Here is a 56829-nt window from a genome sequence, read left to right as displayed (position 1 = left end):
AACCCCGCGGTGCGGTGGTCGCGCTGGGTTCGTTGGCTGCGCTGAGACCTGCTGGCTGCGCTGGCCTACTACCTGCGCTGGACCTGCTACCTGCGCTGGACCTGCTACCTGTGCCGGCCTGATGGATGGGCTGGGCGCCGAGGGATATCTCACGGTGTCGGCGGCCTTGAGTTCTCGTTTTGATGGCGGCGCCGAGCGCGTTGGTGGCTTGGCTTGCCTGCACTTCTGCACGGGTGGCTTGAGCTTGGACGCCGGCGGGCCGGCCCTCTTATGCCGGGTGGCTTGAGCTCTGGGTACTGGGGGCTGAAGTTGAGTGGCCGAATGGCCGTCTGGTGGAAATCTTTGGTCGGGGGAGATATGGATCTCCCTACGCGGGGTGCTGGACGGTGATCAAAATCGGGGCGAATGTTGCTCTGTGTGACTTGGTCACGGTGTGGTTCCAACATGGCGACGGGGGATCCCGGGCGCGGCACCGAGGCCCTGAACAAGTGGTTCAGGCCGGGTGATCTCGGCTGGTGCGGGCCGGGTGATCTCGGCTGGTGCGGGCTGGGTGATCTCGGCGCGGAACAGGGCCGGTGGCCGGTCGGTTGTTCTTCCGGGCGACAAGCTCGCCGAGGGCGTGGCGGCATGCGCGCATGCTCGGAGAGGACTCGTTATGCTCGGCGCCGGTATTTCGCCGGGGACATCACCACCAGGAGCCGCATCGTGATCGCCGACCAGGCCGCAACCGACACCGGCAAGCGCAGCGTGCTCGGCGTGCTCGTGGACGTCACCACCTACGCCGACGCGACGAGCCGGATCCTCGAGGCCGCACGGGAACGCCGCCCCTACGCGGTGACCGCTCTGGCCGTCCACGGCGTCATGACCGGCGTACAGGACAAGGCGCACAACCGCCGCCTCAACTCCTTCGACCTGGTCACCCCCGACGGCCAGCCCGTCCGCTGGGCCCTCAACCTGGTGCACCACGCCCACCTGACCGACCGCGTCTACGGCCCCACCCTGACGCTCAAGGTCGTCGAGCAGGCCGCCGCCGAGGGTCTCCCGATCTATCTGTACGGCTCCACGCAGCCCACCCTCGACCGCCTGGTCCCCGCGCTGGAGGACATGTTCCCCGCCCTCAAGATCGCCGGCGTGGAAGCCTCCAAGTTCCGGACGTCACATCCCGGGGAGGCCGAGGAGATCGCCGAGCGGATCAAGGCGTCCGGCGCCCGCATCGTCCTGGTCGGGCTGGGCTGCCCGCGCCAGGAGATCTTCACGTACGCGATGCGTCCGCTTCTCGACATGCCGCTGCTCGCCGTCGGCGCCGCCTTCGACTATCACGCCGGGCTGCTCAAGAACCCGCCCGCGTGGATGCAGAAGTACGCGCTGGAGTGGCTGTGGCGGCTGGGCCTCGAGCCGAAGCGGCTGTGGAAGCGGTATGTCCTGCTCAACCCGGCCTATCTGACCCGCCTCGCCGCTCAGCGCAGCGGTCTGTGGAAGGCGACCCCGCCCGCGCCGGCGACCGAGCCGGTGACGACCTTCGCTGTGTGACCCGGCGCGAGCGGGGGTCGGGGTAATCAACGACACTTCCCCTACGGGGCCGGTGGGGTGATAACCCGGTTTCCGGCTCGCCCGAACAGGTGAACGCTGTCGATGTGAACATCGTCGCGGACCTCATTCTCGCCGGCGCCCTGATCGTCGTCTGGCTCACCGCCGGGCTCCTGGCCGACGCCCTGCCGTCGGCCCGTTCGGCGCTCGAGCTGCGCCGCCGGGCCGGCCTTCTCACCGCGCTGGTGGCCGGGGGCGCGGCCGTGTTCGTCGCGGTTCCCGTGGTCACCGGTCTGCTGCCGGGTGACTCGGCGGCTCCGGCCGCGGCTCTCGCGCCGGCTGTTCCGGCTCTGATCGTGCTCACCGCCACGCTGCGCCGGGTCACTCAGGTGCGGCGGGGCGCCGGCGCTTTCGCCAGCGCGCCGCAGACTCCGGTGCCGCCCGCCCTGCGAGCGGCCGCGGCTCATCCCTTGATCCTGGTCCCGCTGCAGGTCACCGGCCTGGCCACGCTGCTCGGTCTGCCGATCGCCGGCGGTCTGGTGACGGTCCCCGGCGCCGACCTGGCCGGCATCGCGATCACCGTGGTCGGTCTCGCCGTCCTGGCGATCGGCATCCGCGCCGGCCTGCGGCACAGCCGGCTCAGCCTGCAGGTCCTGGCTCCGATGGGCCGCAACCGGCTGCGGGCGCCGGTCGACTCCCGCTGAGCGCCGGCTCGCCACCCACCTCAGCCCTTCCGGGCCTCCTGCACGGCCGGCTCGCCACCCACCTCAGCCCTTCCGGGCCTCCTGCACGTAGAGGAGCTCGAGGATCGACCGCGCCGCCTCGAACCAGCGGTCGAGCCAGTCCGACGGGGGCAGGGTGCCGCGGGCCGGGAGTTCGAGAAGCAGTCCGCGCAGCAGCGGGTGGTCGGCCATCGACTGCGACGAGCCCGCGTCGGGCCAGCCGCTCGACGGGAAGACCGGCTCGGTCAGTCCGGGCAGGTCGAGCGACGGCAGCTTGGCCGAGCGGTCGAGCGGGCTCGTCGACTCGATGCTGTGGGAGCGGCCCGGGGAACGGGTGGGCAGGCCCGAGGAGCTGCCGCGCGACATCAGTTCGCCGTCCCCGGTGTCGGTGGCCAGCGCTGCTTCACGCCGGTTCTGCCGGTAGGCGCTGACTCCGCCGCTGAACCGGTCCTGCGCCGTGGACGAGCCGCTGCTGAGGTTGTCCGAACCAATCGTCATCTGTCTGCCTTGCCCTCGTTCGGGTAATTGACCCCGCCGGTGTGCGCGGTCCGGTCCGCGCTTTTGGCGTTCAACGAGGCGAGCGTGGAAATGACTACGGCCGGCTCTTCCCGTGCCGGACGGGCGAGCCGGCCGCACCGTGGCGGGCCTGACGGGCTCAGAGGTCGAACTCGCCGTCCTTGGCCCCGCCGACGAACGCGTCCCACTCGGCGGCGGTGAAGATCAACGCCGCCCCCTGCGGGTTCTTGGAGTCGCGGACCGCGATCGCCTCGTCCACGAACGCCACCTCGACACAGTTGTCGGAGTTGGGCCCGCTGCGCGTGCTCTTGAACCACTGCGCCCGGCTCAGATCGACCCGGAGACCCTTCGCTTCGATTTCCACAATGGCTCCTCTGCCAGCATTTGAATCATCTCGATGGACTCTCCCGGCGGGAGGGCCGTCGTCCGGATGGTGTCGAAGATGAAGATGTACTTGCTGAGCTCCTCGGCCTTCTCGAGAAACAGGCCCCCGGTCGCGTTCTCGGTGAACACCACGTCGGCGTCGCCCTCCTCCTCGAACTCGAGAATGGCGAACGTGCCGTCCATCCCGGCGTGCGCGCCCGCCGCGAAGGGAACGATCTGCACCGTGACGTTCGGCAACCGGGCCGCGGTGATCAGACTCGCCAATTGATCACGCATGACCTGGTCCCCGCCGACCGGCCGGCTCACCACCGCCTCATCGAGCACCACCCAAAGATCGATCGGATCGTCCTGAATCAATAACGACTGCCGTTCCATCCGGACGCGCACCCGCCGTTCGATTTCCTGGTCGCTGTCCCCCGGTCGGGCGGCCCGAATCATCGCAATTGCATACTCTTCGGTCTGCAGCAAACCGGGAACGACCTGGGATTCGTAGGTGCGGACCGACCTCGCCGCAGCCTCAAGCCCGACATACGCGCCGCTTAAAACGGTTGAAAAAGGGTGCCACCAACCCTTTTGCCGCGCTTCTCGGGCAATCTGGACAAGCTCCTGCTTGACGTCATCCGTTACGCCGTAAATGTCCATCATGGCCTGGACGTCCTGAGGCGTGGCGCTGGTATGTCCCGTTTCGATCCGGGACACTTTGGACGGGGAACAACCGAGTCGCTCCGCCACCATGTCGATCGTGACGCGGGCCGCCTCCCGGTGCCGGCGCAACTCGACCCCGAGCCGGCGGCGCCGAATGGTGGGACTGCGGTGTTGATTCACAACAACCAGTCTCCTGTCGATCATTTAGCGATTCAAGTCGACCGCTGCCTACTGATCGGTAATCACGAAGGGCTGACATGCAACTTGCATCGACCGCACTCGTGGTGCAATGTTTTCGGTATGGCCCATGTCACTGCGCTCCAACGGGCGACGTGACCCGGGCCCCGCTCAACGCACAGATACTCCACCGTTCACGGGGAACCGATCTTTGAAAGCGTCCGAGGTGGACTGATCCACTTCCAGGCGGCGACGGGATCGGTGACGGTGACTTTGTGCAACGCTTTTGGTGATTGGCATCATCGAGAGCTTGCATCGGTGTTTTTGCCGGGCACACTTGGTGCTTTCGTGTCAAGGTTCGTCCCGCGACGAAGTTTCAGGGCAGGAGATGACGTGCTTCCTCGGTCCGGTGATGTTATCCACGTGACGAAGGCGGCGAGCGTCCAATTTGCGGCGCCGATGCTGTTCCGTGTCATCCGGGTCCACGACTGGCCGACCTACGAGGGTTGGATCTGGTTGGACGGATACGAGCTGAACGGAGCGGGGGACGCGGTGGAGCGGCGGTCGATCTTCGTTCAGGTCAGCGGCCTGCGGGCGGTGGGCAAGGCGCCCGACCCCCGGGCCCGCAACGGTCGCCAGCCCGGCCTGGTCAGTGGCTCCATCCCGGCCCGGACGGTTCGCACCAACCGCTAGTTCGGGCCGCTAGTTCTGGTCTGCGTCCGGGTCCTGCGTGGGCCCGGTCGTCGTCGGCGTCGCCGTCGGCTCGGCCGCGACCACGAGCGTGACCGTCGTGTCCGGTGGTACTTCCTGCCCCTCCACCGGGTCACTGTCGATCACCGTGCCGGCCGGCACCTCCGGCGCCTGACGGTAGATCAGCCGGTAGGCCAGCCCGGTCGACCGCAGGGCCGCCTGGGCTTCGGGCAACGCCAGACCGCGCAGCGCCGGGATGGTGACCTCGCCACTGGTCGGCTCCGACGTGGTCGGCGTCGGCGAGGGTGAGGGCGACGGTGACGGTGACGTCGTGGTCGGCGAGGGCGACGGCGAGGCCGTCTCGGTCGTGGCCGTCTCGGTCGGCGCCGCCGCGCTGCTCACCGGCGGCGGCACCGGGGTCCGGTCCTCGTCCGAGTCGTTCACCAGCAGATAGACCGCCCAGCCGAGCACCGCGAGCAGGATGAGCGCGATGATCCCGACGACGATCGGCATCCACCAGCGATCGCGCTGCGGGGACGGGGCGGACGCCGCCCAGTCGACCTCGGGATAACCCCGTCCCGGCTGCGGCGCGCGGACCTCGGCCCGTCCCGACCATGCGGGGTTGCCCCGGCTGGGCGCCCAGTCGTCGTCGCCGACCGGGGGCATGACAGCGGTCGAACCCGGCCCGCCGCTCACCACCGTCGGTTCGTCGCTGACAGTGGGCACCCGGCGCACGTCGTCCAGGGTGTCGTCGTCGCGGCTGCCCAGCCCGGGAAGCGTGTCGTCGTCGCCGGGGGCCGGCACCGGGGCGCGGCCGACGGTCGGGTCGACCGGAGGGCCGCCCACCTGGGTGGCGTCGAGCGCGTCCGGGTCGACCGGCGGGCCACCCACCTGGGTGGCGTCGGCGGTGTTCTCGGCCCCGGACGGCTCCCCCGAGCCGTCGCCGGGCGAGAAACGTCGCGTTTCGTCGCTCTCGTCCGGCATCGCCACTCCTCGGGCTCGTTCACCAACAGGGGTCAACGTATCGAATCTTGCGGGACGTGTCCGGCCTCCGCGGGACAAACACACCAGGTGGCTACAGGTGAAACCAATGCATGAGCTGGGACGGACCGATTCGCAGGCATCGGCGGGTACCGCTACAGTGCGGCGCATGGCCGACAAGGGCTGGACGGCACGGATAGCCACCGCGGCGGGCGCCGCCGCCGGAACGGGCGCCGCGCAGCTGGGTCTGGGCTATGGCCTGGGCGTGGTGGTGTGGCCGGCGACGCCCGCTCCCGACGACAGCGCCTGGCTGGGCAGCCTCGGCTGGGCCACCTGGATCACGGCGAGCGCCACGGTGTTCGGCGCGGTTCTGGGCAGCCGCTATCGCGGTGGTCCGGGCCCGCGGACAACCGCGGCCTGGCGCTTCGCTCTCGCCGCCTGCGCCGCGGTCGGTGCCCTGGTGGCAGTCGCGCTGATCGCGCTTCCGGCCCGCTCGGCCGTACGCCTCGACACGTTCACGCCGCAGGTCGTCGCGGGCGGCTACGCGGCCGTCGGGCTGCTGCTCGGCCTGGTCGTCGCCTTCTGGGCGGTGTCGTCCCGGCCGGTCGCGACCAACCTGATGGCCACCGGCGTCTGGCTGTGGGCGCTCGCCATCGCCGCCATCGTGGTCGAGCTGGCCGTCAACCGCGACTCGGCCACCTACCTGACCAGCTGGCAGTTCGCCGAGGTGGCCAGCAGCGGGCGCTTCGGCACGATCTACTGGCCGAGCGCCCTGCTCACGCTGGCCGCCGCGTTCCTGGTCGGGGCGCTGGCCGCCACTCCGGCGGCCCGCCGCGGCGATCGGGGCGCCGGCGCCGCCACCTCGGGTGCGGCCGGTCCGCTGCTGGTGGCAATCGCGTTCCTGGCCCTGGCCCCCCGCCTCACCGGCGCCCTGGGCCCCATCGAGTCGGCCTACCTGATCGCCCCGTACGCGGTCCTGGCCGGCCTGGCCGGGTCCGCTCTGGCCGTGGCGATCGCGCGCGCCGTCGCCGACCGGCGATCCCGCCGGGCTGCGATCGCCCCCGCCCGGTCCGCCGGCCCTGACGACGCCGCCATCGGAGACGCGACCCCGCACCACACGACTTCGGGCGATACGGCCGCGACCGCCCCGGTCCGGCTCCCGGACGCCCCGGCCGCCACCACAGGCGCCGGAGCCACCACCTCGGGCGCCGGGGCCACCGCCGCCGGGCCCGCAGGCGCCGGAGCCACGACCGCAGGGACCGCGGCCGCAGGGGTCACCGCCGCAGGGGTCACCGCCGCAGGGGTCACCGCCGCAGGGGTCACGGCCGCAGGGGTCACCGCCGCTGGAAACACCGCCGCAGGGAACACCGCCGCCGGAGCCGCATCCGCCGACCGGCCGGCGAAGCCGAGGTCCAGCCTCTTCGGCCGGCCCCGCGCGGCCCGGACCGGCGCCGACCAGGACATCCCGCACCAGTCGAACCCCAGCCGGAAGGACAGCGCGATCTCCGAAGGCGCACCAAGGAACAGCGGCAAGCCCAAGGGCGTCGCCGCCCGTCCCGTCACCGATGCCGAGATCGCGTCGGCCGCCCGCCCTCGACCACGGCCCCGGGCCACGGCAGCACCCGAGGCGAAGCCGGCGAAGTCCACAGTGACTCCTCCGCCGGCCGCACCGACCGTCGCGCGGATCAACCCGGAGCCCTCGGCCAAGGACTGAGCCGGCCTATCGGCAACTCACACGGGCCAGGTGTGCACGGGCTCGTTGGTGCGGTGCAACTCGGCGTATCGCAGCAGCATCTCGTGCAGGGCGTCGCTCCGGGAGAGGCCGCGCTGCTCGGCCCGGCGCACCGCCTCGGTCTGCCACGACGCGCCGTTGCGGCCCAGCCGGCAGCGCTCGTCGATGATGCCCAGCAGCCGATCGCGAAGCGCCGGGTCGACGCCGTAACGGTCCAGCCCGGCGTACGCCTGGGGAAGCAGGACCGAACGCACCAGCTCGGCCACCGCGATCCGGCCGTGGCCGGGCCAGTAGGTCGTCGCCTCGAGGCCGCCGACCGCGCCGGCGTGGAAGGACTCGCGCGCGGCCTCGAACGACAGCCGCGACCAGATCGGCTGCTCCTCCTCGGCCAGCTCACGCACCAGACCGAAGTAGAAGGCAGCGTTGGCCAGCAGGTCGATCACGGTGGGGCCGGACGGCAGCACGCGGTTCTCCACCCGCAGGTGCGGCCGGCCGTCCAGCACGTCGCAGACCGGCCGGTTCCAGCGATAGACCGTGCCGTTGTGCAGGCGCAACTCGGCGAGCCGGGGCACGCCCCCGGTACGCAGCACCTCGAGCGGATCCTCGTCGTCGAGGATCGGCAGGATCGGCGCGAAGAACCGGACGTTCTCCTCGAACAGCTCGGTGATCGAGCTGATCCAGCGTTCGCCGAACCACACGCGGGGGCGTACGCCCTGAGCCTTGAGCTCCTCGGGACGGGTGTCGGTGGCCTGCTGGAAGAGCGCGATACGGGTCTCGGCCCACAGCCGGCGGCCGTAGAGGAACGGCGAGTTGGCGCCGACCGCGACCTGGACGCCGGCGATCGCCTGCGACGCGTTCCAGAAACGGTCGAAGCGGTCGGGCGGCACCTGCAGGTGAAACTGGACACTGGTGCAGGCCGCCTCCGGAACGATCGAGTCACCGGCGGCGCGCAGTCGTTCGGCACCGCGGATGTCGAGGGCGAACGGTTCCCCGCGGGCACCGGCCAGCTCGTCGTTGAGCAGGCGATACCGCTCGCCGGCGCTGAGGTTTCCGAGCACCAGGTCGGCCGGCGTGAGCGTCGGCAACATGCCGATCATCACGATGCCGCAGTCGGCTTTCTCGGACGCGCGGCGCAGGCTCTCGAGCAGGTCACGCTCGTACTCGTCGAGACCAGAGCCGGCGATCGACCGCGGCGGCGCGTTGAGCTCGATGTTGAAGCGGCCGAGCTCGGCCTGGAAGGCCGGGTCGCCCAGCCGGGCGAGCACCTCGGCGTTACGCATCGCCGGCCGGGCGTTCTCGTCGATCAGGTTGAGCTCGATCTCGAACCCGGTCATGCCGTCGGCGGTGGAGAACGCCCCCTGGTCGAGCATCCGGGTGAAGGCGTCCAGGCATCGGCGCACCTTCCGCCGATAGGTGACCCGATCCTCGGGCGAGAAGACGACGGTCGCGAGCTCCTTGCCCACTTACCCTCCTGGAGCGGCCAGGGACAGAACGGAGTACATCACCAATCTGTGATCAGGTGACTGCTTTCCGTCTACCTTGCCATCTCCGGCGAGGGTCCCGCCACCGCACGACGAACCGCCGCCCGGATCCCGGACGGCGGCTCGAGTGTGGATTGTGGATCAGGCGCGGCGGATGGCCTCGCCCTCGATCTCGATCTTGATCTTCTTGCTGACCATGACGCCGCCGCTCTCGAGGGCCATGTTCCAGGTCAGGCCCCAGTCCTCGCGGTCGATCTCGGTGCTCGCGCTGAAGCCGAAGATGGCCTGACCGTAGGGGCTGTCGCCCGCGCCCTCGAACTCGACCAGGAGCTCGACCGGCTTGGTGATGCCCTTGATGGTGAGCTCGCCGTCGAGGACGAACTCGCCGCCCGCGTGGCTCTTGATGCCGGTGCTGCGGTACTCGATGGTCGGGTACTTCTCGGACTCGAAGAAGTCGCCGCTGCGCAGGTGGTTGTCCCGGTCGACCTGGCCGGTCTCGATGCTGGCCGTGTTGATCGAGGCAGTCACACCGGACTGCAGCGGGTCCTCGCCGATGGTGACGACCGCCGAGGCGTCCGCGAACTGGCCGCGCACCTTGCTGACCATGAGGTGTCTCGCCACGAAGCCGACGCGCTTGTGCGCCGCATCCAGGTCGTACGTGCCGGCGGCGGGAATCTGCAGGCCATCGAACGCCCGGGTGCTGACGACGGACTCGGTCATGACTTGTTCCTTCTCTCAAGGACGTGTGTTCGGTGTTTGTGTGACGGAGCAACTATATGCCAAGCAATATTCCCCCTGTCAAGGTCCGTGTACGATGGGCTCGTGAGTACGGACCTGGATGACCCTCGCTTCACCGCCTTCGGCCTGTTCGCCGAGGCGTTCACCGGCTTGACCGCCCGCTTCAACACCCAGCTGGAGGAGCACCGCCTCTCCGGAGTCGAGTTCGAGGTGCTCATGCGTCTCGCCCGATCGCCGGGCCGGCGGCTCCGCATGACCGACCTGGCCGGTCAGACCTCGCTGTCCACCAGCGGCGTGACCCGCGTCGTCGACCGCATGGAGCGCGACGGCCTGGTGCGTCGCGAGGCCTGTCCGAGCGACCGGCGCAGCTCGTTCGCCGTGATCACCGACGCCGGCCGGCAACGGCTCGACGAGGTCCTGCCCGGCCATCTCGAGCTGCTCCAGCAGTGGTTCATCGGTCAGCTCAGCCAGCCCGAGCTGGACGGCATGCTGGAGTCGATGCGCAAGATCCGTGACGCGGTCAACCCGTGCGCGACGGCGGGCACCGAGGAGAGGCAGCCCGCGGCCTGAAGTCTCCGATCAGGACACCCGTCGAGGTCGGCACAAAACGGTCTGTGACCGTCGGGCCGGAAGTTCTGAGGGAAACCGGCAGAACTACCGGCAGAATCGGGCGACCCGGCGGTCCAAACGGACAAATCTGTCGGGTTCGATGATCCTCACGGCTACTGTGGTCGGCGCAGGGGGATGCGGCGCGACCGAGGCGACGGCGGGGCTTGACGGGGAAGCCTCGTTCTCGCCGCGTAACTGGCGGGCGTGGCGACGGTCGGCGCGTGGGGGGCACGCCATGCCGGCCGGCCACGCCCGGCCAGGACCCCTCGGCCGCCAGGACCCTCTCAGCCGTCGAGCAGAACGGCCACCGTCGGTGGGCCGAGCCGCTCGCGCTCGCGGGGCAGCAGTGTTATCCCGCTCGAGCGGCACATCTTGCCCAACCGGCTGACGGCCACCGCGCGTTCGTCCGGGTCCGGAGTGCAGACGATCAGCCCGACCAGAGCCTCGACGACGTCCCGCGGATCCTGGGTCCCGTCGTACGCCTCGGCGGCTCGCGCGAAATTCTCGGCCGCGCGCTTGGGCTCGCCCCGCCGCATCGCGATCGCCGCCTCCACCACGGACGCCGGACCGTCCGGCGCGTCGTCCCCCACCGGGCGGAGCTGCTCGAGCACGGAATCCGCCTCCTCGATCCGGCCCGCCGCGGCCAGCGCGAGGCCGATGGTCGCGAGCAGACGGCGCCGGTGCCCGGGGTCGCCCAGCTCGGCCAGGCCGATCATCGCCGTACGCCCGAGCCGCTCGGCCTCGTCGTTCCGCTCGTCGAGCCGGGCCACCTCGGCCAGGTTGGCCCGGGCCAGGACCCGCAGCCGGTGCTCGCCGCAGAGCCCGGCCAGCCGGTCGACCGTGGCCAGCCGGGAACGCGCGGCGTCGAGGTCGCCGCGACGGATCTCGTGCCACACCAGATTGTGCTCGGCGACCGCCATGTCCCGGTCGTCCCCACCGCGCCGGGCCAGCCGCAGGGCAGCCTCGGCATGCTCGCGCGCCTCGTCGTAGGCGCCGGTGCTCATCCACAGGGCGGCCAGCTGGGCGTGGGCCGTGAGCTGGCCCGCGACCACATCCAGCCGTTCGAACTCGGTCAGGGCCCCGGCCGCCGACTCGATCTCCTCCGCCCCGGCGCCGTGTTCCCGGGCCAGCTGGGCGAGGCCGATGCGGGCCCAGGCCCGGACGACCGGGTCGGCGTCCGCGGTGCGCGGGTCGTCGAGCAGCCGGCGCAGCCATTGCCGGCCGGTCACGTCCCGCCCGCGGAACCGCCACCAGCGCGGCAGGGCCGCCGCCAGCCGCAGGGCCGTGTGCGGGTCGTCGCCGGCCGCGTGGGCCAGCGCGGTGCCGAAGTCACCGGCCAGCTCGTCGAGCCGGCTCGCCGCCTCGGGCAGCGCGGCGCCGGCCAGATCGGGCCAGATCTGCTCGGCCAGGTCGGCGAGCACGCGGGCGTGCCGGCGGCGGCCGTCGGTCAGCTCTCCCTCGGCCGCGGCCCGCTCGGCGGCGTAGTCGCGCACCACGTCGAGCAGCCGGAAGCGGAACGTGCGGCTGCCCCGCACGCTGAGCAGGCCCAGCTCGAGCAGGCGGTCGAGCAGGTGCACGACGTCGGTGCGGGGCTCGTCGACCAGCTGCTCGGCGAGACCGATCGACCAGCGGTAGCGGAACATGGCCAGGCGCCGCAGGGCTCGTTGCTCCAGCGGGCCGAGCAGCCGGTAGCTGGCCGCCACCGCGTCCCGCAGCGAGACCGACCCGGGCCGGTCCAGGTCGAGCACGCGGTCGCCGTACCGGTCGAGAATCTCGGGAACGGTCAGCACCCGGCCCCGGGCCGCGGCCAGCTCGATCGCCAGCGGCAGACCGCCGAGCCGGTGGACGAGCGCCGGGACGGCTGCGATCTCGTCGGGCTCCGGCTCGGCCCGGCGCACCTGGGCGAGCCGTTGCAGGAACAGGGCCGCGGCCGGGTATCGCGCCAGGTCGGGGCGATTGCTCGCCACCTCGAGCGGGGGCGCCGTCAGCGGACCGAGCGGCCAGACGCGTTCCGGGCTCAGCCCGACCGGGTGCCGTCCGGTGGCCAGGAACCGCAGCGTCGGCAGCCGGTCGAGCAGGTGGGCCAGCATCTCGGCGGTCGCGTCGGGAGACCGCTCGACGGCATCGACGAAGACGAGGGCCGCCCGGCCACCGAACCGCGCGGGAAGGTCGTCGGGGCGGCCGACGCCGAACTCGGCGGCGACGCTGCCGAGCATCTCGCCGACCGTGCAGTTGTCGGTGACGACGATGCCGGCGACCCCGCCCGGATAGGCCGCGGCCGCCCCGTGGGCGGCCGCGGAGGCGACGCTGGTCTTGCCGACCCCGGCCAGACCGACCAGGGTGATGCCGCGCGGGCCGTCCCGCGCGCCGAGCTGGGCGGCCAGCTCGGCCAGGTCGTCGTCCCGGCCGATCAGGTCACCGGGTGGCAGCACCCGCTGGAAGCCGGTGGGGGGCAGCGGCTCCTCGGTGGACTGTCCGCGGGCCGCGGCCAGGAAGGCCTCGCGCTCGGCGCCGTCCAGCTCGAGGGCGTCGGCCAGCAGGCCGACCGTGGTGCGTTGCGGGCGCGACGAGCGGCCCCGCTCGAGATCCCGGACGGTCCGCACGCCGACGCCGGCGCGCGCGGCCAAGCCCTCCTGGGTCAGCTTGGCGCGCAGCCGCTGACGGCGCAGCGCGGCGTCGAACCCGGTCCCGCCCTGGTCCAGCGCTTTGTCGGCCCCCATGACACTGAACTTAGGGCGGGTTAAGCGGCCCCGCGAGCAGAGATGCTCTCGTGTCGGATTGCGGACGGCCAAAAGCCCCGCCGACCTTCTATAACCAGCCTCTACAGGCCGAGTCCGCGGGCGATGAGCATGCGCTGCACCTCGGACGTGCCCTCGCCGACCTCGAGGATCTTGGCGTCGCGGTAGAAGCGCCCGACGGCCGACTCGTTCATGAAGCCGTACCCGCCGTGCACCTGCGTCGCCCAGCGGCTGTTCTCCATCGCGGCGTTGCTGGCGTTGAGCTTGGCGATCGCCGCGTAGCGCTTGAAGTCCTGCCCGGCGAGCATGCGCGCCGCCGCGTCGTAGTACCCGACCCGGGCGATGTGCGCCCGCATCTCCATGTCGGCGATCATGAACTGCACCGCCTGGTAGTTGCCGATCGGCCGGCCGAAAGCTTCCCGCTGCTGGGCGTAGCGGACCGACTCGTCGACGCAGCCCTGGGCCAGACCCACGGAGAGCGCGGCGATCGCGATGCGGCCCTCGTCGAGAATGCGCAGGAACTGAGCGAAGCCACGGCCGCGGGTGCCGAGCAGGTTGGCCGCGGGCACGCGGACGTCGTCGAAGGACAGCTCGTGGGTGTCCGACGCGCACCAGCCGACCTTGGAGTAGCCAGGCGCCACGGTGAAGCCCGGGGTCCCGGACGGCACGATGATCGTGGACAGCTCCTTGGAGCCGTCGGGGTTCACCCCGGTGACCGCCATGACCGTGACCAGGCAGGTGATGTCCGTTCCGGAGTTGGTGATGAACGCCTTGGTCCCGTTGATCACCCACTCGTCGGTCGCCTCGTCGAGGACCGCGCGGGTCGTCGTGCCCGCCGCGTCGGAGCCGGTGCCGGGCTCGGTGAGGCCGAACGCGGCCAGGGCCTCGCCGGTGGTGAGCCGGGGGAGCCACTGCGCCTTCTGCTCCGGGGTGCCGAACCGGTGGATCGGCATGGCGCCGAGCGAGACCGCGGCCTCCAGCGTCACCGCCACCGAACTGTCCACTCGGGCCAGTTCCTCGAGCGCCACGCACAACGCGAAGTAGTCGCCGCCCATGCCGCCGAACTCCTCGGGGAACGGCAGGCCGAACAGGCCCATCTTCCCCATCTGGCGGATCACCTCGTACGGGAAGGTCTTGTGCTCGTAGTGCTCGGCGATCACCGGCGCGACCTGTTCGCGAGCGAAGTCGCGGACCGTGACGCGCAGCGCCTCCTGCTCCTCGTCGAGCCGGAAGTCGACCATGGCTGTGCTCCTGTCAGACGGGCGTGACGCCGTGGCGGCGCCGGGCGAAACCGCGCTCCTTGCCGCGGGCGGCGCGGTAGCGGCGGATGAGTTCGTCGCGCAGGTCGCCCGGCTCGACGACGGTGTCGACGACAAGCTCGCTGGCGAGCCGCATGATGTCGATGTCCTGCTCGTACTCGGCGCGGCGCTCGGCGACGAAGGCGGTGCGCTCCTCCTCGGTGGCCAGCGCCGCGATCTTGTTGGCGTAGACCGCGTTCACGGCGGCCTCGGCGCCCATCACCGCGATCTTGGCGGTGGGCAGCGCGATCGTGGCGTCGGGGTCGAAGCCGGGCCCGGCCATGGCGTAGAGGCCGGCGCCGTACGCCTTCCGGACCACGACGCAGATCTTGGGCACGGTGGCCTCGGAGATCGCGGTGATCATCTTGGCGCCGTGCCGGATGATGCCCTGCTTCTCGACCGCGGAGCCGACCATGAACCCGGGCACGTCACAGAGGAACAGCAGCGGGACGTTGAAGGCGTCGCAGAGCTGGACGAAGCGCGAAGCCTTGTCGGCCGAGTCGGGGAAGAGCACGCCGCCCTTGAACATCGAGTTGTTGCCGACGACACCGAGCACCTGGCCGTCGAGGCGGGCGAACCCGACCGTGAGCTCCTTCGCCCACAGGGCCTGGATCTCGAAGAACGACCCCTCGTCGACGAGTCCCTTGATGTACCGCCGCATGTCGAAGGCCTGGCGCTCGCTGGACGGGACCAGAGCGCCCAGGTCAGCCCCGGACGACGCCTTGGCCTCGGCCGCGGGCGGGTTGAGTTCCCAGTTCGACGGCAGATAGGACAGGTACGTCCTGACGGTGTCGAGCGCGTCCTGCTCGGTCTTGCACAGGAAGTGACCCACCCCGGACTCGGCCGTGTGGATGCGCGCGCCGCCCATCGCCTCGAGCGTCGTCTTCTCCCCGGTGACCATCTCGACCATGCGGTCCGATCCCAGATACATGCTCGCGTTGCCGTCGACCATCGCGACGATGTCGCAGAAGGCCGGAATGTACGCGCCGCCGGCCGCCGACGGTCCGAACAGCGCGCAGGCCTGCGGGATGGCGCCGGACGCCTTGACCTGGGTGTGGAAGATCTTGCCGGCGCCGCGACGGCCCGGGAAGAGGTCGACCTGGTCGGTGATGCGGGCGCCGGCCGAGTCGACCAGATAGACCATCGGTACGCCGTACTGCACGGCCCGCTCGATGATGCGGATGATCTTTTCGACCGTGCGGGCGCCCCACGAGCCCGCCTTGACCGTCGAGTCGTTCGCCATCAGGCAGACCTCACGGCCGTCGACCTTGGCGAGTCCCGTGATCACGCCGTCGGCGGGCAGTCCGTCGGCCAGGCTGTTGGCATAGAGCCCGTCTTCGACGAACGTGTCCTTGTCGACCAGCAGCGCGATCCGCTCGCGGGCGAAGAGCTTGCCCTTCGCGGCGTTGGCGGCGTGGTAGCGCTCGGCGCCGCCGGCCAGCACCCGCTTGCGTGCCTGAGCGAGCCCGTCGTCGGTAGCCACGCCGTCGTTGGTAGCCACGCCGTCGTTGGTAGCCACGCCGTCGTTGGTAGCCACGCCGTCGTTGATAGCCACGCAGCCTCCTGAACGCTCGTTAACGTGAACGATCGTTAGGCTAGCTCATCCGGGAGGCCGCGGCAACGACGGACGGGAGCCCCCGCTGGTTGCGGAGACTCCCGTCCGTTTCACTGCCACCGATGCCGTGGAGGGGCACCGGCTGTTACCCGACGCCTCCTGGCGTCGTTCGGGTCGCGCCCGGGACCGGCACGACCCGGTCTTCCGCTATCCCCCGTGGGAGAGCGAGCTTCAGCGCAGGGTGTTCAGCAGGCCCAGGCCGCCGACACCACTGACGGTCTCGGTCAGGCTCGAGATCGAGGAGGACTCGGTGGCGCCGGCGCGGCCGCCCTTGGAGTTGCTCTTCGAACCGGCAGCCGCCGGCTTGGTGTAACCGTCGTCGCTGACGGCCGGCTCCTCGCCCGCGTCGTCGGCGACGTCGTCGTCGGCCACGTCGTCCGGGTAGTCCTTCTGGTCGCCGCGGACGTCGCCGTCGCCCTTGTACTCGTCGTCGTCGCCCTTGTACTCGTCGACGTCGCCCTTGTCGCCGTCGTTGTCGTCCCAGTCGCCACCGTGGTCGTGACCCGGGCGGCCGTGACCGTGGTCGCCGTCCCAGCGGTCGTCATCGAAGCCGCGGGCACGCCGGTCGTCGCCCTCGTTCAGGCAGGCCGCAGCCGAGTGCGCAGCGCCCAGGACACCGAGCGCGTTGCCGCAGGCGTTGATCGGCACGTTGATCGGCACGCCGAGCTGGGTGCCGTTCAGGAGGCCGAAGTTCGGGCCCGAGGCCTGGCCGAAGTCGTCATCGTGACCCGACTCGTTGACCGCGACCGCGCGGCTGCTGGACGAGCCCAGCAGAGCGGCCGAGTTGCCGGCCAGGTTCACCGGGAGGCTGATCGGCGCGTACAGCTGGGTGCCGTTCGCGATGCCGAAGTTCTGACCGCTGACCTGACGGCCACCGTGGCCGCCGGGCGTGCTCTCGCGCCACAGGCCCCGGCCGCCCCGGTTGCCCGAGACGTTGTTCGCGCAGACCGCGCTGGACTGGCTGAAGCCGAGGATCGCCAGCGAGTTGCCGCAGACGTTGATCGGGACGTCGACCGGCGCGTAGATCTGGCTGCCGTTGCCGATGCCGAAGTTCTGACCGCTGACCTGGGTCGGGTCGTCCCAGCGGCGGTGCTCGGTCTTCTTGGCGCTCTCGGTGCGGTTGACGCCGACACCCTGCGAGCTGGCGAAGCCACCGACCGCGGCGGCGTTGCCGACCAGGTTGACCGGCACGCTGATCGGCAGGTAGGCCTGGGTGCCGTTGAGGATGCCGACGTTGCCGCCGCTGGCCTGGACCGGGCCACGGTCGCCACGGCGACCGCTCTCGGTCACGTTGTTGACGCCGGCGCCGCGGGCGTCGGCCACGCCGAGGATCCCCAGCGAGTTGCCGACGACGTTGACCGGAACCTGCACCGGAACGGCGATCTGGGTGCCGTTCAGGATGCCGGTGTTGCCGCCGGTGACCTGGCGGGTGTCGGCGTTCGCGGCGCCCGGGGCGAACAGCAGGGCGCCGGCGGCCAGGACGCCGACGCTCAGAGTCTTACGAACCCAAGTCTTCATGAGAAAAGAAATGCCTTTCAATAATTTTTCGGCAATGGTGTTGCTTATTGAATTGGGGGTCGAAATTGCACTTTCGGGCGCAGCGGTGCCCTGGCTCGTTTCTTTCTGCCCTGACCCCGCCTGTCGACATGCGCCCGATCCGGCGCTTCGGTGCGGTGCGTGTGATTCAGGCGTCGGACGATTCGCCGCTTGTTCGCAAGCGGTTCGGGAATCAGGCCCGGAACGCGGACACCGAAGCCGGTGCCGGCCGGTTCACCGGCGGTCGGGCGGACCGCCGATCGCCATCACTCAGTCAGGTGAGACGGTCGGGGCCTCGGCGTCGAAGCGCCGGACCTCGACATCGGACGCGATCGCCGGCACGTGGCGCGCCATCGTGCTGTTCGCGATCGCTACCGGCAGGAAGGCCGCGGAGCCGCCTTCCGTCGGAGTTCCCGACGCGCTGGTCGGGGTACCGCTGACATCCCCCGGGTGCAGCCGCCGGGGAGCGGCCGGTTCGTCACCGCCGGGGGTGCTGTCCGCCGGTTCCGTCTCCGGCTTCGCCGTCACCGCGTGAGCGGTGCGGTGCTGAAGCCGGTGGGCGGACGGCGCCGGGGACACCTTGCCGCGCTTGACCGGGACGGCGTGACGGCCGGTCTCCGGAGCGGGCCGGGCTTGGTGCTTCTGTACGCGGCTGGGCTCGGCCGTCTGCTCCGTCTCCCGGGGGACGGGAGCGGGCTGAGGCTCGTCGGAGGGTGCTTCCTCACTCGGGAGTTCGGTCGCGTCCGGGAGCTCGGCGTCGGCGGCGAGCACGGCCGCGGTGACCGGCTCGGTCACCGCGGTGAGCCGCTGGTCGGGCGCCGCTTCGCCGGTGGGGCGGAGTGGTGCGGCAGCCTCCCCCAGGACCTCGTCGGCACCGGTGAAGGTGTCCACAAAGGTGTCGGAGGGTTCGTGCCCGAAGTCGTCGATCAGCTCCGCCGGACCGGTCAGGACCTGCCGGGGTACGTCGAGGATGTCGGACACGAGGTGGCGATCATGGTGTGCCGGCCCGGTGTACTCCAGCGGCTGGGCGGCCGCCTGCAGGAGTCCGGTGACCGGCGAGGTGGCGTCGGCGCCCACGAGGGATCCGAGCAACGAGCCGTCGGGCTCGTCGGCCCGGTCCGCTGCCTGGGCGGCGGAGCCGGTGAGCAGCCAGGCCGCACCGGCCAGGCCACCGACGACGAGGACGCGCAGACTCCACCGGTGTCCGGTGCGTCGCGCGCGGCTCTCCGATCGCCGCTCCGCCCCCTGGATGGAAGGCGGCAAGGGCGTGGAGACACCGGTGGGCGGCACGGGCAACGGGTACGCCGTGCGCGGCGTGCGCTCGACCCCCGATACCGTCATGATTCGCCCCTCGTCGTGTCGGCTGAACCGGTAGCAGATCCGCCTTTTCGTTTCGGCGATATCGGCCACTCGGTATTGGTAACGACACGACCGGAGAGCGGTCACGCGGACAAATAGGAAAAATGATCGCGCGTTCGTGCGGATGGAATCACACCAGCCGGGTACGCGGCCCTGCTCGCAGAACACCTGACGGCAGAGTGCGGCCGAGCAGCTTCTCCGCCATTTCGGCCGTACGGATCAGGCGATCCAAGTCGATTCCGGTGTCTATACCCATGTCGTGCAGCATGTGCACGACCTCCTCGGTGGCCACGTTGCCCGAGGCGCCCGGCGCGTACGGGCAGCCCCCGATCCCGCCGACGCTGGCGTCGAACTCGGTGACGCCGAGCTCCAGCGCGGTCAGGATGTTGGCCAGCCCCGTACCCCTGGTGTTGTGGAAGTGCAGCAGGTCGGGACGGACGGCCGACAGCAGGTCACGGACCCGGCGGGGAGTGGCCATGCCGGTCGTGTCGCCGAAGGCGATGCGGTCGGCCCCGTCGGCCCGGACACGCCCCACGATCGACGCCACCCGGCCGGGATCGATGTCCCCCTCGAACGGACAGCCGAAGCTGGTCGCGACGATCACCTCAACCGTGGCGCCGGCCTGGTGGATCAGCGGGATGAGCCCGGCGATGTCGTCGAGCGACTCGTCGGTCGACCGGTTGAGATTGCGCCGGTTGTGAGTGTCCGAAGCGGACACTACGACCTCGATCTCGCGGAAGCCGGCGGCCAGCGCCCGCTGCGCACCCCGGGTGTTCGGGATCAGCGCCGAATACCGGATACCGGGACGGCGGTCGACCCGCGCCCACACCTCGTCGGCGTCGGCCATCTGCGGGATGGCCCGCGGATGGACGAACGAGACCGCCTCGATGCGGCGCACCCCGGTGCCGCTCAGCGCGTCGATCAGACGGACCTTGGCGTCGGTCGGGACAGGGTCCTCGTTCTGCAGGCCGTCACGCGGGGCGACCTCGCGGATGCTCACGGACGTCATCGGCCGGACTTCCTCATCCGCGAGACGATGGCGGTGTCGTAGTCGCCCGACAGGAACTCGTCGTTCTCCAGCAGCTCGGTGAAGAACGGGAGATTGTTCTTGGGCCCGGCGATCGCGAAGCCGGCGACCGCCGCGCGGGCCCGGGTGATCGCCTCGTCGCGGTCCGCCCCCACGACGATCAGCTTGGCCATCAGGGAGTCGTAGGACATGCCGACCGTCGTGCCGTCGGCATAGCCGGCGTCGACCCGGACGCCCTCGCCGGTCGGCTCCACCCAGGTGGTGATCTTGCCGGGCCCGGGCAGGAACCGTTTCGGATCCTCGGCGTTGATCCGCAGCTCGATCGCGTGACCGGTCGTTCCCGGCACGCCGGTGAACGTCGGCGCCTCCCCCGAGGCGACGCGCAGCTGCTCCTCGACCAGGTCGATGCCGTGGAGAAGCTCGGTGATCGGGTGCTCGACCTGCAGGCGGGTGTTCATCTCGAGGAAGAAGAAGTCACCCGTCGCCGGGTCCAGCAGACACTCGACGGTGCCGGCGTTGCGATAGCCGACCGTCTCCCCGGCGGTGACCGCGGCGGCCAGCAAGCGGGCGCGCAGGTCCTCGTCGACGGCGGGGCTCGGCGCCTCCTCGACCAGTTTCTGGTTGCGCCGCTGGACGGAACACTCGCGCTCGCTCAGAGCGATCACCCGGCCGTCGGCGAGGCCCAGGATCTGCACCTCGACGTGGCGTACCCGGGGGAAGTAGCGCTCCAGCAGCACGTCGGCGCTTCCGAACATGCGCTCGGCGAACGCCCCGACCTTGGCGAACTCGGTGCGCAGGGCCGCCTCGTCGGTCGCGACGGCCATGCCCATGCCGCCACCGCCCGCGGCGGCCTTCACCATCACCGGGTAGCCGATCCCGGCCACGGCGGCGACGGCCGCGTCGACGCCGGCAACCGGGGTCGCGGTGCCGGGCGCGACCGGCACTCCGGCCGCGGCCATCAGGTTGCGCGCGTTGATCTTGTCGCCCATCGCGTCGATCGCGTCGGCGCCCGGGCCGACCCAGATCAGCCCGTCGGCCTCGACCTGACGGGCGAAGTCGGCGTTCTCGCTGAGGAAGCCGTAGCCCGGGTGGATGGCCTGCGCACCGGTCGCCTTGGCGGCGGCCAGGACGGCCTCGGCGTTGCGGTAGCTCTGGGCCGGGTCGGCCGGCCCCAACCGAACCGCCTCGTCGGCCTCCAGGACGAAGGGCATCCCCTCGTCGGCGTCGGAATAGACGGCGACAGTCCGAATGCCGAGTCGTTTCGCCGTGCGGATGATCCGGCGGGCGATCTCGCCCCGGTTCGCGATGAGCAGCGAGTCGATCATCGTTGACCTTCTCTTCTTCCGTCGCCCGGTGGGGCGGCTGATGTTTTGTCGGCCCGTGGGGCCTTGTGCCCGGCCATGGGTGGCGGCCGGTGCGGTTGCGGCGGCCGGGTAGCGGCCGGGTGGTGCGTCCTCAAGGCGGGCGGTGCGCTGCCGACGACGTGTCGCTCTGCCTGCCGGGGTGTCGCTGTGCCGGTGGGACTGTTCTACCTACGAGCGTCGCTTTGCCGGCGGAGTCGGGCCGTGGCCGGTCGGGCGCTCGGGACGGGAGGTCAGTGGCCGGTGAGGGCGTGCATCGTGGCGTCGCGCAGGAGGGCGGCGCGGCGGCGGCGGTCGACCTCGCCGCCGAGGAACGGGGTCGAGTTCATCAGGCCGAACGCCGAGTGGGCGAGCACCCGGGCCTCGGCCGCGTCGAGCTCGGGCCGCAGCGTGGCCAGCACGCCCACCCACTCCTCGACGTAGAGACGCTGCAACCGGCGGATCTGCCGGCGCGGCTCCTCGGGCAGGCGGTCGAGCTCATGCAGGTGCAGCGCGATGACAGCCGGGTTGGCCAGGGCGAACTCGACGTGGAAGTCGATCAGGTCGGCCAGTGCGGCCCGGGCGTCCTCGGGATGGTGGCCGACGCGGGTCTTGCCCCCGTGCAGCAGGCTCTCGCTCACCGGGATCAGCGCGGCCACCAGCATCGCCTCCTTGCCGGCGAAGTGGTGATAGAGCGCCGGACCGGTGACACCCGCGGCCGAGCCGATGTCGTCCATGGAGACCCCGTGATAGCCGCGGGCCGCGAACAGACCCACCGCGATCTCGAGGATCTCGTCTCGTCGCGACCGCCGCCTGGGCGCGGGCGGACCCGGACGCTGCTGCTGATCAACCGTTGTCACGAGGTCACTTTATCCCGCTGTCAAGCCGTCGCCTTAACGGACGTTCAGGATGTGGGACCCCCGGCCTCGGCCCGCGCTTCCTCGTACACCCGGACGGCCACCTCGCGGCTCGGCGCGTCGTCGGGCAGGCGTTCGAGCAGTGCCCGCAGCAACGCCTCAGCCTCGGTCGAGTGACCGGCCCGGAGCAGCGCCTCGCCGAGCATGCCCTCGATGCGGTCGGCCTGATCGGTCGCGCCGATCGCCCGCAGCCGCTCCGGGGCGCCGCGAAGGTGTGGCAGCGCCTCGGCATAACGGCCCCGCGACATGAACAGGTTACCGGCCTCGAACGCGGTCATCGAGTGCTGAAAAATCGCATTGGGCTCGGCGGCCGCCTCGGCCGGGAGCGCGTCGAACTTCTCGGCGATGATCCGGAGGGTCTCCTCCCCCTGCTCGGGCTGGTCGGCGAAGTGCGACGCGGCGACGCTCCGGCGCAGGGCGCGCAGCTCGCCGATCGGGTCGCCGGCCGCGAGCAGGGCCGACGCGGCGGCTCGGAACGTGTCGGCCGCCTCGGCGTCGCGATCGAGGTCGAAGAGCAGCCCCGCGGCCTCCTCGGCGATCTGGCCACGGCCGGCCGGGTTGTCGGCCAGATGCTCGACCAGGGTGCGATAGAGCGCGAGGGCGCCGTCCTTGTCGCCGATCGCCTGATAGAGCCCGGTCAACAGGTAACGCGTGTTGTCGGCCGATTCCTCGTCGCCGAGCCGCTCGAACAGCCCGAGCGCCTCCTCGGCCACCTCGGCGCCCTCGACCGGGCGCCCGGCCAGCCGATAGGCGTTGGCCAGGTCGCCACGCGCGTGCGCGCCGCCGGCCTCGAGCCCGGCCTCGGCGCACAGCGCCACCGCCTCGACCAGGTCGGGGATCGCTTCGGCGGGCCGGCCCAGCTGGAGCAGCGCATTGCCCCGGCCGACCCGGGCGGCCAGTGCCTTGTCGGTCTCGCCGGTGGCCAGCACGACGCCGAACGCCTCGGCCTGCTCCGCCGGGTCGTCGACGGTGTGGCCGTAGATCGTGCCCGCCTCGGCGATGCGGCGGGCCGGGCCGTTCCGGCGATAGAACTCCCAGGCCTCGCGGGCGGCCGCGACGGCCTCGTCGTGGCGGTGCATCGCCATCCGACTGCGGGCTCGCAGCATCGCGTGCAGGGCCAGCAGACGCGGGTCACCGACCTGGGCGGCGAGCTCGTCGCTGCGGTCGCCCGCCTCGTTGGCCTCTTCGGGCCGGTCCTTCATCAGGTGCAGGATCGACAGGCGCGTCCAGGCATCGGCGCGCTCGACGGCGCCGCCGTGTTCGTCCTGGTGGGTCACATCGGCCCGGACCGGCTCCTCGTCGACCTCACCACCGGCGTAGCCGGCCTCCATCGCCAGGCGGGCGCGCAGGGCACTGGCCTCGCCGTCCGACCCCGCCGCCACGAACAGCTCCAGGGCCCGAGTCCAGTGGTCACCGGAGTCGGTCCGCCCGGACGACCGCAGCCGGTTACCGAGCAGCAGCTCCCGCCGAGCGGCGAGCAGAAGAGCTTCCGGCCGCGAATCGCCCAGCTGCGGGTCACTCAGCTCGGGAAAGCGCGCATCGACCGCTTCGAGAGCCGCGGCGAGCCCCACAGCGTCGTCGGCCCGGTCGTACTGCCGGGCCAGGTCGAGCAACTGGGCGGCCGTGACCTCGGCCGGGATCTCAGGAGCCGCGACGGCGACCTCGGCGACGGGCACCGGGACGGCAACCGCGACCGGGGGCCGGGCGGTCGGCGACAGCGTGAGCACCACCTCGTACGGCTCGGCGGCCAGCACGGCGGCGATCGACCGGCTCTGGTGGTCGGTGCCGTTGCGCTCGTCGAACCGCTTGGCCAGGTCGGTCGCCCGGGTCGACAGCTCGGCGCCCAAGTCGGCGGCGGAGACGTTCCCACGCCCGCGGAGGTGGACGACCGCGTCGCCGTGTCCGCGCTCGGTGAGCCGGCGCAGCAGCATGGCCGCGTCGGCCGAGAAGTGCATCTCGGCCGCCGGGGAGGGCGCCTTGTCGAGCCAGTCGATGTGGCGCTGCAGAATCTCGAGACCGCGGTGCTCGTTGCCGGTGCGCGCGCAGAACGCCAGGTGGGTGCCGAGGTTCCACAGGTCGGCCAGGTTGCCGCGCTCGAGACGGTAGGAGCGCCGGTGCGCGGCGGCCGCGTCGTCGGGACGGCCGGTGCGCAGGTAGGCGACCATCAGTTCGCGCAGGATGCCCTGGGGTTGCTCGCTGCAGCTCAGCTCGCCGGCCAGCACCGGCTCGGCGGTGGCGATCACGTCGTCCCACCGCTCGCGCTCGGCGTGGAAGGCCGCGACCGACGACGGGTCGCAGCCGATGCAGTCGGAGAGGTCGTCGCGCGGCGCGGCCTGCCACCGGGCGAACCACTCGTCGGCCTCGGGGCTCCCGATGTGATCGGCGATCAGGTAACGGTGTTTGTGGACGGCCTGCAGGCTGTGGCCGTCCTCGCGGTAGCGCCTCTCCATGTCGTCGAGCACGGCGCGGGTGCGGTCGAGCGGGATCTCGGGGAAGTTGAGCATCGCGTTGACCATGGTCTTGAAGTGCCACAGCAGCGTGTGCTTGCCGTGCGCGTGATGCCGGCCCGGGTTGCGGTCGAAGTCGTTGAGCGCCCAGGCGAACGTGACGAACGCCTTGGCCGGCTCGCCGCCGTAGGTGTAGGCGTTCGTGGCCAGCAGCCGCACCGTGAAGGCGAGGTGCGGATCGTTCACCGTGTCGGCGTGCCGCAGCACCTGCTCGACCAGCGCGATCTGGGCCGAGCCGTGCGGCAGGACGCGGGCCTGCTCGTAGAGGCCCCACAGGTCGTCGGCGGTCTTCATCTGTCCTCCCCGGGGACGGCCCTGTCCAGCAGGCCCATGAACGAACTGGTGAGCAGCGCGGCGTCGGCCGGGCGGATCGGGTGGTGGCCGAGCATGAGCGCCTGGCCGTAGAGCGACTCGACGGCCAGGCCGGCCAACTCGGGGTCGCTGATCGCGGTGACCCGCCGGACCAGGGCGTTGCGGTGGTTGAGCACGAGTTGCGGCCGGTCGGTCGGCACGCTGCGGGACAGCGCGTCGAGGACACCGCCCCACAGGTCGTCGGCGGCGTCGCGGCCGGCGGTGAACTGCTCGGTGAAGGCGGCGGCGCGGCTCACCAGATAGAGAGCCGGGACGGTGGCCGGGTCGAAGCCGCGGACCACGATCTCGCAGCCGAGCCGGTCGAGGCGGCGCTGGGCCACTGCCAGGAACGGGCGCAGCCGCAACTCGGTCTCGGCGTCCAGCGCGGCGAACCGGGCCGCGACGTCGGACGGCTCGAGCCGCTCGGCCCGGACCTCGGCATCCACAGTGGCCAGACGTTCGACGAGGTCGGCGTGGTAGACGATGCCGCCGTTGATCACTCCGAGATCCTGGGCGGCGGCGACCGCGGCCAGCTGGCGGAACTCGTCGTCGCCGGCGGTGTAGCGCAGGACGCCGTGGCGCTGACGGAACTCGGCCAGGGTCAGGTGGCCGAGGTTGGTCTCCAGGGGGACCCATTGCTCGACCAGGCGCAGCATCTCGTCGTCGTGCAGCGCGAGCGCCTTGACGCCGAGGTGGTGGATGGCGAGGAACTCGCCCAGCCGGCGCGGATCGGTCGAGGCCAGCCGCACCAGCCAGCCGCGCAGCTGGTCGGCGATCGCCTCGCGGGTGTCGGCGAACAGGCTGTCGTCGTAGAGGGCCTCGCGGCTCGCGGTCGGGCGCAGCTCGGTGCTGTCGACGACACAGCGGGCGAAGAACGCCCACTCGGGCAGCAGACCCTCGACGCTCTCGGCCAGCAACATCCTCTTGAGATAGACGCGGTGGCCCCCGCGAGCGGCCGGGTTGACCGGGGTGGGCAGCACGAACGCGACGCCGGTCAGGCCGGCCTCGGGCACGTCGAGCGGCACCACGTCGAGCGGGCGGAAACCGAAGACCTCCTGGGCGTACGCCACCAGGTCGCCACCCGCCCAGGGCAGTGAGCCGGTGGTCACGGGGACGTCGTCGACCTCGACCCGCACCGGCAGCAGTGAGCCGTAGAGCTGGGCCAGCTCACGGACCGTCGTACCGGAGAGGAGGTGCTCGGAGCCGCGGCGCGGCAGCAGGGTGACCGTCGTGCCGGGCTCGCGGTCGTCGCCGGGCGAGACGGCGTAGCGACCGTCGGAGTAGCCCCGCCACAGGACCGGCTCGGCGCCCGCGCGGCGGGTGTGCACGCGGATCTCGTCGGCCACCAGGAAGCAGGACAGCAGGCCGATGCCGAACTGGCCGAGGAACTCGTGCCGGGCGAAGCCGAGCTCGTCGCGTTTCGAGCTGCGGCCGATGGTGGCCAGCAACTCGTGCACCTGGGCCTCGGTGAGGCCGATGCCGTTGTCGGTCACCCGCAGCGCGTCGGAGCCCGTGGTGATCGAGACCAGTCCGGGACGGCCGGTGGCGGTGATCGCGTCGACCGCGTTCTGCAGCAGCTCACGGACGTAGACCCGCGGGCTGGCGTAGAGATGGTGGCTGAGGAGGTCGACGATGCCGCGGAGATCGACCTGGAAGGTGTTGCTCACGGCGGAGAAGGTACCGCGAACGACCGACAGAAACGGGGCGGACCGATCTTGATGATCGGTCCGCCCCGGATCGGGCCTTCGTCGGCTCGGTCCTTCGTCAGCTCAGTCCGCCGGGCTCGAAGCCCTTGGCGATCGGCGCGCGCACCAGGTTGCCCCACTCCGTCCAGGAGCCGTCGTAGTTGCGCACCTGCGGATAGCCGAGCAGGTGGCGCAGCACGAACCAGGTGTGACTCGACCGCTCGCCGATCCGGCAGTACGCGATGATGTCGTCGCCCGGCTCCAGGCCGAGCTCGTCGCGGTAGATCTTGGTGAGCTCGCCGGCCGGCTTGAAGGTGCCGTCCTCGTTGGCCGCCGACTTCCACGGCTTGCTCACCGCGCCCGGGATGTGACCGCCGCGCAGCGCCCCCTCCTGCGGGTAGGCCTCCATGTGCGTCAGCTCGCCGGTGTATTCCTGCGGGGAGCGGACGTCGACGAGGGGCAGGCCGCTGCCGATGTGGCTCACCACCTGGTCACGGAAGGCCCGGATCTCGGCGTCGTCGCGCTCCGGAACCGGGTATTTCGCGGCCGGTCGCTCGGTGCGTTCCCGGGTCAGCGGACGGCCCTCGGCGGCCCACTTCTGACGCCCGCCGTCGAGCAGGCGCAGATCGCGGTGGCCGAAGAGACTGAAGACCCAGAGGGCGTACGAGGCCCACCAGTTGAAGTTGTCGCCGTAGAACACGATCGTGTCGTCGCGGCCGATGCCCTTGGCCTCGCACATCGCGGCGAAGGCGGCCGGGTCGAGGTAGTCGCGGGTGACCGGGTCGTTGAGCTCGAGGTGCCAGTCGACCTTGACCGCGCCGGGGATGTGCCCGGTGTCGTAGAGCAGGACGTCCTCGTCCGATTCGACGACGACCAGACCGGGGGTGTCGAGGTGGGCGGCGAGCCACTCGGTGGTGACCAGCTTGTCGGGATGCGCGTACGCCTGGAGTGCGGGCGCCGGATCGTTCTCAACAGACATGCCTGCCACGCTAGCTCTTCGCCCGGTGGTTACTCGGTGATCCCGATCGGCATGAGCTCCGGGCGCTTCGCCCGCACCAGTTCGCCCGACGAGTGACCCCGCAGGTGACGGCTCACCCAGGGCGCCAGATGCTCACGGGCCCAGCGCAGGTCGGCGCTGCGGGCGAGCAGCCACGGGTTGGGTTCGGGCGCGGGTGGCACCAGCATCCAGTCCTCGTCGACCCCGACACCGAGCACGTTGAGCACCTGGCCGGCGACCCGGCGGTGCCCGGCCGGCGAGAGATGCAGCCTGTCCGGGGACCACATGTGGGGATGGCGGAAGGCGTCGTCGCCGAACAGGTCGACCAGGTGGCACCCGTAGCGGTCGGCGAGCGTGCGAGCGCCGTCGTTGAGCACGGATGCACGCCGCCCGAGGATGGCCGGCAGGTTGACGGTCACGTCGGCGAAGCGGAAGAGGATCACGTCGGCGCCGGTGTCGCGCAGCCGTCGCACCACCGATTCGAGCTCCCGCACCAGGGCGTGCGGATCGACTCGTACGCGCAAGGCGTCATTGCCGCCCGCGGCGAGGCTGACCAGGTCGGGCCGCATAGTCAGGGTCGGCTCGAGCTGCTCGTCGACGATCTCGTGCATCACCTTGCCGCGGATGGCCAGGTTGGCGTAGCCGAAGTCCGGTCCCGAGTCGACCGCCATGCGGGCGGCCACCAGATCGGCCCAGCCCCGGAACGTACCGTCCGGATAGGCGTCGTTCAGGCCCTCGGTGAAGCTGTCCCCCATAGCAACGAAGCTGTGCCAGGCCATCGCCGCCCCCTTGACGTTTGCTCATGTTTGCTCGTGGAGATCACATAAGCACTGGATGGAAGTCACCGATAGCGTGACGATGGCGACACCCCGTTAATGAACTGCTTTCCGTAGTGATCCTCCCTACGCTGCTTCGCATGCTGCTGAGGATGTCCGCCCTCCTGCTCAGGACCCTGCGCGAGGAGCCGGCGGACGCGGAGGTGCCGAGTCACCGGTTGTTGCTGCGCGCCGGCTATGTCCGTCGCGCCGCCCCGGGCGGATACACCTGGCTCCCGCTCGGCAAGCTCGTGCTCGACCGGGTCACCGCGGTCGTGCGGGACGAGATGGTGGCCGTCGGCGGGCAGGAGGTCTCGTTCCCGGCCCTGCTGCCGCGCGAGCCCTACGACGTCAGCAACCGCTGGACCGAGTACGGCGACGACATCTTCACGCTCAAGGACCGGCGCGGTTCCGACTATCTGCTGGCGCCGACCCACGAAGAGATGTTCACGCTGCTGGTGCAGGACATCACCAGTTCGTACCGGGATTTCCCGGTGCTGCTGTTCCAGATCCAGACGAAGTACCGCGACGAAGCCCGGCCCCGGGGCGGGCTGCTGCGTGGTCGCGAGTTCCTGATGAAGGACGCCTACTCGTTCACGCTCTCCGACGACGGGCTGGTGGAGACGTACGAGTCGGTCCGCGCGGCCTATCAGCGCGCCTTCACCCGGCTGGGCCTCTCGCACACCATCGTCTCGGCGATGTCCGGTGCGATGGGTGGTTCCGCGTCCGAGGAGTTCCTCGCCACAGCCGATGTGGGCGAGGACACATTCGTCGGTTGCACGACCTGTGACTACGCGGCCAACACCGAAGCCGTGGTGACTCCGGCGCCGCCGGCCACGACGGTTTCCGCCCCGCCTCTCGAGGTTCACGACACCCCCGGCACCCCGACCATCGCCTCCCTGGTCGAGCTGGCCAACGCCCGGGCGCTGGGCGGCCGCACCGACTGGACCGCGGCCGACACCCTCAAGAACGTGGTGGTCTCGGTGCACCGGCCCGGCGCCGAGGACGAGCTGCTGGTGATCGGTGTCCCGGGTGATCGTGAGGTCGACCTGAAGCGGCTCGACGCCTCCCTGGCCCCGGCCACGGCCACGCTCTTCGACGACTTCGCGGCCCGGCCCGACCTGGTCAAGGGCTACATCGGCCCGCAGGGCAGCAGGGCCCGTTATCTGGCCGACCCGCGCGTGGCTCCCGGCACGGCCTGGCTGACCGGCGCCAACGAGCCGGGACGGCACGCGGTCAACGTGGTGGCCGGGCGCGACTTCACCCCGGACGGCACGATCGAGGCGGCCGAGGTGCGGGCCGGTGACCCGTGCCCGGCCTGCGGCACCGGCTCGCTCACCATGCGACGGGGCATCGAGATCGGGCACATCTTCCAGCTCGGCCGCCGCTACACCGACGCGTTCAAGCTCGAGGTGCCCGGGGTGGACGGCAAACTGGTCCGGCCGACCATGGGGTCGTACGGGATCGGGGTGTCCCGGGCGGTCGCGGCCATCGCCGAGCAGCACCACGACGAGCGCGGCCTGCTGTGGCCCGATGAGGTCGCGCCGGCCGACGTGCACGTCGTCGCGGCCGGCAAGAACGGTCAGGTCGAGGCCGCGCTGGCGCTCGCGGACGAGCTGGTGAGGGCCGGGCTGCGCGTGCTGGTCGACGACCGTCCCACCGTCTCGGCCGGCGTGAAGTTCACCGACGCCGAGCTCATCGGCATCGCCCGGACGGTCGTGATCGGGCGTCGCCTCGGCGAGGGATATGCCGAGATGCGCGATCGCCGCAGCGGGGAGCGTCACGACGTGCTGGTCACGGACATACCAGGTGTAATCACTGCTGCACTCGGGTAACGCCCCTACCAACAGGAGGTGCGCACATGGGCAGGGCTTCGGTGGCTGAGGTGATGACCCGGCAGGTGGTCTATCTGCCCGAGGCGACCATGCTGGACGAGGCCGCGCAGGTGATGCGCGACCGCGCCATCGGCGACGTGGTGGTCACCCGCGGCCCGACGATGATCGGGGTGGTCACCGACCGCGACATCGTGGTCCGGGCGATCGCCGAGAACCTGTCGCCGACGTCGACCTCGCTCGGCGACATCACCTCGCATGAGCTGATCATGGTGGAGCAGTCGGCCACCGTGGACGAAGCGGTGCACGCCATGCGCGAGCGCGGAGTCCGCCGGCTGCTGGTCTGCGACGCCGACCGCAAGGTGGCCGGCATCTTGAGCCTCAGCGACGTGGCCCTGCTGCCGACGACGGCCCACGCCTGACGACGCCGTCCGCCACGCCGCAGCCCGGCCTCCACCCGGAAGCAGGCGCTAGGGTCGACAAGTGACCGACATGCCTCCCAAGCTCGCCGAGATCGTCGACGAGTTCGCCTCGGCGCCGCGCGAGGTGGTGCTCGAGATGCTTCTCGAGTTCGCCGACTCGATGCCGCCGCTGCCGGCCGACCTGGCCACACACGACGGCATGGAGCAGGTGCCGGAGTGCCAGACGCAGTTCTTCCTCAAGGCCGTGGTGCGGCCCGACGACACGGTGGAGTCGTTCTTCGACTGCCCGCCCGAGGCGCCGACCACGCGGGCCTTCGCCGGCATCCTGGCCGAGGGTCTCGAGGGCGCCACCACCGCCGAGATCCTGGGCGTGCCGGACGACCTCTACACCCGCATGGGCCTCGCCCAGGCGATCAGCCCGCTGCGCATCCGTGGCGGCTCGGCGATCCTGGCCCGGCTGAAGCGCCAGGTCGCCGCGCAAGTGGCCACCCGCTGACGGCGGACGGAGTCCCATGGATATCCAGGTCTGGTCCGATGTCGTGTGCCCGTGGTGTTACCTCGGCAAGCGGCGGCTGGAGTCGGCCATCGCCCAGTACGAGGGTGACGTCACCGTGACGTTCCGGGCCTTCCAGCTCGACCCCTCTCCGGTACCGCCCGGCCTGCCGCTCAAGGACGGCATGGCAGCCAAGGTCGGTGGCCGCGAGCGGGCCGACGAGATGCTCGCCCACGTCTCGTCGATCGCGGCCGGCGATGGTTTGCGACTCGACTTCGACCGGGCGGTCGCCGCGAACACGTTCGACAGTCACCGGCTGATCGCGTGGGCCGCCGGTCAGGGCAGGCAGGCCGACATGCTGGAGGCGCTGCAGCAGGCCTACTTCACCGAGGGCCTCGACATCGGCTCCCGCGCGGTGCTGGCGTCGGTGGCCGGTTCGATCGGCTTGAGCGAGGCCGCCGCGACCGATCACCTCGCGTCCGAGGCTGGCACGGCGGCCGTGCGCACCGACCTGGCCGAGGCTCGTGAGCTTGGCATCTCCAGCGTCCCGTTCTTCGTTGTCGACGGGAAGTACGCCGTTCAGGGCGCCCAGGAGGCGTCGACGCTGGTCTCCGCCTTCGAGGAAATCGCCCGCCGTGAGGCAGTCGACGCCGGTCGATGACGATGGCGTTTCACGTGAAACGCCATCGATCGACGTCGGTGTCTCACTCGACCGGGCGTGCCAGACCCTCGATCACCTCGGCGCCGGGCAGGGCGCCGAGGGCCGGGCCGGCAATGGCGATCTTGCTGTGGCGCACGCCTGATCCGATGATCACGTGCGGTGTGGCGACCACCCGGGCATCGACCAGGATCGGCCAGTCCACCGGCAGGCCGATCGGCGTGATGCCGCCGTACTCCATGCCGGTCAGACGGACCGCCTCGTCCATCGGCGCGAAGCTGCACTTGCGCACGTCCAGACGCTTACGGACGACTCCGTTGACGTCGGCCCGGGTCGTGGCCAGCACGATGCAGGCCGCGTACCGGACGCTTTCGCCCCGCTTGCCGGCGACGATCACGCAGTTCGCGGAGACCTCCAGGCCCACGTCGTACGCCTCACAGAACTCTGCCGTGTCGGCCAGACCCGGGTCGATCGGAGCGACCAGCACCTGGTCGGCGTCGATCGGCGCGTCCTCGGGCCACACGGTCAGAGCCTTGGCGACCGGATCGGCCAGCAGGTCGGGGCGGGACTGGGCGGGCTCGAGCTTCAGACTTCCCATCACGCCCGCCATCCTCGCTCAATACCGCGCCGCCAGGTAGTCCTCCCACGTCCGGGTACCGGTCGGTGTCGCGGTTGTGGTCAGACCACCCGCCCGTATCGACCGCGCCACCCGGCCGGGCAGCCGCAGCCGGAGGACCCGTCGCTTCTCTCCCCGGGCCGCCAGCCAGGTGGCCGACGCGTCGGCGAGGGTCAGCACGCGCGGTCCGGCGAACTCGACGATGGCGTCCGCGGCCGGCCGGGTCAGCAGGTCGGCGATCCGGTCGGCAACCTCCGCGGCGTCGACCGGCTGGGCCAGGAACCCGGGATCGAGGATCAGCGGACCGAGCCGCCCGGCGGTCTTGAGCAGCCCTTCGGCGAACGGGTGGAACTGCGAAGCCCGCACGATCGTGTACGGGATGCCGCCCGTCCGGACAACGTCCTCGGTGGCGAGCTTCGCCCGGTAGTAGCGCAGCGGTACCCGGTCGACTCCGATGATCGACACGTAGACCAGATGCCGCACTCCGGCCTTTCGCGCGGCGGCCACGAGCCGGCGCGTGCCACCGACATCCGTCCGCCGAGCATCTCCGGGTGCTGACGCCAGGTGCACGATCAGGTCCGCGCCCCGCACTGCCTCGTCGATCCCTTCACCGGTACGCAGATCGGCCGCGAACCACCCCGGCCGCGCTCGCCGGCTCATCGCCCTGACCTCGTGTCCCGCCGCCGTCAGCCGCGGCACGGTGACCGATCCGAGGACCCCACCGGCCCCGGTCACCAGCACTGTCGATGTCGTCATGCCAGGGGGACGATCGAGGGGCCGGAGTCGTGACGACTTCCTCAGAATGCGGTCGTGGCTGCCGACCGTCAGAGGGTGTGAGGGAGAGACGCGAAGGACGGGTCGGAACCGTCAGCGGGCTGGCGGCGCTGGCCGGCGGAACCGCCATGGCCGCGTCGGTCGGCGGGGACAACCACTCGCTGTCCGCGACCCTCCTGCTCGGCACGCTGACTCTCGGCCTCGGACACTCCCTGATCGAGGAGATCAAGCGGCAGGCGCACCGCTCCTCGCCGCGCTGGACGCGGGAGGACACCGTCAACGCGGTGCTCCTCGGCGTCGGGGCCGAACTGGCGCTGGTGATGACCATCCTGCTGCTCGACACCACGCCGACACGTGCCGTCGGGTTGGCCCTCGCCACGGCCTACGCCGCGGCCTGCGGCTACTTCGTGACCGAACGGCGGCGGGCTGTCGCCACTCAGCTCCGGGCATCCACTCCCGGGCCGGACGAGACCGTCGCCGACCACCTACCGGCGACGGCGACGGCGACGGCGACGGCGACGGCGACGGCGACGGCGACGGCGACGGCGACGGCGACGGCGACGGCGACGGCGGAGATCGTCGAGGGTGTCGTCCCGCAGCATCGCCATCCCGGCCATGCGGGCCACGCGCCCACCGCCGGAAGCTTCGCCGACCGCGCCGGCTGAGCCGTCGACCGGGCCGCAGATCGGTCCGAGCCTCGCGGAGACAGCACCGGCTCTTACGCCGGCAGCACCACGATGATCGGCGGCACCGGCACCCCCCCGCTGGTCTCCGTCGGCAGTTCGGGGGCGGGCAACCAGTCGAGACCCAGCATCTCGGGCCCGATGCCGTCGTCGATGCCGATCCGCGGCTCACCGTCGGCCACCGTCACCGAGAACACCGACGTCATGCCCGACGGATAAGGCATCTCGAGCACATAGCGGGCGTCGCTGACCACCAGGCCCGTCTCCTCGAACACCTCCCGCCGCACCGCCTCCTCGGCGGTCTCGCCGGGCTCCAGACCACCGCCCGGCAAGGTCCACCACTCACCGCCACCGGATCGTCGGCTGCGCTCGTGCACCATCAGCACACGGCCGTCCCGCACGATCACGGCGGCGGCCCGTTTTCGTTCGCTCACGTGAGGCAGGCTAACCGGCCCCGCACCCGTTCCGCATGACAACCTCGCGCCCTGTGGACAACGTCCGCATTCGTTCCGCGGCAACGTTTTTCAGACTGACCAAAAAGGACGAGCCGGTGACCGAAACGGATCAGACCGCGTAGCCGCTCCGTGTCGGCGGCAGGGCGGCCGTTCCATCCCGGTGATCTTTCACCGCGAGCACCTGGTTGACGCCGATCCGTGCCTGCTCGAAGGCGAGCGCCGACGCCGCCATGTAGAGCCGCCACACCCGGGCCCGGCCCGGGCTGGTCAGCTTCACCGCGGTGGACCAGTCCGACTCCAGGTTCGTCACCCACGCCCGCAGCGTGCGCCCGTAGTGCTCCCGCAGCGCGTGCACGTCGCGCACCTCGAAGCCGGCCTGCTCGAGCAGGCCGACCGTGGTGCCCACCGGCACCAGCTCACCGTCCGGAAAGACGTACGCGTCGATGAAGCTCCGGGCCTGGTGCGGCTGCTTGGGAGCCAGGTGCACCCGGGAGATCTGGTGGTTGAGCAGACGGCCACCGGGCTTGAGGTTGGCGTAGAGAATGGCCGCGTACTCCGCGTACGGATCGGTGCCGACGTGTTCGGCCATCCCCACGCTGGAGATCGCGTCGTACGGCCCGTCCTCGAGGTCGCGGTAGTCCTCGACCCGGATCTCCACCTGACCGGTGAGCCCGGCCTCGGCGACCTGCTTACGGGCGTATTCGGCCTGCTCGGTCGAGAGCGTGATGCCGACGACGTGCACGCCGTACTCGCGGGCGGCGTGGATGGCCAGGCTGCCCCAGCCGCAGCCGACGTCGAGCAGCCGCTGACCGGGCCGCAGCCCGAGCTTGCGGCAGATCAGGTCGAGCTTGTCGCGCTGCGCGTCGGCCAGGTCGTAACCGGGTGTGTCCGACGTCCAGTACGCGCAGGAATAGACCATGCTCGACCCGAGGACGAGCCGGTAGAAATCGTTCCCGACGTCGTAGTGGTGGCTGATCGCCTGACGGTCGCGGCGTCTGCTGTGCCGGGTCCCGGCAACGACCATCTCCTCCGGCGGCGGCTTGGGCTGGGTGCCGAGCACGCCGAGGCGTACGAGATCGCTCGCGACATGACGGATAGGCAGATCCTTCATATCGGGCGCGCGCCAGATCAGCGCGGCCACGCGGGTGAGCGCCTCGTAGAGATCGCCCTCGACATCGAGATCGCCGGAGACGTACGCGCGGGCCAGACCCAGATCATTGGGTTGCCACATCAGTCGGCGCAACGCACGACGATGCCGGATGACCAGCACCGGGGCGTCCGCCGGACCGGCCGTCGAGCCGTCCCAGGCTCGGATCCGGAGGGGCACGGGCGCCTGGAGCATCGTTTCCAGAAGGTTCTGGACCTTCGACGCGATAGTGGAATGAAGGATGGTGGTCGGCATCGGTACCTCCCGGCGCAGCATTGCGCAACCGAATCATGGAACCGACTCACTATCCGCCCGACGCGACGAGTTACATAAGGCTCTTTTCTAGTTTTGTGATCGAGGACTCACACTGCGCGCACGACCCGCTCGAGGCGAGCCGGGCGCAGGAGTTGTGCCTGGTCATGGCGGCTTTCCGCCAGACCGTCGAGCACGGCCCGACGCTCCTTTTCGGTCAGTACGCCGGCGAAGGGTGATGCGGAACGCAGCCGCACCGCGTACTGAGCCGAGGACGTCAGCGCCTCGACCACGGCCTCAGCCTCACCGGCCAGCAGGGCCTCCCACCGGTCCAGCCACTGCCACTCGGGACCGCCCGGGCGGAGGCGGCGCAACCGGCGCAGATTGATCTCGGCGATGGCAAGCACCGCCGCGGGCCGGGCCACGAAGCGTGCGGCGACCGCCTGGTGCAACCAGAGCTGCTCCAGCTCGGCGCGGGTCAGCACGGGGTGGATCAGCGCCTCGACATCGGATCGGCGCACACGCCTCTGTGCGCCGAGGCTGACGTACGGCAGAAGCCCGCGCGCACAGAGGTCGAGAACCCGGCGCCGCGAGAACCGGAGGAGGATCGCGGCCTCACCAATGGTGAGCAAATCGGTCGTGCGCATCGTCACAGGTGGATGTTGGCCCGGCCGGGAGTTTCCGGCAACAACCGAACGGCCATTGACTCTTTCACTGACCGGTTGGCACCACGCTGAACAGATAGGTGTGCTTTCGCAGATCGGCCTGTGTGAGCGGTACCCCGGTAAGGCGCTCAGCCAGCGCGAATGCTGCCGCCATGCGATCGTCCGGCTGCGCTGGAGCGCCCGCCCGGGTGGCTTTCACGGTCGTTTCGAGCTCGGCCGCCCGACGGCCCGACGGCCGTTCACCCGACACCGGATCAAACTGCAGAGTGACACCGCGGTCCTCCATCAGGAGGAACCGTCCGCTGCCGTCATCCGCCCGATACAGGCAGATCAGGGTCGTCCCGGCGGACAGAGCGCGGAACTGCCCGTCCTCGGTGCCCAGTTCACCGTTGTCCTCGACGACCAACGCCCAGTCGTCGTTCAGCCGGGTCACGCCGAAGTAGCACTTGTCGGGGAATCCCCGCTGGCCGTCCCCCGCCCCGACCATCTGCTGCCACCCGATGCGTTCGAGCTCCTTGGCCCCCATGCGATCAAGCACCTGAGCCGGCCGGACACGGCGCACCCAGACGAAGCAGAACCCCTTGCTCAGGTCGGTGACCTCACGAAACCACGCGTAGTCCCCGGCCACCGCCGTAGACGACGACAGCGGCACAGATGCGGGGCCGGAAGAGGACGAGGACGGCTCAGCCGACGACGCGGCATCCGGCCGGTCAGCCCGAGCCCCACACCCGCTCAGAAGCCCACCGACCATCAGCCCGAACACCACCCGCCGCCGCACGGCGCCCAGTAGATCAAACCCCATCCCCCACCGCACCCCTGGCACGCCTCGTCGTCGCCTTCAACCGCGACGCGCGCCCCGGCAGTTCAGAGCTGGCATCCTGCGGGTGAGCGCTTCCCGAGCCCGCGACGATCAGGAGTCAGCGTTGTATCGAGCACTGCTGCTCACCGGGATCGCCGGCGTCGGAAAGACCACGGTGGCGCAGGCAGCCGGCCGGCTTCTCACCGCTTCCGGCCGCGGCACCGCGGTCGTCGACACCGACGTGCTGGCCCAGTTCGGGCCGCCTCCCCCCGCCGGCCCCGGGAGCGGTCAGTTCTACGACCGGCTGAAGTGCGCCAATCTGGCCGCCGTGTGGGCCAACTTCAAGGTGGCCGGCGCCCGGCTCATTGTCGTCGCCGCGGTCATCGAAGAGCCGGACGTCCGGGGCATGTACGCCCGATGCCTCTCGGACTGCGAGACTCACCTGGTCAGGCTGACGGCAGACGACGCCACCGTACGGGATCGTCTGCGCCGCAGAGAGGAGGGCACTCAACTCGAGCGGCACCTGAGCACGCTCGACAGCCCCAGCCACACGCCCACCCTGAATGCCGATCTCACCGTGACCAATGACCGTTCCCCCGACGACGTCGCCACCGAGATCCTCATCCGAGCGGGCTGGTCTGACGAGGTGGCCATCCCCGGTCGTTGAGCAGGAAAGTCTCTCCGACAGGCTGTGAGACGCCGCCTCTACACTCCCGCGATGAGTGTGGTCTGGTCGGCGACGCACCCCGAAGTGCGCTTCTACTCGTGGTCGGCTTTCGTCCGAGCCTGCAGCACCAACAGGATGACCAGCAGCACGACTATCACACCGGTTCCGACCAGCGCGAAGTAGTGAAGCACCGGACCACCGAACCAATGGTTCCCGTCGTTGCCCATCAGAGCGATCAACGTGCATCCACCCGACGTCAACGCCGTCCAGAGCCACCACCGGGGCTGCCGCCGCAGGTCGCGCCACGCCCGTTGTAGCTTCACAGCACCATGCTCATCGAAGGCGGTGGAATAAGTCGGATCGTCAGCGTGGCGCTACGGCCGGTCGTGACAGACAGGAGGCAGGCAATACGTCCGCCGATGTGAGCCGGGAGTGGGCCGGCCGATCAAGGCATGGTGTGCAGCCTGCTCAAAGGTGTTGTCTTGTGGAGCCCAGGGGACTTGAACCCCTAACCCCCGCCTTGCAAAGGCGGTGCTCTGCCAGTTGAGCTAGGGCCCCTGAACCCCGAAAAACCTATCGGAGATCGGGCGCCGTAGTCGCCTCGTGCCAAAGCGCCCGCTCATCGCTGGAAGCCTTGACCTTCCGGAACACCAGAGCCGCCGCACCGACAACCCCGGCAGCAACCAGAAGCTTCTTGACCATCGCAGCTCTCCCATCAAGCCCGCCACACACAAGCCGCAAGCCAACGCATGAACCGCGACCAAGAGCAAGGTGGCCGCAAGGCCAAGCCAGACCACCGCGACCGAGCAATGTGGCCATCACGCCACAAGCGCAACCCCGAAGCGAAGTGGCCGCCAGGCCACAAGCCACCAACCGTGACCGCAGCACAAAGGGTGCCCACCGCACCGCGGGGTTTCCGGGGGCTCGGCCCCCGGAGCAGGTATGACGGGGAACCAAGGTCCGCGCTTTCCGCGGACAGGGGACCCCGTTACCCGTGGGGCTAGCTGGAATCGAACCAGCGACCTCAGAGTTATCAGCTCTGCGCTCTAACCGACTGAGCTATAGCCCCTCAAGTGCGACACCGAAGGTTACCGCACCGGGTAGGGAGCCACCAAAACGGGGGTGGCCCCCTCGCCCTCTCTGAGCCTTCTCAGTCCCGCTCGGCCAGGGTCAGCTCGACCCCGCCGACCAGGTCGGCGCAGACGTTGTAGATGAACGCGCCGAGCGTCGCCAGCGCGGTGAACAGCACCACGTTGACCGCCCCGATCAGCATCGACGTGCCGATGACGCCCCAGGCGGTGATCTGGAAGCCACTGCTGGCCGACGCGTCGTCACCGCCGCTGGCGCTGACCAGTTCCTTGAGGCTGGTGTTGACCTCGCCCCAGACACCCATGGCGTCGAGCGCGAGGTAGAGCACCGACGTGGCCACGACCACGACGATGAAGAGCACGACCGACACGGCGAACGAGAACTTCATCACGGACCACGGGTCGATCCGCTTGAGGTTGAGCCGGGCCCGCCGGGGTCCACGCGTGGAGCCCGACGAGACGGTGGACCGCGCCGAACGGACCACCTCGGTGACCCGGGCCGCGCCGACCGCGGCCGAGCCGCTGGCCGGGGCCTGGCCGGAGCCGCCGGCCGGGCGGGCCGCCTTGGCGTTGCCGGTGGTGCCGCCGGGCGCCCCGCCGGGCCGCTGCTGCGGACCGGTGGTGGAGCCGGCCTTGGCCGCCGGCGGCACGCTGACCCGGCCCGAGCTGCTGCCGGGGGCCGCGCCCTTGCCCTTGGTCACGGTCGGCACGCTGGCCGAACCCTTCACGGGCGGTCCCGGCCGCTTGGCGTCGGAGCCGTCACCGTCGGCGGGCTCACCGGGCGGCGGGGCCATGCCCGGCGCCCGGGTGAACTTCGGCGGTGACGGGGCTTCGGCGGGGGCGGCGGCTCCCCGAGCCGCGGCGTCGCGTCCGTTCGGGGCGGAGCCATCCTTCTTGGCCGCCTCGTTCGGAGTCGCTGAGCTCCCCGTGGCCCCCGACTTCGCCTGTGTCTCCGGCATCAACTAGTCCTGTTCGTCAGGCTCGTCGGCATTGCGAGCAAGCGCCACGATGGTTACACCTTCTGGGAGGTCCATCAGCTTGACCCCCATTGTGTTCCGATCCCGTGTGCGCCGTACAGGCTTCACGGGAGTCCGGATGACACCACCATTGCTGGTGATGGCAAATAGTTCATCCTCGGGACTGATCACGAGGGCCCCCACCAGTCCACCACGGCGCTCCGTGATCTTCGCGGTGAGGACGCCCTTGCCGCCCCGCCCTTGCACGGGATACTCCTCGATCGGCGTCCGCTTCGCATACCCGCCGTTGGTGGCAACCAACACATCCATGCCATCACGTACGACTTCCATGGCCAGGAGTTCGTCCTCGCCGGTGAATCGCATGCCGATGACGCCCGACGTGGCCCGGCCCATGGGGCGCAGCGCCTCATCGGTCGCGTTGAACCGGATCGCCTGGGCGTGCTTGGAGACCATGAGGAGGTCGTTCTCCGAAGACACCAGGGCCGCGCCCACCAACTCGTCGTCCTCCCGCAGGTTGATGGCGATGATGCCACCGCTGCGGTTGGAGTCAAATTCCTCGAGCCGGGTCTTCTTCACGAGGCCATTCTTGGTGGCGAGCACAAGGTAGGGCTCCACCTGGTAATTCGGGATCTGGATGACCTGGGCGATGTGCTCGTCGGGCTGGAACGCCAGCAGGTTCGCGACGTGCTGACCCTTGGCCACCCGGGCCGCCTCGGGCAGCTCGTACGCCTTGGCCCGGTAGACCCGGCCCTTGTTGGTGAAGAACAGCATCCAGTCGTGCGTCGAGATCACGAAGAAGTGCGACACGATGTCGTCCTGCCGCAGCGTGGCGCCGCTGACGCCCTTGCCGCCGCGCCGCTGGGAGCGGTACAGATCGACCTTCGTGCGCTTCGCATAACCGGTACGTGTGATCGTCACCACAACGTCCTCGCGCGTGATGAGGTCCTCCATGGAGACCTCGCCATCGAACGGGATGATCTGGGTGCGCCGGTCGTCGCCGAACTTCTGCACGATCTCCCTGAGCTCTTCGGAGACGATCGCCCGCTGCCGCTCCGGCTTGGCCAGGATGTCCTTGAGGTCGGCGATCTCGATCTCGATCTTCGCCAGCTCGTCCACGATCCGCTGCCGCTCCAGGGCGGCCAGCCGGCGCAGCTGCATGTCGAGGATCGCGCCGGCCTGGATCTCGTCGATGTCGAGCAGCTGGATCAGGCCGGACCGGGCGTCCTCGACCGTCGGCGAGCGGCGGATCAGGGCGATGACCTCGTCGAGCGCGTCGAGCGCCTTGACCAGACCGCGCAGAATGTGCGCGCGCTCCTCGGCCTTGCGCAGGCGGTAGGCCGTGCGCCGGCGGATGACCTCGATCTGGTGCTCGACGTAGTAGAGGATGAACTGCGCCAGGTTGAGCGTGCGCGGCACGCCGTCGACCAGCGCCAGCATGTTGGCGCCGAACGTCTCCTGCAGCTGGGTGTGCTTGTAGAGGTTGTTCAGCACGACCTTGGCGACCGCGTCCCGCTTGAGGACGAGGATCAACCGCATGCCGGTACGACCGGAGGACTCGTCGCGGATGTCGGCGATCCCGGTGAGCTTGCCCTCCTTGACCAGCTCGGCGACGCGCTCGGCGAGGTTGTCCGGGTTGACCTGGTACGGCAGCTCGGTGACCACGAGGCACGGGCGCCCGCGGGCGTCCTCCTCGACCTCGACCACGGCCCGCATCCGGATCGAGCCACGGCCCGTCCGGTACGCGTCCTGGATCGCCTGCTGACCGACGATCAGTCCGTAGGTCGGGAAGTCCGGCCCCTTGACGATCTCGAGCAGCGCCTCGAGGACGGTGGCCTCGTCGGCCTCGGGGTGGTCGAGCACCCACTGCACCGCCGCGGCGATCTCGCGCAGGTTGTGCGGCGGGATCTTGGTCGCCATGCCGACCGCGATGCCCTCGGAGCCGTTGACCAGCAGGTTGGGGAACCGCGCGGGCAGGATCGTCGGCTCCTGCGTACGCCCGTCGTAGTTGTCCTGCATGTCGACGGTGTCCTCGTCGATGTCCCGCAGCATCTCCATGGCGAGAGGCGAGAGCTTCGACTCGGTGTAGCGCATGGCCGCCGGCGGGTCGTTGCCCGGCGAGCCGAAGTTGCCGTTGCCGTCGATCAGGCGGTAACGCAGCGACCACGGCTGGCCCATGCGCACCAGGGCGTCGTAGATCGACGAGTCGCCGTGCGGGTGGTAATTGCCCATCACGTCGCCGACGACGCGCGCGCACTTGACGTAGCCGCGGTCGGGCCGGAAGCCGGAGTCGTACATCGCATAGAGGATCTTGCGGTGGACGGGCTTGAGGCCGTCGCGGACGTCGGGCAGCGCCCGGCCCACGATCACGCTCATCGCGTAGTCGAGGTACGAGCGCTGCATCTCGACCTCGAGGCCGACGGGCTCGACCCGCTGGGCCACGCCGCCGGTGTCCGGGACCTCGTCGCCGTCGGGCGCTTCGGGAATGTCAGTCACTGTTAACCCTTACTCAAGGTAAAACCAGACATGTACGACGAATGCACGCATCCTGCTGTGGATAACGTTGTGGAAACCGGGGTGCAGCTGTGGATACAGGCACCCCGGAACGTCACTAGATGTCGAGGAACCGCACGTCCTTGGCGTTGCGCTGGATGAACGAACGCCGCGCCTCGACGTCCTCACCCATCAGCACGCTGAAGAGCTCGTCGGCCACTGCGGCGTCGTCGAGCGTCACCTGGCGTAGTGTCCGGGTGGCCGGGTCCATCGTCGTGTCCCACAGTTCCTGGAAGTTCATCTCGCCGAGACCCTTGAACCGCTGGATGTCGTCGGGCTTGGCGTTCGCCTTCTTCTGCTGACGCAGCGCGATGAGCCCGTCCCGCTCGCGGTCGGAGTAGGCGTACTGGGCGTCGTCCCCCCGCTTGTTCCACTTGATCTTGTAGAGCGGCGGGGCGGCCAGGTACACGTGGCCCAGCTCGACCAGCGGCCGCATGAAGCGGAACAGCAGGGTCAGCAGCAGCGTCTGGATGTGCTGGCCGTCGACGTCGGCGTCGGCCATCAGCACGATCTTGTGGTAGCGCAGCTTGGCGACGTCGAAGTCCTCGTGGATGCCGGTGCCCAGGGCGGTGATCAGCGCCTGGACCTCGTTGTTCTTGAGGACCCGGTCGATGCGGGCCTTCTCCACGTTCAGGATCTTGCCGCGGATCGGCAGGATGGCCTGGATGCGGCTGTTGCGGCCCTGCTTGGCCGAGCCGCCGGCCGAGTCGCCCTCGACGATGAACAGCTCGGACTCGCGCGGGTCGGTGGACTGGCAGTCGGCCAGCTTGCCCGGCATCGAACCGGACTCGAGCAGCGACTTGCGCCGGGCCAGCTTGCGCGCCTGCTGGGCGGCGATGCGCGCCCGGGCCGCCTGGTCGGCCTTGGTGATGATCGACTTGGCCTCGGCCGGGTTGCGGTCGAACCAGTCCGCGAGCTGCTCGTTGGCCACCCGCTGCACGAAGCTCTTCATGTCGGTGTTGCCGAGCTTCGTCTTGGTCTGGCCCTCGAACTGCGGGTTGGCCAGGGTCACCGAGATGATCGCGGCGAGACCCTCGCGGATGTCCTCACCGGAGAGGCTCTGGTCACCCTTGAGCAGCTTCTTCTCCTTGCCGTACCGGTTGACGATGCCGGTCAGCGCGGCGCGGAAGCCCTCCTCGTGAGTGCCACCCTCGTGGGTGTTGATGCGGTTCGCGAAGGTGTAGACCGACTCGCCGTACGACTCGTTCCACTGCATCGCGACCTCGACCGCCATGCGGGCCTCGTTGTCCTCGGCCTGGAACTCGATCACGGTCTTGTGGATCGGGCTCTTGGTGGCGTTGAGGTGACGCACGAAGTCGGCGATGCCGTTCTCGTACATGAAGGTGACCGCGCGCGGCTCGCCGTTCTCGTCGGCCGAGTCGGCCCGCGCGTCGGTGAGCTTGATGGTCAGACCCCGGTTGAGGAAGGCCATCTCCTGCAGGCGGCGGTAGATCGTCTGCCAGTCGAACTCGACGGTCTCGAAGACGGTCGGGTCGGGCCAGAACTGCACCATCGAACCCGTGGTCGAGGTGGTCTCGCCCTTCTCGAGCGGACCGGGCTTGGACGCCGTGTAGTGCTGCCGCCACACGTTGCCGGACTTGTTGATCTCCACGAACATCTTCGAGGAGAGCGCGTTCACGACGGACACGCCGACACCGTGCAGACCACCGGAGACCGCGTACGCCTTGTTGTCGAACTTGCCGCCGGCGTGCAGCACGGTCAGCGCCACCTCGACGCCCGGCTTCTTGAGCTTGGGGTGCAGGTCGACCGGGAAGCCACGGCCGTTGTCGGTGACCGACACGCCGCCGTCGGCCAGCAGCACCACGTCGATGGTGTCGCAGTAGCCGGCCAGGGCCTCGTCGACCGCGTTGTCGACAACCTCCCAGACCAGGTGGTGCAGACCCCGCTCGCCGGTGGAGCCGATGTACATGCCCGGGCGCTTACGGACAGCCTCGAGCCCCTCCAGCACGGTGATCGACTCGGCGCCGTATTCCTGCTTGTTCTCTGCCACCCTCGGCCACTTTCTCGCCCCGGACCCTGGTGGGGCCCGGCACGGGGACGGCGGGCACACCGGCGGACAGCGGGCAGGGTCGGCCACAGATGACAACCCGCAGGCAGGGGCGGACCACCGGTGGAACCGTGCTCGCCGGTCGCCGCGGCATGGCCCGCGGATCGTGATCGGCTGGAAAAACCGCGTAGCGTGACGGCAGCAGTCCGTTTCGTCCTTGACGGTGCGGAACCGCGATCATTACGCAGAGGTTTTCCCGGTCTTCATCGATTCTACTCCGCTGAAGCTAGTTGGCGAGGGTCCGGCACCCCTTCCGGGTGCCTCAGATTGCCGTAGCCGGATCGGGGGCCGCTCCCACGTCTCCCCCTACACGGAACGGGGGCTCCGCGCAACGACAAGTGATCCGGCGGCCCCTCGCCGGGGCGCGCCTGCCACCGGTCGTCGCCACGCACTGCGACACTGCCTCCCGGCGCCCGGGGTTCGTGTCGTAACCTCTGCCGGCGCGGGCCGGTGCGGGCCGGACGGCCGCGCCGCAGGTCGAGGAGGGTGGCCCCCACATGGCGCACGACAAGGGACTGGACAACGTCGCGGTGCACTGGCCGCGGACGAACCAGTACTACGACCCGGTGGCTCCCGCCGAGTTCGTCGACTTCGGGGCGATCGCCGACGCACCCGACATCGCCGCGCCCACCGGCGCGCTGGCGCTGCACATCGCCAAGACCGGCACGGTACGCGCGACGGCGTACACGGAGCTCGTCGATCTTCTGCTCGGTCTGGGTGGCGTGCTCTACGCGACCGACGCCGCCGCCGAGGACGAGGACCCGGTGATCGACCCCGACGGCTGCGCGTGGATCGCCGGTGGCCTCGAACGTTTCGTCGAGGGTCACGAGAGCTACGGCGACCTGGTCACGTTCGACTCGGTCGCCCAGGTCATGCGGAACGCGGTCGCCGCCGGCCGCCTGGCCGAGCAGCAGTTGCGCTGGCTCGACCACCGCCTGACCGCCCTGCGCGACGAGGCCGGCAATCCCCCGCACTGGAGCTTCGCCCGCTCGGAGCTGGCCGTTCTCGGCGGCTTCTACCGCCGGTGCGGCGAGCGCGGGTTCGCCGTCTTCGCCGACTACTGAGCCGCTCGCCGGCTACTGAGCCGGCTACTGCGCCCGGTCAGCCGTACGTGTCTCGAGGGCCGCGGCCCTGCACGCGGCGGGGGCCTTTGTTCCAGGACGGCGCGGCCGGGCCGTGGATGTTGAGCTTGGTGACGACGTTGTGGCCGACCTCGCCGGCGATGTTGCGGAGCAGCTTGGCGGCCAGGAGGCGCAGCTGGGTGGCCCAGGCGGTCGACTCGGCCTCGACGGTCAGCACGCCGGCGTCGAGCTTCACCGGGCGGCAGTGCTGGGCGATGTCCGGGCCGACGACCTTCTCCCAGGCGCCGAAGACGGTGGCCTCGGCTTTCGGTCGCTCCCAGCCACGGGCTCTCATCAGACGTTGAAGCATGTCACCGAAGAGCTGGGGATCGCGGGGGTCGGGTCCGGGGCCCGAGTATCCCCGCAGACGCTTGCCGCTGCCCTCGCCCGAACCGGGACGCCGCCGGGGCATGCGAGCGGCCGCCTGGCGACGGGCGAGCGCGGCATCGAGCACCGCGCGGGCGAGCTCGGGACCGGAAGCGGCCTCGGCGCCCTTCTCGGCGTCACCCGATGTGCCTCCCGCCGCGTCACCGGATGTGCCTCCCGCCGCGTCGCCCGATGCGCCTCCTGCACCGCGGACCGACGGGTCGTTCGTGGCACCTGCGGTCGCACCCGGAGAAGCCTCAGCGGCTCTCTGCGGCTTTGGAGCGTCGTGGGCCCACCCCGGACCATGGTCGACATCGGTTGCGGACGCAGGGCGGCTCTCAGGGCGATCTCGGGGCACGGCGCCCGCGGGCCAGGACGAGCCGTCGGCCGAATCGGCGGCGTACCAGCCGTCGTCGACATCGCCCAGCTCCTGGCGGGCCAGGAGCTGTGGGTCGGCCTGTGGATAAAAGCGCTCGGCTGTGGACGGCGGGCGGTGCTCACGGACCAGGTCGTCGCGTTCCCCGCGGGACAGGTCGGCGCGGCGCTCGCGGGCCAGCCCCTCATGGCGTTCCCGGACGAGCTCGTCGTGCAGCTCGCGGCGGTTGCGGGCGGCGTCGGGACCCTTGGATCGGTCGTCAGACGGCACGGGTCACCGAACCGGTGGTCACGTCGAAGCGCGCCCCGCGCAGCGCGGCCGGCACATCCTCGGGGACGGCGCAGGTGACCAGCAGCTGCGACGCGTCGGAGACCAGGGCGGCGAGGCGTTCGCGGCGGCCGCTGTCGAGCTCGGCGAAGACGTCGTCGAGCACCAGCACCGGCTCGAGCCCGTCCGAACGCAGCAGGTCGTAGGCGGCCAGCCGCAGGGCGAGCGCGAACGACCAGGACTCGCCGTGGCTGGCGTAGCCCTTCGCCGGCAGGTCGCCCAGTGCCAGCGTCAGGTCGTCGCGGTGCGGGCCGACCAGCGTGACGCCCCGCTCGATCTCGGCCGTGCGCCGCTCCTGCAGCGAGACGAGCAGGGCCTGCTCCAGGGCCGTGCGGTCCGGCGTCAGGCCGTCGCCGAGCTTGGCCGCGTACGCGATGGAGGCCGACGTCCGACCGGCCGCCACCGCGTCGTACGCCTTGGTCAGGTGGGGACCGAGGGCCGCGGTGAGCTCGAGCCGGCCGGCCAGCAGCTCGGCGCCGTGATGGGCCAGATGCTGGTCCCAGACGGCGAGGGTGGACAGATCCTGACCACGGCTGCCGCCGACCTTGCGGGTCAGGTAGGCCGTGCGCAACAGGGCGTTGCGCTGCTTGACGACCCGGTCGTAATCGGAGCGCACCCCGGCGTAACGCGGCTGCCGGGCGACGAGCAGGTCGTCGAGGTAGCGGCGGCGCTCGGACGGGTCACCGCGGACCAGCTCCAGATCCTCGGGCGCGAACAGCACCATGCGCAGGGCGCCCAGCACCTCGCGCGGCCGGCGCACCGGGGAGCGGTTGAGCCGCGCCCGGTTGGCCTTGCCGGGAACGATCTCGAGCTCGACGAGCAGTTCGCGTCCCTCGTGGACGATCGCGCACCGGATCACGGCCGACGCCGCGCCGGCCCGCACCAGCGGAGCGTCGGTGGCCACCCGGTGACTGTCCAGGGTGGCCACATAGCCCAGTGCCTCGATCAGGTTGGTCTTGCCCATGCCGTTCTGGCCGACCAGCACGGATACGCCGGGATCGAGGTCGACCGCCACACGCTCGTAGGAGCGGAAGTCGGCGAGCTCGACCCGGCGTACGTACACGGCCTGCTCAGACGGCCTTGACGGCGTGACCGCCGAACTGGTTGCGCAGCGCTGCCACCGCCTTCATGGCGGGCGAGTCGTCCTGCCGGGACTCGAAACGGGTGAAGATCGACGCGGCCAGGACGTGGGCGGGGACGGCGAGGCGGACGGCCTCGTCGACCGTCCAGCGGCCCTCACCTGTGTCGTCCACGTAGCCCTTGATCTGCGCCAGGGTCGGGTCGGCGTCGAGGGCCCGGTCGAGCAGGTCGAGCAGCCAGGACTTGACGACGCTGCCCTCGCGCCAGCTCTTGATGACCGCGGGCACGTTGTGGACGAGTTCGGAGGCCATGAGGATCTCGTAACCCTCGCCGTAGGCCTGCATCATCCCGTACTCGATGCCGTTGTGGATCATTTTGGCGTAGTGCCCGGCGCCGTGGGTGCCGGCGTGCGCGAAGCCGAACTCGCCGGCCGGCTTGAGCGCGTCGAAGATCGGCTGGCAGGTGGCCACGTCCTCGGCGTCGCCGCCGACCATCAGGGCGTAGCCGTTGGTCTTGCCCCAGATGCCGCCGGAGACGCCGCAGTCGAGGTACTTGATGCCCTTGGGCTTCAAGCGCTCGGCCCGCGGGGCGTCGTCGGTGAACTTGGAGTTGCCGCCGTCGATGATGATGTCGCCCGGCTCGAGGAGCCCGGCGAGCTCGGTGATGGCGTCCTCGGTGATCTGGCCGGCCGGGACCATGGTCCAGACCACTCGTGGAGCGGCGAGCTTCGAGACCAGTTCGGCCAGGTTGGCCACGTCACTGTTCTCCGGGTGGTGGTCATATCCGACCACTTCGTGCCCCGCTGCGCGGATGCGGTCGCGCATGTTGCCACCCATTCGGCCGAGACCGATAAGGCCGAGCTGCATGGTGTTCCCCCTAGATGAGCGTTTCTCTCGTGCCCAGTATCAGCGGGTTACCCGGATCGGCATGATCAGATAGCGGTAACCGGGCACGATTTCGCCGTTTTCGCCTGCGGGGGAGATCACAGCGGGCTTGAACGCGTCGACGAACGCGAACACCGCCGTGGGGGCTCCGAGGTTCTGCAGCCCGTCGATCAGGTACTGCGGGTTGAAGCCAATCGTCAGCGGCTCGCCGGTGAACGTGGCCTCCATCGCCTCACTGGCCCGAGCCTCTTCCGTCCCACCGGCCTCGACGACCAGACCGTCCTCGCTGAAGCTCAGCAGCACCGGAGTGGTGCGCTCGGCGACCAGCGCGACACGGCGGACGACCTCGACCAGCGCGGCCACGCCGACCTGGGCCTGCGCGTTGCTGGTGGCCGGGAACAGCGATCGGACCGGCGGGTAGTTGGCCCCGTCGAGCAGGCGGCTGGTGGTGCGGCGGGTGCCACCGGCGAAACCGATCATGCCCTCGCCGGCGTTGCCCTGGGCGAGCGCGAGCACGACCGAGCCGCCGAGCGGGCCGAGGGTCTTGGCCGTGTCGTTCAGGGTCTTCGCCGGCACCAGGGCGTTCAGGCTGATCTCGGAATCGTCCGGGTTCCACTCCATCTCGCGCATGGCGAGGCGATAGCGGTCGGTGGCCAGCATGGCCATGTTCGACCCGTTCAGCTCGATCCGCACGCCGGTCATCATCGGCAGGGTCTCGTCCCGGCCGGCCGCGATGGCCACCTGCGCGACAGCGGCGGCGAAGGCGGCGGCGTCGACCGTGCCCGCGCTGGAGGGCATCTCGGGCAGGCTCGGGTAGTCCTCGACCGGCATGGTCGGCAGCGTGAAGCGGGCGCTGCCGCAGACGAGCTCGAGGTGGGCGCCGACGGCAGCGATGTCCACCGGCTTGGCCGGCAGGGCCTTGGTGATCTCGGCGAGCAGGCGGCCGGAGACGAGGGCGGCGCCGTCGGCGTCGGCCTGCACCTCGACGGTGACCTGGCTGGAGACCTCGTAGTCGAAGCCGGAGACCTGCAGGCGGCCATCGGTGACGCGCAGCATGGCACCGGCGAGAACCGGCACCGACGGACGGCTGGGCAGGCTCTTCGCCGTCCACGCCACGGCGTCGGCGAGTGCGTCTCGCTCCACCCGGAACTTCATGCTGTCCTCCGCGTCGCTTCCTCTGTCGGGGCGTCGTCGACCCCCACGAACCTTATTCGTCGGGCCGATCGTGGCCTAATCAGTGTCGTCCACCATGGTGACCGCTGGCCAGCCACCCTCGCTGTCCCCCGGTGTGCCGACTCTTGTCGGTGAGCTCTGAGTCCCGGTGGACCGAAGCCTCGCCGCTCTCGCCGGGCCCTGCCCTCATCAACGCCTTGCCGTCATCAACGCCTTGCCGTCATCAACGCCTTGCCGTCATCAAGGCCGCTCCGCCTGCCCAGGTTCTGCTCTGGTCAGGGTCCTGCTCTGGTCGGGGTCCCGCTCTCGTTGGGCTCCTGCTCTCGTCAGGGTGCAGCTCTCGTCAAGGTCCACCTCGCTCATCAAGGTCAGCTGCTTCTCGAGGGCAAGCTTCGGCGCACCGCTCTCAGAGCTGTGCGGGGCACCTGCTTCGGCCTCGGTGCGCTCTTGAGGAGCAGGACTGCCGAGGAGCTGTCAGCGAGCCGATCCACACCATCCACAACGCCGTTGATTGCTTTTTGTTTTCTTAGAGAGATAACTAGTCGTCTTCATCGGTGCTGTGCATTCTGTGGAGAACCCGAGTTTGGGCTGGTCAGAGGGTTATCCACCGGTGATTCACATGTGGGTAACCAGGGTATAAACCCCCCTCTGGGTCCACAGCCGGCGAGCCGGACGAGGGTTGTCCACCGTTGTCCACCGGTTGTCCACCGGATATCCACGGGGTTTGTCCCCCGGCATGTGGACAGCCGAGAGGCGCTTCGGGGCCGTCGTCCCCAGTTTCTTCAACAGGAAATCCACACGTTTCCACAGGCGGTGGAAAGCCGAGTGACTCTCCGTGTCTGTCCACATCGATTTCCCCAGGCTTCGTCCACATCTGTGGAGAGAGCAGCCGACCGTTGTCCACCGCTGGGGACAACGCCTGTGAACTCCTGTGGATTAGTGTGGATAACGTTGGCACGAAACCGTTCCGTCCCGGCGTTGACAAACCTGCTCTAGGGATGAGCGGCGTCGACGAACGGATTGACATCGATTGCCCTCGATAGCCGTTGCGGCCTGTGGATAACTCGGTTCTCTGAGCGTGGAGGCCTGTGCACAACCTGTGGACGAATGCTGAGGAATAGTGAAATTTACCCCCAGCAAGCGATCGGTTCTGGCTCGTTGAGCTGGGGATTTCGGGATGTCGCCCGCGTGGAGCGAGCGGGGTGGTAGTGCACCGGGCGATGGCCGCGGTGGACGCGCTGCCCTGTCCGGCGCACGAGGCGAGGCGGGCTGGGCACGGCCGGGCCGGACTCGGGCACGACGCGCTCGGGCACAGCAGACGCATCTCCGGCCTGGCGGGCCTGGACACGACGAGCTCGGTACGGCGGACTTGCCTCGGCCCTGATGGAGTCGAGCACGGCAGGCGGGCGCAAGCACGGCAGGCAGCTCAGGCACGGCGGACTTGCCTCGGCCCTGGTGGGGTCGAGCACGGCGGGCGGGCTCAGGCACGGCGGGCTTAGCTCGGCCTGGTAGGCCGAGCTTCGTGGGGCTCGGGTACGGCTGATGTGGCGGGCGCTCTAGGAGCCCTGGCCACGAGGCTGCGCCACAGTACGAGGCTGGGCCACAACATGAGGCTGCGCCACAGCGAGAGGAATGATCGGCGGACACCTTCGGCAACGGATACCGATGTTGCGCGCCGAACGATCGAGCCGTGATTCAGCCTGTGGACAAGTGTGAGCCGGCGGCAGAAGCAGGTCGACGCGGTCGGCGGACTGCTCAAGTAGCGGCGGCCGCGGTTTGTCCACAAGCTGCGCTCGAACTGATCGACCGGCCATGGCCTACCGACGGAGCAGCCCAACCTGACTGACAGCGTGCCCGTGGCCGCCAGGCGCGGCAGCACGACCCCGCAGGGCGTCGGACCAGAACGGGTCTCCCCGGTCGTCGATCACTATGGGCACGATCAAGGCCGGCACGGCGTGGTTCGACGGGCACGCACTCTGTCGGCGCGGACTTCATCCAGTCGATCGCGGTGCACCACGCCGGCCCGCACGCCCCACAACGCAGAACACGCCCCGACGACGCAGGAGAAGCGGTGTCCTGGCCGTGGCGGGATGCGCGTCCCTCGCCGACTCCACTACGAGCCCCGACGCCGGTCCGCCGGTCGCCGGCGCGAGGCCGTGCCCGACCCTCGCCTCGGAGCTGGGAGCCCCGGCCTTCGGAAGGCGCACGCACCCGCGTACTGGAAAAGGGGTCAGGTGTTTTGTTTGATGCGGTTGGTCAGCTCGGCGATCTGGTTGTAGAGCGAACGGCGCTCGGCCATGTGCTGACGGATCTTGCGGTCGGCGTGCATGACCGTGGTGTGGTCGCGGCCGCCGAAGGCCTGACCGATGCGCGGGAGGGAGAGCTCGGTCAGCTCACGACACAGATACATGGCGACCTGACGGGCGTTGACCAGGACACGGGAGCGGGAGTGACCACGCAGGTCTTCGAGGGAGACACCGAAGTAGTCGGCGGTCGAGACCATGATCTGGTCCGCGGTGATCTCGGGGCCGGCGCCGTCGGGCATGAAGTCGCGCAGCACTTCCTCGGCCAGCGAGAGCTGAACCTGGGATCGGGTCAGGCTGGCGAACGCGGTGACCCGGATGAGGGCGCCCTCGAGCTCACGGATCGAGTTGGAGACACGCGACGCGATGAACTCGAGCACGTCGTCGGGGGCGTACATCCGCTCCTGGGCGGCCTTCTTCTGGAGGATCGCGATACGCGTCTCCAGATCGGGCGGCTGGATGTCCGCGAGCAGGCCCCACTCGAAGCGCGTACGCATCCGGTCCTCGAGCGTTGCCAGCTGGCGCGGCGACCGGTCGGAGCTGATGACGATCTGCTTGTTGGCGTTGTGCAGCGTATTGAAGGTGTGGAAGAACTCTTCCTGCGTGCGCTCGCGGTTCTCGAGGAACTGGATGTCGTCGATCAGCAGGATGTCGACGTCGCGATAGCGCCGCTGGAAGGCCTGCGTCTTGTCGTCACGCAGGCTGTTGATGAAATCGTTGGTGAATTCCTCGGTGGAGACGTAGCGCACCGAGCGGGCGTGACCGAGCGTCGTGGCGTAGTGGCCGATCGCGTGCAGCAGGTGCGTTTTGCCCAGACCCGAGCTGCCATAGATGAAGAGCGGGTTGTACGCCTTGGCGGGTGATTCGGCCACGGCGACGGCAGCCGCGTGGGCGAAGCGGTTGGACGAGCCGATGACGAACGTCTCGAACATGTATTTCGGGTTGAGCCGGTTGCCGTCGTTGGCGCCGCGCGGGTTGCTGCTCGGGCGGTTGTCGAGCGGAGAGCGTCCCGGACCGTTGTCGCCGCGCAGTTGCACGGTGTCGTCGCGATGATCGCTGAGACCGCCGTGCATCGAGGAGTGGTCGTCGGAACGGCGCTGGTTGTCGCGCAACTGCGACGGGTCCGCTGCCATCCGGTGCATCGGCGCGTCGTTGGAGTCGACCTTGTCGGCGCCGTGCGAGAGCGGGCTGCCCATGCGGTTCGACGGGGCCGGTTGCGGAGGCATCGGATCGCCGAAGAGGGCCTCCTGGCCGCCCCGCGCCGCGGGCACTCCACGCGGATACGACGCTTGCTGCGCCGACCCGGTCGGATAGCCGTCGTACGGCTGGGGCTCGGGCTGGCGCGGCGGCTCGGCGTAGTGACGCGGTTGCGGCTCGCTCAGTTCCTCGGTCGGCTCGACCGGGGTGCCATAGACCGTGCCGGGCAGGCCCGAGCCGTCCTCGGACGGCTTGACCGTGACGGCGACCTGTATCGGACGGCTCAGCCGCCGGCTCAGCGCCTCGGTGATCGCGGGTCGCAGGCGGGACTCGATGACGTCGCGGGTGAAAGCGTCGGGGACAGCAAGGAGCGCTGTGTCCTCCACTATGGCGCGGAGCTGAGTCAGCTGCAGGTAGGCACGCTGCTGACGCGACGAGATCTCGTCGGCCAGTTCATCCAGCGTCGCCTTCCACACACCGCTCAGGTCGACCTGATCGACCACCGCCGCGCCACCCCCATCGCCACCGACCCCCGGTGGACCTCAGTCCGGCTACCGCCTTGCCCGTCGGCGCCTGCATGGCGCTCGACGGCTCCCCCCAACCCAGCACCACATTTAACGTGCTGAAGACGCTCGGCGCCACCGGCTATCCACAGGTTATCCACAACCTGTGCACGCCCGGCTGACGCTTCTCGGCCGGATGGTCGGCAGACTTCCGGAGCCTGGTACGGCGCGGTTCGAACAGGCTCCTCGTGGCGAACGATTCACCTGCTTGTCTGGTTCTGGCCGACCTGTCGTGGTACGCGGACAGCGTTGCCGCTGACCAGCAAACGGGCACGCTAACAGCGATCTCGTCGAACCTTCAACTCCGCCACCGGCCCGCAAGCGCCCGACCGCAGTAAAAGATTCACTACCTGTGTAGAACGACGTGCCCGCCGGTGGGCACGATCCTGACGTCGGCGTGCCGGAGCAGGCTATGGTTGACCGGCGTGGCCGCCCTGCGTAGGGTCGAGCGGTTGCTCCGCCGCGCTCTGCTAAAGTGGCGTCTTGCAGCTTTGATGCCCCCTGGATGTTGTACGAAGACGGAGTTCTGACGTGAGCAAGCGCACCTTCCAGCCGAACAACCGCCGGCGTGCCAAGACCCACGGCTTCCGGCTGCGCATGCGCACCCGGGCCGGGCGCGCCATCCTGGCCTCGCGCCGTACCAAGGGCCGCGACAAGCTGTCGGCCTGAGCCGACGGCTGTCGGGCCGGAATGCCCAGATAATCGTGCTGGCCGCGGCGCAGCGACTGCGGCGTAGCGCCGACTTTGCCGCGGCGATCCGCGGCGGTCGTCGCGTCGGCCGGGGCACGGTTGTCGTACATCTGCTTCTCGAGGAGCCGGCGCAAGCCCCTGCGGCACGCGCCGGCTTCGTCGTATCCAAAGCCGTCGGCAACGCGGTGGTCCGTAACAAGGTCCGTCGCCGTCTGCGGCACCTGGTGCGCCCCCTGCTCGGCGAGCTCCCGGCCGGGTCGACGCTGGTCGTGCGCGCGCTTCCGGCTGCGGCCGACGCGTCGTACGCGACTCTCGGCACCGACCTGTCCGCCGCTCTCGTGGCGGCGCGTAAACCGAGGCGGCCACGATGAGCCTGCTTGCCCGTGTACTGACGGCGATGGTGGTCGCGTACCGTCGTTATGTGAGTCCGGTGCTGCCGGCTCGCTGTCGGTTCTATCCCTCGTGCAGCGCGTACGCCCAGGAAGCGCTGGCGCGGCACGGCGCTGTGAAGGGGACGGGTCTGGCGGTCTGGCGGCTCCTGCGCTGCCACCCCTTCCACCCCGGCGGGTACGACCCGGTACCTGACCCGATCCGTCACCGTCCTGCCGATGTGACTGGAGCCTGAATTGAGTCTCGACTGGATCTACTACGCCATTTCGTGGATCCTTCTGCGCTGGCATTCCCTCTGGGACTTCATCGGGGTTCCCGAAGGCCGGTTCCTCGGTTCGAACTGGTCCTGGGTGCTGGCGATCGTCTTCCTGGTGGTGACCGTCCGGGTCATCTTGTTCCCCGTCTTCGTCAAGCAGATCAAGAGCCAGCGGGCCATGCAGGCGCTGCAGCCCAAGGTCAAGGAACTGCAGGAGAAGCACAAGGGTGACCGGGAGACGCTCCAGAAGGAAATGATGGAGCTCTACAAGACGGAGAAGGCGAACCCGCTCATGGGCTGCCTTCCGATGTTCTTGCAGATCCCCGTCTTCCTCGGCCTCTTCCACGTGCTCCGGCGGCTGAACCCCGACAACCAGGGCAAGACGCTGTACGGCTGGACCGTCGAGCAGTTCGAAAGCGCCACGCACGCGTCGCTGTTCACCGCGCCGCTGGCCGGCAAGTTCGGCTCCACCGCCGAGGAGCTCACGGCTCTCCAGGCCAACGGCACCACGGTCAAGATCATCGCCGGCATCCTGGTGCTGATCATGATGGGGACGACCTACCTGACCAGCCGTCAGATGATCCTCAAGACCGGCTGGGCCGAGGACCCGCAGCAGAAGATGATCCAGCGGTTGATGCTCTACGGCATCCCGCTGTCGCTGCTCGTCTCCGGTGCGCTGTTCCCGATCGGCGTCATCATCTACTGGGTCACGAACAACCTGTTCACCCTCGGCCAGCAGCAGTGGGTTCTCCGCAAGTTCCCGCCGCCGCCGATGGCCAAGAAGCCCGGCTCGGCCCCGGCCCGCCCGTCCGGCCCGCCGGTCAAGAAGCCGGCCGGCGGCGTCGCGCCGAAGAGCCCGGTGCAGCCCGGTCGCAGCGGTGGCCTGTTCGGCAAGAAGCCGCAGCCCGAGCCGCAGGCCCCGGTCGTCGAGACCAAGGCCGTGGCGCCCAAGCCCGGTGCCAAACCGGTGAATCCCAAGAAGGGCGCCCGGCCGGCGAGCAAACCCAAGGGATGATCGCTGCCCGGGTGTTCGTCGAAAACGGACGCCCGGGCGCTCCCCTTGCCGATACCTCCCCGCGGCCCGGCCACCGCCGGCGTTGCCGCGGGAAACAGCGGACCGAGCAGGTCCGGCCCGATTGAGTACGGAGATGAGACCGTGACCGACACCAGCACGCCCGAATCGTCGGTCTCCGCGTCGTCCGAGGCGGAAGCCTCCACCGGGACGGCCGAAGAGACCAAGACGTCGGAGACCGTCGCCTCCGACGGCGACCTGTTCCGCCAGAGCGAGATCGCCGCCGACTATGTCGAGGGACTGCTGGACATCCTCGACTACGACGGCGACATCGACGAGCTCGTGTCGGCGGGCCGGCCGATGGTCGAGGTTGTCGGCGGTCGGCTGCAGCCGCTCGTCGGCCAGCGCGGCGCCACCCTCGAGGCGCTGCAGGAGCTGACCCGCCTCGCGATCTTCCGGGCCACCGGCTCGCCCTCGCGCCTGCTGCTCGACATCGGCGGCTACCGCGCGTCGCGCCGCAAGGAGCTGGCCGCGGTCGCGCGCAACGCCGTCGAGAAG

General features: G+C 70.0%; 51 protein-coding genes, 2 tRNA genes and 1 pseudogene (1 of these 54 cut by a window edge). 18 read left to right on the top strand and 36 right to left on the bottom strand.

Annotation, left to right across the window (positions count from 1 at the left end; genetic code table 11):
* Positions 1 to 708: 708 nt before the first annotated feature.
* Together HJC40_RS10290 and HJC40_RS10285 are read left to right on the top strand one after the other, a co-directional pair.
* Entirely contained in the window at positions 709 to 1530 is an 822-nt protein-coding gene (locus HJC40_RS10290; RefSeq protein ID WP_250000761.1) for a WecB/TagA/CpsF family glycosyltransferase, read from the top strand.
* A 104-nt stretch (positions 1531 to 1634) separates the two neighbouring features.
* Positions 1635 to 2231, top strand: coding sequence for a hypothetical protein (locus tag HJC40_RS10285; protein WP_250000613.1), 597 nt, complete (start codon positions 1635 to 1637; stop codon positions 2229 to 2231).
* A 63-nt stretch (positions 2232 to 2294) separates the two neighbouring features.
* Here HJC40_RS10285 and HJC40_RS10280 read toward each other — a convergent pair whose 3' ends face one another.
* From HJC40_RS10280 to HJC40_RS10270, 3 genes are all read right to left on the bottom strand, one after another.
* On the bottom strand, positions 2295 to 2747 hold the full coding sequence (locus HJC40_RS10280; protein ID WP_250000612.1) for a hypothetical protein: 453 nt from the start codon (positions 2745 to 2747) through the stop codon (positions 2295 to 2297).
* 157 nt (positions 2748 to 2904) lie between these two features.
* Entirely contained in the window at positions 2905 to 3123 is a 219-nt protein-coding gene (locus HJC40_RS10275; protein WP_374271526.1) for a DUF397 domain-containing protein, read from the bottom strand.
* Entirely contained in the window at positions 3093 to 3974 is an 882-nt protein-coding gene (locus HJC40_RS10270) for a helix-turn-helix transcriptional regulator (protein ID WP_250000760.1), read from the bottom strand. The genes HJC40_RS10275 and HJC40_RS10270 overlap by 31 nt, the downstream gene beginning before the upstream one ends.
* A 390-nt stretch (positions 3975 to 4364) precedes the next feature.
* On the opposite strand from HJC40_RS10270, the gene HJC40_RS10265 reads away from it, so the two are divergent.
* Positions 4365 to 4664: a hypothetical protein gene (locus HJC40_RS10265; RefSeq protein WP_250000610.1), complete on the top strand. Its 300-nt coding sequence runs from the start codon at positions 4365 to 4367 to the stop codon at positions 4662 to 4664.
* Positions 4665 to 4673: 9 nt separating this feature from the next.
* Here HJC40_RS10265 and HJC40_RS10260 read toward each other — a convergent pair whose 3' ends face one another.
* The gene (locus HJC40_RS10260; protein WP_250000609.1) at positions 4674 to 5645 is read right to left on the bottom strand and encodes a Stk1 family PASTA domain-containing Ser/Thr kinase; all 972 of its coding nucleotides are present in this window, start codon (positions 5643 to 5645) and stop codon (positions 4674 to 4676) included.
* 166 nt (positions 5646 to 5811) lie between these two features.
* Here HJC40_RS10260 and HJC40_RS10255 point away from each other — a divergent pair, with 166 nt between their 5' ends.
* Positions 5812 to 7356, top strand: coding sequence for a Hansenula MRAKII killer toxin-resistant protein 1 (locus HJC40_RS10255; RefSeq protein ID WP_250000608.1), 1545 nt, complete (start codon positions 5812 to 5814; stop codon positions 7354 to 7356).
* 17 nt (positions 7357 to 7373) lie between these two features.
* Here HJC40_RS10255 and HJC40_RS10250 read toward each other — a convergent pair whose 3' ends face one another.
* Both HJC40_RS10250 and HJC40_RS10245 read right to left on the bottom strand, forming a co-directional pair.
* Complete coding sequence (locus tag HJC40_RS10250; protein WP_250000607.1) at positions 7374 to 8837, bottom strand: glutamate-cysteine ligase family protein; 1464 nt, start codon at positions 8835 to 8837, stop codon at positions 7374 to 7376.
* A 159-nt stretch (positions 8838 to 8996) separates the two neighbouring features.
* Positions 8997 to 9575, bottom strand: coding sequence for a YceI family protein (locus tag HJC40_RS10245; protein WP_250000606.1), 579 nt, complete (start codon positions 9573 to 9575; stop codon positions 8997 to 8999).
* Between the two features lie 102 nt (positions 9576 to 9677).
* Here HJC40_RS10245 and HJC40_RS10240 point away from each other — a divergent pair, with 102 nt between their 5' ends.
* Positions 9678 to 10163: a MarR family transcriptional regulator gene (locus HJC40_RS10240; RefSeq protein ID WP_250000605.1), complete on the top strand. Its 486-nt coding sequence runs from the start codon at positions 9678 to 9680 to the stop codon at positions 10161 to 10163.
* 323 nt (positions 10164 to 10486) lie between these two features.
* Here the strand turns inward: HJC40_RS10240 and HJC40_RS10235 are convergent, their stop codons facing one another.
* The 12 genes from HJC40_RS10235 to HJC40_RS10180 all read right to left on the bottom strand — a co-directional run bounded on the left by HJC40_RS10235 (position 10487) and on the right by HJC40_RS10180 (position 28351).
* The gene (locus HJC40_RS10235) at positions 10487 to 12922 is read right to left on the bottom strand and encodes a helix-turn-helix domain-containing protein (protein ID WP_250000604.1); all 2436 of its coding nucleotides are present in this window, start codon (positions 12920 to 12922) and stop codon (positions 10487 to 10489) included.
* A gap of 101 nt (positions 12923 to 13023) precedes the next feature.
* Positions 13024 to 14181 (bottom strand): acyl-CoA dehydrogenase family protein, encoded by a 1158-nt coding sequence (locus HJC40_RS10230; RefSeq protein WP_250000603.1) that lies wholly within the window; start codon positions 14179 to 14181, stop codon positions 13024 to 13026.
* 13 nt (positions 14182 to 14194) lie between these two features.
* Entirely contained in the window at positions 14195 to 15721 is a 1527-nt protein-coding gene (locus HJC40_RS10225; RefSeq protein WP_250000759.1) for an acyl-CoA carboxylase subunit beta, read from the bottom strand.
* A gap of 303 nt (positions 15722 to 16024) precedes the next feature.
* Complete coding sequence (locus HJC40_RS10220) at positions 16025 to 17371, bottom strand: chaplin family protein (RefSeq protein WP_250000602.1); 1347 nt, start codon at positions 17369 to 17371, stop codon at positions 16025 to 16027.
* Between the two features lie 288 nt (positions 17372 to 17659).
* The gene (locus HJC40_RS10215) at positions 17660 to 18730 is read right to left on the bottom strand and encodes a hypothetical protein (protein ID WP_250000601.1); all 1071 of its coding nucleotides are present in this window, start codon (positions 18728 to 18730) and stop codon (positions 17660 to 17662) included.
* Positions 18731 to 18878: 148 nt separating this feature from the next.
* On the bottom strand, positions 18879 to 19757 hold the full coding sequence (locus HJC40_RS10210; RefSeq protein WP_250000600.1) for a hydroxymethylglutaryl-CoA lyase: 879 nt from the start codon (positions 19755 to 19757) through the stop codon (positions 18879 to 18881).
* On the bottom strand, positions 19754 to 21100 hold the full coding sequence (locus HJC40_RS10205) for an acetyl/propionyl/methylcrotonyl-CoA carboxylase subunit alpha (protein ID WP_250000599.1): 1347 nt from the start codon (positions 21098 to 21100) through the stop codon (positions 19754 to 19756). The genes HJC40_RS10210 and HJC40_RS10205 overlap by 4 nt, the downstream gene beginning before the upstream one ends.
* 269 nt (positions 21101 to 21369) lie before the next feature.
* Positions 21370 to 21975 carry a TetR/AcrR family transcriptional regulator gene (locus HJC40_RS10200; protein ID WP_250000598.1) on the bottom strand — a complete coding sequence of 202 codons (606 nt, stop codon included), beginning with the start codon at positions 21973 to 21975 and terminating at the stop codon, positions 21370 to 21372.
* Between the two features lie 44 nt (positions 21976 to 22019).
* On the bottom strand, positions 22020 to 24833 hold the full coding sequence (locus HJC40_RS10195) for a tetratricopeptide repeat protein (RefSeq protein ID WP_250000597.1): 2814 nt from the start codon (positions 24831 to 24833) through the stop codon (positions 22020 to 22022).
* Entirely contained in the window at positions 24830 to 26557 is a 1728-nt protein-coding gene (locus HJC40_RS10190) for an HSP90 family protein (RefSeq protein WP_250000596.1), read from the bottom strand. Before HJC40_RS10190 ends, HJC40_RS10195 begins: the two co-directional genes overlap by 4 nt.
* Positions 26558 to 26654: 97 nt before the next feature.
* The gene (locus HJC40_RS10185) at positions 26655 to 27554 is read right to left on the bottom strand and encodes a sulfurtransferase (RefSeq protein WP_250000595.1); all 900 of its coding nucleotides are present in this window, start codon (positions 27552 to 27554) and stop codon (positions 26655 to 26657) included.
* Between the two features lie 29 nt (positions 27555 to 27583).
* Positions 27584 to 28351: an SGNH/GDSL hydrolase family protein gene (locus tag HJC40_RS10180; protein WP_250000594.1), complete on the bottom strand. Its 768-nt coding sequence runs from the start codon at positions 28349 to 28351 to the stop codon at positions 27584 to 27586.
* 137 nt (positions 28352 to 28488) lie between these two features.
* Between HJC40_RS10180 and HJC40_RS10175 the strand changes: the two genes are divergently transcribed.
* From HJC40_RS10175 to HJC40_RS10160, 4 genes are all read left to right on the top strand, one after another.
* Positions 28489 to 30222, top strand: a complete 1734-nt coding sequence (locus tag HJC40_RS10175) for a proline--tRNA ligase (protein WP_250000593.1) — start codon at positions 28489 to 28491, stop codon at positions 30220 to 30222.
* A gap of 26 nt (positions 30223 to 30248) precedes the next feature.
* Positions 30249 to 30641 carry a CBS domain-containing protein gene (locus tag HJC40_RS10170; protein ID WP_250000592.1) on the top strand — a complete coding sequence of 131 codons (393 nt, stop codon included), beginning with the start codon at positions 30249 to 30251 and terminating at the stop codon, positions 30639 to 30641.
* Positions 30642 to 30702: 61 nt separating this feature from the next.
* Positions 30703 to 31137 (top strand): SufE family protein, encoded by a 435-nt coding sequence (locus HJC40_RS10165; RefSeq protein ID WP_250000591.1) that lies wholly within the window; start codon positions 30703 to 30705, stop codon positions 31135 to 31137.
* A gap of 16 nt (positions 31138 to 31153) precedes the next feature.
* Positions 31154 to 31795, top strand: a complete 642-nt coding sequence (locus tag HJC40_RS10160) for a DsbA family protein (RefSeq protein WP_250000590.1) — start codon at positions 31154 to 31156, stop codon at positions 31793 to 31795.
* Positions 31796 to 31838: 43 nt separating this feature from the next.
* On the opposite strand, the gene HJC40_RS10155 is transcribed toward HJC40_RS10160, so the two are convergent.
* Positions 31839 to 32390 carry a YbaK/EbsC family protein gene (locus tag HJC40_RS10155; protein WP_250000758.1) on the bottom strand — a complete coding sequence of 184 codons (552 nt, stop codon included), beginning with the start codon at positions 32388 to 32390 and terminating at the stop codon, positions 31839 to 31841.
* An 18-nt stretch (positions 32391 to 32408) separates the two neighbouring features.
* Complete coding sequence (locus HJC40_RS10150) at positions 32409 to 33164, bottom strand: SDR family oxidoreductase (protein WP_250000589.1); 756 nt, start codon at positions 33162 to 33164, stop codon at positions 32409 to 32411.
* 77 nt (positions 33165 to 33241) lie between these two features.
* Between HJC40_RS10150 and HJC40_RS10145 the strand changes: the two genes are divergently transcribed.
* Entirely contained in the window at positions 33242 to 33847 is a 606-nt protein-coding gene (locus tag HJC40_RS10145; RefSeq protein WP_250000588.1) for a hypothetical protein, read from the top strand.
* Positions 33848 to 33900: 53 nt separating this feature from the next.
* Here HJC40_RS10145 and HJC40_RS10140 read toward each other — a convergent pair whose 3' ends face one another.
* The 4 genes from HJC40_RS10140 to HJC40_RS10125 form a co-directional block, all read right to left on the bottom strand.
* Positions 33901 to 34299: an NUDIX domain-containing protein gene (locus HJC40_RS10140; RefSeq protein WP_308200879.1), complete on the bottom strand. Its 399-nt coding sequence runs from the start codon at positions 34297 to 34299 to the stop codon at positions 33901 to 33903.
* A gap of 130 nt (positions 34300 to 34429) precedes the next feature.
* Positions 34430 to 35722: a cyclopropane-fatty-acyl-phospholipid synthase family protein gene (locus HJC40_RS10135; RefSeq protein WP_250000587.1), complete on the bottom strand. Its 1293-nt coding sequence runs from the start codon at positions 35720 to 35722 to the stop codon at positions 34430 to 34432.
* A gap of 107 nt (positions 35723 to 35829) precedes the next feature.
* Positions 35830 to 36366, bottom strand: coding sequence for a helix-turn-helix domain-containing protein (locus tag HJC40_RS10130; protein ID WP_250000756.1), 537 nt, complete (start codon positions 36364 to 36366; stop codon positions 35830 to 35832).
* 64 nt (positions 36367 to 36430) lie between these two features.
* Positions 36431 to 37012 (bottom strand): DUF6461 domain-containing protein, encoded by a 582-nt coding sequence (locus HJC40_RS10125; RefSeq protein ID WP_250000586.1) that lies wholly within the window; start codon positions 37010 to 37012, stop codon positions 36431 to 36433.
* 295 nt (positions 37013 to 37307) lie between these two features.
* Here HJC40_RS10125 and HJC40_RS10120 point away from each other — a divergent pair, with 295 nt between their 5' ends.
* Complete coding sequence (locus HJC40_RS10120; RefSeq protein ID WP_250000585.1) at positions 37308 to 37850, top strand: AAA family ATPase; 543 nt, start codon at positions 37308 to 37310, stop codon at positions 37848 to 37850.
* A 92-nt stretch (positions 37851 to 37942) separates the two neighbouring features.
* Here the strand turns inward: HJC40_RS10120 and HJC40_RS10115 are convergent, their stop codons facing one another.
* The 7 genes from HJC40_RS10115 to gyrB form a co-directional block, all read right to left on the bottom strand.
* Positions 37943 to 38173, bottom strand: a complete 231-nt coding sequence (locus tag HJC40_RS10115; RefSeq protein ID WP_250000584.1) for a hypothetical protein — start codon at positions 38171 to 38173, stop codon at positions 37943 to 37945.
* Between the two features lie 162 nt (positions 38174 to 38335).
* Positions 38336 to 38408, bottom strand: a tRNA-Ala gene (locus tag HJC40_RS10110).
* A gap of 15 nt (positions 38409 to 38423) precedes the next feature.
* Positions 38424 to 38552 carry a DLW-39 family protein gene (locus HJC40_RS10105; RefSeq protein ID WP_250000583.1) on the bottom strand — a complete coding sequence of 43 codons (129 nt, stop codon included), beginning with the start codon at positions 38550 to 38552 and terminating at the stop codon, positions 38424 to 38426.
* A gap of 293 nt (positions 38553 to 38845) precedes the next feature.
* Positions 38846 to 38919 (bottom strand) — tRNA-Ile (locus HJC40_RS10100).
* A gap of 81 nt (positions 38920 to 39000) precedes the next feature.
* Positions 39001 to 39897 carry a DUF3566 domain-containing protein gene (locus HJC40_RS10095; protein ID WP_250000582.1) on the bottom strand — a complete coding sequence of 299 codons (897 nt, stop codon included), beginning with the start codon at positions 39895 to 39897 and terminating at the stop codon, positions 39001 to 39003.
* 3 nt (positions 39898 to 39900) lie between these two features.
* The gene (gene gyrA / locus HJC40_RS10090) at positions 39901 to 42408 is read right to left on the bottom strand and encodes a DNA gyrase subunit A (protein ID WP_250000581.1); all 2508 of its coding nucleotides are present in this window, start codon (positions 42406 to 42408) and stop codon (positions 39901 to 39903) included.
* Positions 42409 to 42523: 115 nt separating this feature from the next.
* Positions 42524 to 44476 (bottom strand): DNA topoisomerase (ATP-hydrolyzing) subunit B, encoded by a 1953-nt coding sequence (gene gyrB, locus HJC40_RS10085; RefSeq protein ID WP_250000580.1) that lies wholly within the window; start codon positions 44474 to 44476, stop codon positions 42524 to 42526.
* Positions 44477 to 45030: 554 nt separating this feature from the next.
* Here gyrB and HJC40_RS10080 point away from each other — a divergent pair.
* A complete protein-coding gene (locus HJC40_RS10080; RefSeq protein ID WP_250000579.1) occupies positions 45031 to 45597 on the top strand; it encodes a hypothetical protein in 567 nt (188 codons plus the stop codon).
* A 37-nt stretch (positions 45598 to 45634) separates the two neighbouring features.
* Here the strand turns inward: HJC40_RS10080 and HJC40_RS10075 are convergent, their stop codons facing one another.
* From HJC40_RS10075 to dnaA, 5 genes and pseudogenes are all read right to left on the bottom strand, one after another.
* Positions 45635 to 46108 (bottom strand): DUF721 domain-containing protein, encoded by a 474-nt coding sequence (locus HJC40_RS10075; RefSeq protein ID WP_250000755.1) that lies wholly within the window; start codon positions 46106 to 46108, stop codon positions 45635 to 45637.
* A 547-nt stretch (positions 46109 to 46655) separates the two neighbouring features.
* Positions 46656 to 47786, bottom strand: a complete 1131-nt coding sequence (gene recF / locus HJC40_RS10070; protein WP_250000578.1) for a DNA replication/repair protein RecF — start codon at positions 47784 to 47786, stop codon at positions 46656 to 46658.
* A gap of 7 nt (positions 47787 to 47793) precedes the next feature.
* Positions 47794 to 48681: pseudogene (gnd, locus tag HJC40_RS10065) on the bottom strand (phosphogluconate dehydrogenase (NAD(+)-dependent, decarboxylating)); the annotation flags it as partial.
* A gap of 27 nt (positions 48682 to 48708) precedes the next feature.
* Positions 48709 to 49842 (bottom strand): DNA polymerase III subunit beta, encoded by a 1134-nt coding sequence (gene dnaN, locus HJC40_RS10060; RefSeq protein ID WP_250000576.1) that lies wholly within the window; start codon positions 49840 to 49842, stop codon positions 48709 to 48711.
* A 2248-nt stretch (positions 49843 to 52090) separates the two neighbouring features.
* On the bottom strand, positions 52091 to 53863 hold the full coding sequence (gene dnaA / locus HJC40_RS10055) for a chromosomal replication initiator protein DnaA (RefSeq protein WP_250000575.1): 1773 nt from the start codon (positions 53861 to 53863) through the stop codon (positions 52091 to 52093).
* A gap of 32 nt (positions 53864 to 53895) precedes the next feature.
* Between dnaA and HJC40_RS10050 the strand changes: the two genes are divergently transcribed.
* From HJC40_RS10050 to HJC40_RS10025, 6 genes are all read left to right on the top strand, one after another.
* Positions 53896 to 54045 (top strand): hypothetical protein, encoded by a 150-nt coding sequence (locus HJC40_RS10050; RefSeq protein WP_250000574.1) that lies wholly within the window; start codon positions 53896 to 53898, stop codon positions 54043 to 54045.
* 409 nt (positions 54046 to 54454) lie between these two features.
* The gene (rpmH, locus tag HJC40_RS10045) at positions 54455 to 54592 is read left to right on the top strand and encodes a 50S ribosomal protein L34 (RefSeq protein ID WP_250000573.1); all 138 of its coding nucleotides are present in this window, start codon (positions 54455 to 54457) and stop codon (positions 54590 to 54592) included.
* Positions 54593 to 54627: 35 nt separating this feature from the next.
* The gene (rnpA, locus tag HJC40_RS10040; protein WP_250000572.1) at positions 54628 to 54984 is read left to right on the top strand and encodes a ribonuclease P protein component; all 357 of its coding nucleotides are present in this window, start codon (positions 54628 to 54630) and stop codon (positions 54982 to 54984) included.
* A complete protein-coding gene (gene yidD / locus HJC40_RS10035) occupies positions 54981 to 55238 on the top strand; it encodes a membrane protein insertion efficiency factor YidD (RefSeq protein WP_215795203.1) in 258 nt (85 codons plus the stop codon). The genes rnpA and yidD overlap by 4 nt, the downstream gene beginning before the upstream one ends.
* A 1-nt stretch (position 55239) precedes the next feature.
* Entirely contained in the window at positions 55240 to 56274 is a 1035-nt protein-coding gene (gene yidC / locus HJC40_RS10030) for a membrane protein insertase YidC (protein WP_250000571.1), read from the top strand.
* A 141-nt stretch (positions 56275 to 56415) separates the two neighbouring features.
* Positions 56416 to 56829: the 5' portion of a R3H domain-containing nucleic acid-binding protein gene (locus HJC40_RS10025; protein WP_250000570.1), read on the top strand. The gene runs 153 nt beyond the window's last position; 414 of the gene's 567 nt are visible here — the first part of the coding sequence; the start codon lies at positions 56416 to 56418; the stop codon falls past the right edge of the window.

The organism is Actinoplanes sp. M2I2, assembly GCF_023544445.1.
Taxonomy (GTDB): domain Bacteria; phylum Actinomycetota; class Actinomycetes; order Mycobacteriales; family Micromonosporaceae; genus Actinoplanes.
This window is presented reverse-complemented; position numbering and strand designations above follow the sequence as displayed.

Excerpts from the sequence above, each read along its gene's own strand:
- HJC40_RS10280 (WP_250000612.1), bottom strand. The coding sequence starts at position 2,747 with ATGACGATTGGTTCGGACAACCTCAGCAGCGGCTCGTCCACGGCGCAG.
- HJC40_RS10260 (WP_250000609.1), bottom strand. The coding sequence starts at position 5,645 with ATGCCGGACGAGAGCGACGAAACGCGACGTTTCTCGCCCGGCGACGGC.
- HJC40_RS10255 (WP_250000608.1), top strand. The coding sequence starts at position 5,812 with ATGGCCGACAAGGGCTGGACGGCACGGATAGCCACCGCGGCGGGCGCC.
- HJC40_RS10245 (WP_250000606.1), bottom strand. The coding sequence starts at position 9,575 with ATGACCGAGTCCGTCGTCAGCACCCGGGCGTTCGATGGCCTGCAGATT.
- HJC40_RS10235 (WP_250000604.1), bottom strand. The coding sequence starts at position 12,922 with ATGGGGGCCGACAAAGCGCTGGACCAGGGCGGGACCGGGTTCGACGCC.
- HJC40_RS10230 (WP_250000603.1), bottom strand. The coding sequence starts at position 14,181 with ATGGTCGACTTCCGGCTCGACGAGGAGCAGGAGGCGCTGCGCGTCACG.
- HJC40_RS10220 (WP_250000602.1), bottom strand. The coding sequence starts at position 17,371 with ATGAAGACTTGGGTTCGTAAGACTCTGAGCGTCGGCGTCCTGGCCGCC.
- HJC40_RS10215 (WP_250000601.1), bottom strand. The coding sequence starts at position 18,730 with ATGACGGTATCGGGGGTCGAGCGCACGCCGCGCACGGCGTACCCGTTG.
- HJC40_RS10210 (WP_250000600.1), bottom strand. The coding sequence starts at position 19,757 with ATGACGTCCGTGAGCATCCGCGAGGTCGCCCCGCGTGACGGCCTGCAG.
- HJC40_RS10205 (WP_250000599.1), bottom strand. The coding sequence starts at position 21,100 with ATGATCGACTCGCTGCTCATCGCGAACCGGGGCGAGATCGCCCGCCGG.
- HJC40_RS10195 (WP_250000597.1), bottom strand. The coding sequence starts at position 24,833 with ATGAAGACCGCCGACGACCTGTGGGGCCTCTACGAGCAGGCCCGCGTC.
- HJC40_RS10185 (WP_250000595.1), bottom strand. The coding sequence starts at position 27,554 with ATGTCTGTTGAGAACGATCCGGCGCCCGCACTCCAGGCGTACGCGCAT.
- HJC40_RS10180 (WP_250000594.1), bottom strand. The coding sequence starts at position 28,351 with ATGGCCTGGCACAGCTTCGTTGCTATGGGGGACAGCTTCACCGAGGGC.
- HJC40_RS10175 (WP_250000593.1), top strand. The coding sequence starts at position 28,489 with ATGCTGCTGAGGATGTCCGCCCTCCTGCTCAGGACCCTGCGCGAGGAG.
- HJC40_RS10170 (WP_250000592.1), top strand. The coding sequence starts at position 30,249 with ATGGGCAGGGCTTCGGTGGCTGAGGTGATGACCCGGCAGGTGGTCTAT.
- HJC40_RS10160 (WP_250000590.1), top strand. The coding sequence starts at position 31,154 with ATGGATATCCAGGTCTGGTCCGATGTCGTGTGCCCGTGGTGTTACCTC.
- HJC40_RS10155 (WP_250000758.1), bottom strand. The coding sequence starts at position 32,390 with ATGGGAAGTCTGAAGCTCGAGCCCGCCCAGTCCCGCCCCGACCTGCTG.
- HJC40_RS10150 (WP_250000589.1), bottom strand. The coding sequence starts at position 33,164 with ATGACGACATCGACAGTGCTGGTGACCGGGGCCGGTGGGGTCCTCGGA.
- HJC40_RS10135 (WP_250000587.1), bottom strand. The coding sequence starts at position 35,722 with ATGCCGACCACCATCCTTCATTCCACTATCGCGTCGAAGGTCCAGAAC.
- HJC40_RS10130 (WP_250000756.1), bottom strand. The coding sequence starts at position 36,366 with ATGCGCACGACCGATTTGCTCACCATTGGTGAGGCCGCGATCCTCCTC.
- HJC40_RS10105 (WP_250000583.1), bottom strand. The coding sequence starts at position 38,552 with ATGGTCAAGAAGCTTCTGGTTGCTGCCGGGGTTGTCGGTGCGGCGGCT.
- HJC40_RS10095 (WP_250000582.1), bottom strand. The coding sequence starts at position 39,897 with ATGCCGGAGACACAGGCGAAGTCGGGGGCCACGGGGAGCTCAGCGACT.
- HJC40_RS10080 (WP_250000579.1), top strand. The coding sequence starts at position 45,031 with ATGGCGCACGACAAGGGACTGGACAACGTCGCGGTGCACTGGCCGCGG.
- dnaN (WP_250000576.1), bottom strand. The coding sequence starts at position 49,842 with ATGAAGTTCCGGGTGGAGCGAGACGCACTCGCCGACGCCGTGGCGTGG.
- yidD (WP_215795203.1), top strand. The coding sequence starts at position 54,981 with ATGAGCCTGCTTGCCCGTGTACTGACGGCGATGGTGGTCGCGTACCGT.